Origin of the sequence: Shuttleworthella sp. MSX8B (assembly GCF_000524295.1) — a bacterium.
Lineage (GTDB): Bacteria > Bacillota > Clostridia > Lachnospirales > Lachnospiraceae > Shuttleworthia > Shuttleworthia satelles.
Map to the genome: position 1 here is coordinate 59 of NZ_JAQT01000038.1, position 57,671 is coordinate 57,729.

Here is a 57,671-nt window from a genome sequence, read left to right on the forward strand (position 1 = left end):
GCGCAAGAGAGCCTGCAAACCGACCTCGAACTGTGAGGAAAAATCCCAGCTGCCGGTCATCACCTGACCGACCAGACCCTCAAGGGCCTGTCTGTCTGCAGGAGACATTGAGGACAGCGCTTCATTGAAACCCGCCAGGGGGCTAGTGACCTCACCGCCGGCAGGAGGAGCCGCCTCAGCTGCTGCGAAACCTGTTGTGTACACAGTTACCGCGGTGAAGAGCGCTAGCATATGGTCCGGATGCTGAAAGCCCGCGGCATCAAACGCAACGAGTACCTGTGCAATCAGCGAGAACGATCTTGCAGTGGCGATGGGGTGTGTCAGGACGAGTTCCACGGCGTTGGGATGGGCAAGGAGCGTGCGGCGGAGCGTACGCGCATAGGAAAGCATGACAGAGTGCCAGCTTTCGGCGGAGCTTCTGGTCTCGGCGCCTGGAGCGGTCATAGCGAGAAGCCTCTCGAGAGTCTGGCGCCAGATCTTCTCTGAGACACCGTCCAGAAGGGCAGCTTTGTCGGGGATATGGCGGTAAAATGCCGTCTGGGACACGCCCAGGCGCTTGCCAAGGGCGCGAAAGGACAGGGCATTCAGACCCTCTTCATCCACCAGTTTCAGAGAGGCAGAGATGATATCGTCTCGCGTGAGCATATGCATACGAGTACCCGCCCTTTCGCCTTTTGACATAGTAGCTCCTACTTTTGTGCTGACATAAAGCCTCTTACCATATAATTTAGTATGATAGCACCAATGATGACGATAAGAAAGACGGCAAGCATGCCGACCTGCGGAAGGATGTCCGCGATCGAGGCGCCGTCCAGGCTTACCGCATGTACGGCGTCAAGAGCCCAATAGGCCGGCGAGAAACGCGAGATGGGCTGTGCCCATTCGGGAAAGCTTGAGACCGTGCAGAAGGAGCCGCCGATTCCTGCGGCAAGCATTCCGATGACACTTGAGAGAGATAAGGCGAGTTCTTCGGACGGCGTCCACAGGGCGAGAGCAATCCCCAGCGCCGCGAGGATCGCGGAGAAAGTCAGTATGATCAACAGGAGTGCCCAAAGGCTGCCCTTGGGGCGAAAACCGAACAGGACGGCACCCAGGGCAATGATTGCAATCGCCTGCACGGACTGAATGAGATAGGCAACGAAAGCCTTACCGCCCAGAAGAGCTCCTTTTGATGCCGCGGACATCTTTAGTCTTGGCCACATTCCCCAGGTCTTCTCGTGAAAGAAGGATTGAATGATGGTCTGTACCGCCAGAAAGGCAAAGAGGACAGCCATGGCGGGAACCGCCTGTTCAGATCCTGTGACATTGGTATAGCCATCCTGCAGCAGCATAGCCTTGAACGCGGGTTCCATGAAAGGAATGATGACCAGCGGGACAATGGTCAGAATCAAAATAGAGGCTGGATTTCTCAGCTGCTGAAGAAGGTTGAGTCGAGTTACTGCGGTGAAATATCTAAGCTGCATGATGATTCTCCTTATTTTCGATGATGGACAGATAGGCGCTCTGCAGGTCTGCTTTCTCTATGCGAATGTCGTCTACAGTGAGGCCGTGCACTGCCGGGTCTGCCAGCAGAGCAGCAATTGCATGACCGGGATCAATCACTTCATTGACCGGCTCGAGCCCTCGCTCTGTGGCCTGCCAGCCGGAAACGGCCGGAGTCTGTCCGCTGAAACGCACAACAACGGATGCCCTGGCGTGCCCGCGAATGATTTCATCCAGTGTTCCGCTCGCCACGATGTGCCCGCTATCAAGTATGGCAATATCCGCATTGAGCTCCTCAAATTCGGTAAGATAATGGCTGGTGTAGATGACGGCAGCGCCTTCATCCGCAAGTGTGCGCACTGCCTTGAGGAGTTTGGAGCGCGCTTCCACATCGGCGCCAACGGTCGGCTCGTCCATGAATATGACCTTGGGCCTGTGCATGATGGCCATGCCGGCGTGCAGTCTGCGGCGCTGACCGCCGGAAAGGCTGCGGGCGCCCTGATCCGCCTGTGCCTTTAAGCCGAGAAGTTCCATGACTTCCAATGCCCGCGTATGTGCCTCGCGAAGGGAAAGCCCCTCAATGGTCCCATAAGAGGTGAGGTTCTGTCTGACAGAGAGATCGGGGTAGAGGCCTATGTCCTGGGGAGCGCAGCCGATCATCTTGCCCACAGATTGACGCGCGGGGTTGCGGCCGCCAATAAGTACACGGCCTGCATCCGCCGGGAGCATGCCGCACATGATGTTGATGAGCGTGGACTTACCTGCTCCGTTTTTCCCGAGCAAGCCCAGTACCTGGCCCGCATGTACCTGAAGGTCGATGCCTTTGAGAACATGGTGTTCTCCGAAGGCCTTGCTCACACCTTGCAGGTTCACAAGAGGGGAGATCGTTTTTGTATCATTCATGATTCCTTCTTTCACTAACAAGTTTACATCGTTAACTTTATCGACGCCATAATGTTAACATCGTAAACAAAAGAAAGCAAGAGAGAAATGGAAAATATCCAAAAATGTTTGAATTCCAACAGAATTGATTTTCTGATGAACTATGATTGTACCTGTAAGGGAGAGAAAAGATCCTTTACAGATTTGATTTACAACAGAATCCGCGCGGAACACAGATTCTGTTTTTGGACGTCGATTCGCCCGGAAAGGAGATCTATATGATGCATGGTGTTGACGCAGGTCAGGTTCTTCAGCTGGCAAAGTTGGTTTCATTTAAAGAGGGAGAGGTTAATTTCTTAAAGATCGTCGAGAGCGATCACATGAGATTCGCGCTTCTGGCATTTGATAAGAATTCTGTGCTGCCTGAGCATCCGGCGCCGGGCGATGCTATGATTTTCGCCCTGGAAGGGCAGGCCAATCTTAGCTACGAGGGCAGGGACTATGTGCTGAAGGCCGGCGATCAGTTTAAGTTCGATAAGGGCGGCAAGCACTTACTCTCCACCGGCGACAGTCGCTTTATCATGGCCCTGGTTATCGAGAAGGAGTAAGTGAGCTCTTTGCAGCTTGATGTAAATGCCGCAAGTATGATTTCGGCACTGTAAGAATCGATTGTGAAGGTAATTCACCCTGTTGGTAAATTTATAGGTTTGCGATGAGAGGCTGTGCCAGGGCATGGTCTCTTTTTGTGTGGCACTCCCGGTGACATGCGACTTTGATCCGTGGATTTGGAATGGGAATGTTGGTTGCTGATCGAAGGGACGGCTTACATGTTCTTTGAAAGCTGCCGTAAGAGACGTGTACAAGGAAATAGGATATGGCATAATTAACGTATCCGGCTATCTGTCGGTTATAACCGGAATGGTGACTTCAGGGGATGGATCCGAGTCAGGTTGGCGGGTAAGTCTTTTCGTGACATAACAAGGAGAAAATGATGGGAGAATTTTACAATATTTATGGGGCGCTCAGGGAGCGTGTGGCAAAGAAGGAGACCCTTGTCGGAGACGGAACATATCCGGCGGCGATCCTGGAAGAGGAGCCAGCACAGAATTGGCTTGCGCATGTCAAGAAGGGTAGCGTCCTTGGCTACCCTTCCTTTGAATTTACAGATCAGGATCTGCTTTATCTGGAACTGTCAGGTAAGTACGCAGGATACATTCTGGTTACAGCGGATGAAAGTGGGAAGAAGGTTTTGGGGGAGATTGATCTTGAGGTCAGGAATCCGGACTGGCAGAATTATCTGATCCCGATTGCGGTTCAGCCGGGGAAGTCAGCTCTTTATCTTCACTTTAATGGAGATGGTGAACTTAAGTTTAAGAGTTTTGGATTCTTCTCTATGTGATTTCGCTGCACACGGCAGGATTTTTAGAGCGATATACACGACGGGAAAAGCTGCGAGCTGAAAGGCAACAGTTATCCCACAGGTATTTCACGCTGAAGGATAAGTCTTCTGTCAAGATATCCTTGCAAAGCATTTGCAAATTCCTGCGGATGCTCTTTTTGAGGCCAATGTTTGCAGCCTTCCATTAAATACAGCTCACAGTCAGGAATTCTTTTGCTTGCAACGATTGCGCCTTGTTGCGGACGGATCAGAAGCCCTGACTCCTGCGGAGAATTCGGTGCTCCTTGCGGGCCAGAGCGGCCTGATAGCGAGCCCGTTCGGCCTCTGTCTTAATTTCAAGTCCGTAGGGGATGGGAACAGGTTTCCCTTTCTCGTCAATAGAGACATAGGTGAGAAAGGCCCGGTTAATCATGTGGCGGAAGCCCTGCTGGTCCTCGACATAGGAGTCGACCTCTACTTCCATGGAGGCGTTGCCCACATAGGTCAGGCGTGCTACCAGGACGACCAGGTCATTGAGATAGGCGCCCCGCTTAAACTCCAGATGGTCAATGGAGGCTGTGGTGATGATTCTGCCGGAATGGCGCTGGGCTACTGTGGCGGAGGTCTCATCAATCCAGGAGAGCAGCTGCCCCCCATAGAGCCTGCCGGTGCCATTGATATTTTCATGGCGCAGCACGTGCATGTTCTCCACCTGGGAGTAGGCCACGCTGCGCAAGGGTCTTGTCTCTTGCATGAATTGCCTCCTTGTTTATGACAATGGAATACTTGCAAAGCAGGTATTCCATCGCTTGACAGGGATATTATACCGCAAATGTAAGATTGAAATGGGATCATCCGCCTGTCCTGCGCGACATTTTGCGATATTCCGCCGGAAACAGCCCGGTATTGTTTTTAAAGCTTGCCGCAAATCTTCCCGCGTTGGAGTAGCCGACAGCCGAAGCAACCTGATCAATGGCAAGCTCTGTAGATGTCAGGAGCATTTCCGCGTGGCTCATACGACGCTGTTGGATGTACTCGGAAATGGTGCAGTGATAGATGCGCTTAAAAGAGGTCTTCAGCTTTGTTGTGCCCATACAGGCGATTCGCGCAAGCGTAGCAAGAGGGAGCTCTGTATTAAAATGATCGTTGATATAGGCAGTGACGCTGCTCAAGGCATCCATGTCCTGACCGGATATTCTGGCATGAAGATCTTTTTTGCATTTTTTTCCGCGCTCATAGACAAGAGAAACGGCTTCCGCGACCTTGGCTTCATAGAACAACTTTGCCGATATGCCCTCTCCCTTATAAGCCCATACCTGCCGCAAAAGCTGAGACATCTCCGGGAAGTCGAGCGTCTGCCCGATGCGGCTGAAAGCCTCATGCGGAAGGAGGTAGTCATCAGGATAGCTTTCCCTCAGATATGTTTCATAATATGCGGGAAAAACCTCTATCCCAACGGAACGGATCGGAATATTTCTGTGAATCATAGCTTTATAGGTCTCGTGTCCTCCGTGAAAGGTTTTGACACATCCCGCGGTTAATCGGCGGTAGGGAGTCAACTCCTCCCCCGACACAGAATCATAGTAGGTAATGCTCAAACACTCCGGCGTGTCAAGAGATATGAAGCTGTCTTCGAAGAAATAGAAATCGTGGATTTTAATATCAAATAAATTCTTTTCTCCATAGACCCAGTAATATCCACAGGCTGCGTCCTCTGGAGCGAGATACAATTTTCCGGAAGGGCCAAAGTCAGGAGAAGGCTTACTTTCAACAAATCCGCTGCGGGTAAGCCATTCCTTGTAAAATTCGCTGATTTCCATGTCATTACTCCAAAATCATACATATCAGACATAAAATCATACATATCGGACGAAGAACGCTTAACGATATTGTTTCGCTTTCCCTGTCTTTATACGATACCTATAGTTAGTGGATTCTAACAATATATTATCACAGCGTCTCTATCGGCGTATCTTGGATTTCTAAATTTCAATCGGTACGCGTATAAGGAAGGACATTTGTTATGGCAAGCGAAACAAACAGCAGGAAACAGAAACTTACAGTCAAAGATCTTATTACGGTTGGCGTTTTTTCCGCGATCATTTTTATCTGTATCACATTGAGCGGAGGGCCATTCGCGATGGTACCGACTCTGACCTTCTATTTTCCGGTGGGCGCATCACTTCTTGCCGGACCGGTATATCTTTTACTGATCGCGAAGGTGCCGAAAACCGGACCGATCTTTACTGCCGGACTTTTGATGGCGATCTTCTGCTATGTGACCGGCATGCATATTGCCATGACCATCGGGTATCTGGTTGGCAGTGTGCTGGCGGAGCTGGTGGCATGGAGCAGACGTTATAAGAATATAAAAATCAACATTGTCTCTTATATTGTTTTCTGCCTCGGGGGAACCGGGTCCTATCTCGCCTATTTTATCAATCCGCAGGCATGGGTGAGCCGAATGCTAGAGAAAGGGACGCCGCGGGAGTATCTGGATACCATGGCGGCATCAGTCAACCAGTGGGTTTTGGTGACCATGCTGGCAGGCACGGTTCTTGTCGCCCTCTTCAGCGGTTTTGTCGGCAGCAGGTTATTGAGGAAGCAATTTGAAAAGGCGGGAATAACCGCATGAGCCGGGATGCAAGTGTCCAAAAGAGCTTCGGTCTGCAATTTGATCCCCGCGCAAAAATCATCATACTGATTCTGTGCGTGATTTCAGCAACCATTGCCTCCTCCCTTTTGTATGAGAGCCTGCTTGTTCTTGCGGTTGCCCTGTTCGGATGCGCAAGCGGAAAAGTTCGCAGGTCGCTTTTTTGCGCGGCTTTTTATGGCGCCTTCTATATGCTGACCCTTTTTGTCATGTCGCTTGAAAAGGGGGCGTTTTATACCGTGTTTACATCATGGCTCGGCCTGTTTTACGCTGTCTACCCCTGCGCTTTTTTGGCGAGTGTGATTCTTTCCACGACGAGGGTAAATGAGTTTTTGACCGCGATGAATAAGGCGCATATTCCCAATCATGTGGTTATTCCTTTGGCAGTCATGCTTCGATATATTCCCTCAGTCCGTGAAGACTGGGCTTATATCAAAGACGCCATGCGGCTCAGGGATGTGACTCCTTCCTTTTTGGGTTTTCTGAGAAATCCGGCTATGACGGTGGAATGTCTTTATGTCCCCTTGCTGATGACGGCTTCCAATGCGGCCGATGAGCTTTCTGCCGCCGCAGTCACGCGTGGGATAGAGAATCCAAAGCCGCGTACCAGCCTTCTCCAGATTCGGTTCCGGGGAAGGGATTGGATTGCCGTAGTCCTTGCGGCCTGCGTGCTTATTTTGGGCTTTTGTTGGGGAAGGATCGTGTAGGGTATGATTGAGTTTAAGCATGTATCCTTTTCGTATGACTCGCGCAGGGAGCAGGAGGGGATCCATGGAAGGGATGATCTGCGTGACATTAATTTGACAGTAGCTGAGGGGGAATGCGTCCTTCTCTGTGGGAAAAGCGGATGCGGCAAGACCACGATGACGCGTCTTGTCAATGGGCTTGTCCCCAATTTTTATCCCGGCAAGCTGACGGGGGAAGTTCTGCTCGATGGGCGAAGTGTTCCGGAAATGCCAATGTATGAAACGGCGTCTCTTGTCGGTTCGGTATTCCAGAACCCCAGGACGCAGTTTTTCAATGTGGATACAGACAGTGAGATCGCTTTCGGCGTGGAAAACCAGGCATTGCCAGGAGAGCAGATTGAGGACAGGGTGGCTGCCTCCGCAAAGGACCTGGAAATTGAAAACCTTCGCGGAAGAAATATTTTTTCTCTTTCTGGAGGAGAAAAGCAGAAGATTGCTTTTGCGTCCGTATACGCTATGAACCCTCGCGTCTATCTGCTGGATGAACCGTCCTCTAATCTGGACATGGAGACGATAGACGCTTTAAGGGCTCATCTCAAAATGCTTAAGTCCCAGGGAAAGACCATTTTGATCGTCGAACACCGGCTGTATTATCTGATGGGTATCGCTGACCGGATCATTGTATTTGATGAGGGACAGATAAAAAAGATTTACTCCGCCGGTGAGTTTTTGACCTTGACGGATGAAGAACGCCGGGCCATGGGCCTTCGAGCGACGGATCTGCAAAAGGAGACTCCCGACGTGATCGCGGGGAAAGAGGGGGAAACGAGGCTGGAGATGAAGGGTGTTTCCCTCTTCTACAGGAAAACGCCTGTGATAGAAAATATCAATGTAAAGATTTCACAAGGCGAGGTGATTGCTCTTGTCGGGAAAAACGGCGCGGGCAAAACAACATTTTCACGGGCCTTTTGCGGTTTGCACAAAGGGATCAAAGGGGATTATTTATGGGATGGCAGGGGTATCTCCTCAAAGAAGCGGCAGAAAATTTCCTATATGGTCATGCAGGATGTGAATTATGAGCTCTTTGCGGAGAGCGTAGAAGCGGAATGCTCCTTCGGAATAAAGAACCCGGACGCGGACTTAGTCGCGGAAACGATGGACGCGTTGGAACTGACACCCTTTGCCGAACAACATCCCGGCACGCTTTCCGGCGGACAAAAGCAGAGGGTGGCCGTCGCCGTGGGGCAGGTCTGCCAAAAAGAACTGATCGTCTTTGACGAGCCTACCAGCGGGCTGGATTATGAAAGCATGGCAAGGGTCGCTGAAATTATCCGCAGCCTTTCCAAACAGGGAAAAATCATATTTGTTGTCACGCACGACTATGAATTTTTATGCAGGACATGCAGCCGTATGCTTGTTCTCTCCGATGGTGAAATCAGCCGTGATTTCAAGTGCTGTGCGGACAGGAGGGAAGAGATGCGGCAGCTCTTCTTTTCTGCCGTGGGGAAAAAGGACATGTGATTCCGCTGTCATTCGCGGTGCGCTCCATTGACATGAAAGAAGATAACGACGCGTCTGTATTGCAGCAAGCTCTGCTGCGTTGCAGGCGTTTTTTTAGCGCACCCGGAGGTAGTTGTCATCTGATTTTTCTTGCAAACAGTTTTATACTGTTATATACTGTTTACGAACAAGAAAGGAGGAAAATGAAGATCATCATAAATGCATCATCGATGGTGCCGTTTTACGAGCAGATTAAAGATCAGATCAAGGTACTGATACGAAATGGAGAATTAAAGGAGAATGACAATCTTCCGTCAGTAAGGGCGCTTTCTAGGGAATTAAAAATCAGCGCTCTGACCGTAAAAAAAGCATATGACAACCTGGAAAGGGAAGGGTTTACCATAACAATTCACGGGAAGGGAACCTATGTTGCGGCAATTAATACAGAGCTTTTGCTGGAGGAGCAGAAAAAAGAACTGGAAAGAGATTTAGAGCGTGCAGTGCAAAAGGGAAGATCCTGTGGGATTCGTGATGAGGATATCAGAGATCTTTTTGAATTGATCTTAAAGGAGTGATGGCGATGCTAAAAATAGAACATCTCAAAAAGCAATATGGGAACTTTTCTCTGGATTGTTCCTTGGAAGTCAAAAGAGGTTATATCACCGGTTTGATCGGGCAAAATGGAGCGGGAAAAAGCACTACATTTAAGGCTGTTTTGGGATTGATCTCTGCGGATGGCGGGAAGATCAATATTCTCGGAAAGGATCTGCGGGAGTTTACAGCTGAGGATAAAGAAAGTCTGGGTGTTGTCCTCTCGGATTCCGGATTCGGCGGATATTTAACGATAAAGGACCTGATCCCGATTATGAAAGGCCTGTACAAGAGCTTTGACGATTCCTTTTTCATGGACCAGGCGCGTAGATTCCAATTGCCGACGGATAAAAAAATCAATGACTTTTCAACGGGGATGAAGGCTAAGCTGAAGGTGCTGATAGCAATTTCCCACGATGCGAGATTGTTGATTTTGGATGAGCCGACCTTGGGGCTTGATGTCATCGCCAGAGATGAATTATTGGAAATGCTGCGGAAATTTATGGAAGAGAATGAGGAGCGGTCTATTCTCATCAGCTCGCACATTTCAAGCGACCTGGAGACCCTGTGTGACGATATTTATATGATTCACGAGGGGAAAGTGATTTTGCATGAAGATACGGATGTTTTGCTGAGTGATTATACCCTGCTGAAGGTGACAGAGGAACAATTTTCCCAAATAGATAAACAATATATTCTGCGTTTTAAAAAGGAAGCCTATGGATACAGCTGTCTGACCAGACAGAAGCAGTATTATATTGAAAACTATCCGGAAGTGGCGATTGATCAGGGAACAATAGATGAAGTGATTTTGATGATGATAAGAGGGGAGAAATTATGATGGGACTCTTGATAAAAGATTTTAAGATGATGAAAGAGAAAAAGCTCTTTTTTATCATCATGATTACGATTTCTGTCGTCAATGTAGTTTTCTACGGAAACACGACATTTGCGATTGGTTTTATGTCCTTTATTTCGTCCCTGTTTGTACTGAGCACGATAAGCTATGACGCGCTGGACAATGGGAACGCCTTTCTGTTCACATTACCTGTCAGCCGCGCAAATTATGTCACTGAAAAATATTTGCTCACATTCTTAATTTGCGGTGTTGCCTGGCTTCTTGCAATTGTCTTTGGCATTTGTGTCAGCATATGGAAGGGGACAGTGAACATTTCTGATGTTATGCCGGCTGCCTTGATCATTCTTTCTGCCGTGATTGTCATACAGGCGGCTTCCATACCATTTCAGCTAAAATTTGGCGGTGAGATGGGAAGGATTGCTCTGATCGGGGCATTTGGGGCCCTTTCCGCGATATGGATTGTGGCTGCAAAAGCGGTTCCCATGCTTGTGGCAAATGTGAAGTACAGTCTCTCCAGGATGAGTATAGGCGGGCTGGCCGCTCTTGCGATGGTTGTAGCCTGGATCCTGTTTCTGATATCCATGAGAGTAAGTGTTAAAATTATGAAGGACAAGGAGTTTTAAATAAAAAACACCGCCTTCCCGAGCAAGCTCGGTCGGGAGACCGTTTTTATCCACGGGTAGACTCAAGATTGCTTCGCAATCTTTCGTTATCCGGCTGTCGCCGGATAACTTACAACAATCAAAAAACACCACCTTCCCGAGCAAGCTCGGTCGGCGGTGCTTTTTGATTGTTGTGTCTACCCTGCTCGTAGCTGCGCTTACATCTTGACGATGCCGAAGGCGTTCAGGATTGATGAGATCAGGATGATAATGATAAAGAGGGGAGCGGCATATCTGATGACGAAATTGTAGAGTTTACGTCTTCGGAATTTGCCGGAGACTGTAACCTCCTCCGCAATCCGGTCAACGCCAACCTTATAGACAACCAGGATACAGATGGCGAAGGCGGCGATGGGCATCATGATGGAATTGGACAGGAAGTCGAAGAAATCAAGGAAGTCCATGCCGATGATCTTGATACTGCCGAGAACACCGAAGCCCAGAGAGGAGAGGCTGCCGAGGGCCAGCATGATGACAGCGACAACAACAGTCGCCTTACGGCGTCCCCATCCAAGCTCATCCTGGAAGGTAGAGGCGGCGGACTCCGCCAAGGCAATGGATGAAGTGATCGCGGCCAGAAGAACCAGGAGGAAGAAGACGATGCCGCCGAACTGGCCCAGTCCCATGGAATCGAAGACCTTGGGAATCATGATGAACATGAGGGAGGGGCCGGCCTTGAGATTTGCGGCCGCGTCCGCGCCGGAGAAGGCGAAGACAGCAGGGATGATCATCAGGCCTGCAAGAATCGCGATCGCCGTATCGAAGATCTCAACATTGGAGGTGGAACCCTCAATGGAGACCTCCTTCTTCATATAAGAGCCGAAGGTGATCAGGATTCCCATGGCGATGGAGAGGGAGTAGAACATCTGTCCCATGGCAGTTACGATGGTCATCCAGGAGAAGTGGGCGAAATCAGGAATCAGGAAATATTTCACGCCTTCCATGGCCCCGGGTCTGGTGACGGAGTAGATGGAGACAATCACAGCCAGAAGAACCAGAAGGGGCATCATAATACGGGAGACGCGCTCGATGCCGTTTTCTACGCCGGCGAAAATAATTCCAATCGTCACCAGAGTAAAGAGGATGAACCAGAATTCAGCCGAAACAGAGTTAGAGATAAAGCCAGCGAAGAAGTTATCATCCGCAACGCGGTGTACGCCGCCGGTGAGATACTCCCAGAGGTATTTGAAGACCCAGCCGCCGATCACGGAGTAGTAGGGAACAATGATGATCGGGATGATGGCGTTGAGCCAGCCGCCGAAGCAGAAGAAGCCATGCCCCTTGCCCTTGCCCAGGATATTGAAGGCGCCGACGGGGGATTTCTGGGTCATGCGTCCGATGGCGGACTCGGAGACAATCATGGCATATCCGAAGGTGGCCACCAGGATCAGATAAATCAGCAGGAAAATGCCGCCGCCATACTTGGCCGCCAGATAGGGGAAACGCCAGATGTTTCCAAGGCCGACAGCGGAACCGGCAGCGGCCAGGACAAAGCCCAGTTTGCCGGAAAAATTGGAGCGTTGATTGTTCATGTTCATAACCTCTTTTCCAATTCTTTTGAATGACAGGATATCAAATCCCATGTGATAAATCACAGGGGGATTGTCAGGTGTTTCTGCAAACAATTAGCACATATCATAGCACTTTGCCAGCGGGAAAGGAAGGCTGGAAGGACATTGACGCGGTCTCAGGTAGTGGAACACAGGCAGAGCCTCAGAACACAGGGGACTCAGGATGATCGGATGATCTTTCGGTACTGGCTTGGAGTCATTTCCTTCTCACGGTGGAAGAGCTTGGTGAAGTAGGACAGGTCCGGGATGCCGCATGCGACAGCGATCTCCTGAATACTGCCGGCGTCGATGTTGAGCAGGTAGATAGCCCGATCGAGCCTGCGGTCAAGGATATAAGAGCTTAAGGTCTGCCCCATCTCCTTTTTGAAACGGGTTGACAGATAGGACTTGTTCACAGAGTAGTAGTTGGCGATGAACTGCAGAGACAGATCTCCGTCCAGGTTTGCGTCGATATAATTGTTGACCCGGCTGATCAGCTCAGACTGGCCGCCGCCCCGATGGCTCTGTACCAGGTTGCAGTACTGGTGAATCATGTCTCGTCGAAAGGAATAGTTTTGAGGGAGCTCCTGCATGTTCTCAATACGGATAGCAAATTTGCGGGAGATCTCATTCAGATAGTAGGGGTGAACGCCGGCGGCTTCTGTAGCCTTGCGAAAGAGCGTATTGCATACGATCAGATAGTTCTTGCTGCTGCGCAAGCTGGAGGGGGCGCGATTCTCCAGACTGTCAAAGACGTGGTCGGTAAATGCCGCTTCGGCAGCTGAAGTATTGCCTTCTGTAATATAGCGCAGGCCTTCCGCCTCTTTGGCATACCGGTCTTCCAGCAGGGAGAAAGCAGCCTGTTCTGTCTTGCGTCCCTGAACGGAGAGGAGATCGGTTGGCCGGGGAAGACTCAGAGGAAGGCGAATTTGCGTAAAATCATCCCGACCAAGATAGGATTTTGAAAAGGCGTGCAGGAAGGACTCGAATTCCCCTCGCTCCAGAACCCTGGGGAAATGGATATAGAAGGAGGAGAGATCCATCTTCCTGTCATCCTTGATTCCCAGTCGGGTGGCCAGCTGCTGCATATGAAGAAAGTCCGGGGACTGGGTCAGATATGGCCCTGCCAATAGATGGCGGCCCCGGGGGAGAGGGAAAACCAGATAGTGGCAGTTGAGCTCATCCGTGATGACGCAGAGCTGGTCAGGACAGGAGAAGAAGCGGTCGAAGTCCTTCATGGCCAGGCCCAGATTCTGGCGGAAGGAGAAGTCGTAGCTGTCATCCCATTGGTAAGGGGCATGCAGAATGCGGCGGCGGATTTCCAGTCGGTCTAAAAAGTCAAAGAAGAGATTGAGAAGATTTGTTTCAAACATCGCTGCTTCTACCTCCGATCAGGGGAATCCGGGAATTGAGATAAAGCCAGAGATAGGTCTCAAGACAGGTTCAGGATGAATTCCCAGGATAAGGTCTCAGAACAAGACTCAAGATGAAGTCTGGAGAATCCAGCCTCAGGACAAAGCTATAGATAGGCCTTCAACTTAGCTTTTCACTAAAGAGTTCAAATACTTCAAGCATCTTCAAGTCTTAAACCCTCCAACAGCCTGATTTAAATATAAGGATATTTACAAAAAATAGCAAAAAGAAAAATTTCGTTATAGATTATCAGAACCGATATTTTCAATAATAAGAAAGGAAGTTGGGTCTGCTGAGGGGGAAGAAATCCTGCAGACCTGCGTCGCATTTAGAACCGCATATGGAAAAGGAGAGAAAAGAATGGGAAACAGCAAGTATGATCGTGAGGGAGGAATCCATCGTGTGCCGATTTGGAGGATCGGTGGTTTTGCCCTCAATAATACGGCGACCAATATCTGGTTGCTGCTCATGTCATTTATTGCCTATTACATTAACGGATGGGTTGGCCTGGGAGTTGTTTTGGCCGGATCTTTTTCCATGATTATGCGTATCTGGGACGGGGTCACGGATCCTTTTGTGGGCTATCTGCTGGATAAGACCAACGGCAGGCTGGGGAAAAATCGTCCTTTTATGGTGATTGGCAATATTGTCCTGGCCTTCTGCGCCTTTCTGATGATCTTTGTAACTCCTGTGATTCCCGCAGGAGCCCTGCGGGTAGGCTGGTTTATCGTAGTCAACTGCATCTACTATCTGGGCTATACCTGCCAGTGTGTTGTCACCAAAGCCGCGCAGACCTGCCTGACCAATGATCCAAAGCAAAGACCTCTGTTCTCGGTTTTTGATGCGATTTATAACCTGATTCTCTTCTCGGGGGGACAGATGTTCATAGCTGGTCTGGCCAAGAAGTACGGGGGCTTCACCAAGGATATTATGCTCTATAAGGAGCTTTGGATGATTGTGGCATCTGTTTCCGCTGTCTTTACGGTAATCGCGGTCATCTCCATCTGGCCCAAAGATCAGGAGAAGTACTATGGGACGGGGCAGGCCATTCGGGTCACTTTTCGTGACTATTTTGAGACGATCCGGCACAACCGGGCCATCCAGATGCTGGTTTTGGCTGCATCCACGGACAAACTGGGGGCGACAGCCAAGACCGCTGCCGTGACGACCATTATGTTTGGTGTGGTGGCCGGCAATTACGCTCTGTCAGGGACATTTTCTCTCTACACGGCGATCGGAAACATTATCTTTATCTTCCTCGGTCTGGGCTATATCGCGACGAAGTTTGGGCAGCGCAGAGCAATGGTCACCTCCAGCTGGCTGGCGCTTTTCGGAAATATCGCTCTGATTGCTCTCTGGATGCTGGGAGATCCCAAAACTCTGAATCTGCCTGGAAATAAGGGATTTGTCGGATTCAGTTTCTTCACAGTTGCACTTCTGGTTCTGACCATTTTCACCGGCGGCTTTCAGAATGTGGCAGGATCGATTGTCATTCCCATGACGGCAGACTGCGCGGATTTCGAGACCTATCGGACTGGAAAATATGTACCCGGATTGATGGGAACGCTCTTTTCCTTTGTGGACAAGCTGGTATCGTCTTTTGCGCCCTTTATCGCTTCCATCTGCCTGGCGGCGATTGGCTTTAAGGATGTGATGCCGGATGTAGATACACCTTACAGTCTGCAACTGAAGGTGGTCGGCGTCTTCCTCATGTACGGATTGATTGTCTGCGGACTGATCTGCAACCTGATTGCCATGAAGTTCTATCCTCTGACGGCGGAGAAAATGGAGGAAGTTCGCAGACAGATCGCCCAGATCAAGGAAGAGAAGAAAACGGTTCAGGCGGGTTCCTGACCGATATCAGGGAGAGAGGCAGAATCGCATTTGCTGGTTCAGGTGTCTGTAAGGGCCGATAGCTTTTGTGTCATTCTCGGATACGAAGGCTGAAATAGAGGCGGACAGAGAGGAGAAGGCAGTGGCTAAGAGAAGATTGACCCAGGCTGAGGTCGGAGAACTGGTATGCTTAGAGCAGGAGCTGGCGGCTCTGAAGAAAGAGCATGGCATCCAGGACAAGCAAGGACTGATTGAGCGCTGGACAGCCCGTTATTATACCTTCAAAGACAGGCATGTCAGCAGGAATCCGGTGCGGCGCAAGACCTATCTCTGGCTCTGTCTCTTATCTGTCTTTGGCGTCAACCAGTTCTATGCCCATCATCCGGTGCGGGGATTGATCTATCTTGCCCTCTGTTGGACTGGACTGCCGCTGGCTTTTGGTCTGGTGGACTGGATGGAAGCGCTGCCCAGGCAGGCGGATCCGGAGGGGCGCATTCTGATTTAGCGCAGGTCAACTGCAGTCAGTGGGGATTGATTCCACAGAAACAGAAAGAAAATTGTGTAAGAAAAGAGGTAACTATGTTGTATCCTATCATGACTCCATCCCGTCTGGTTGAAGATTTGGCCGGAATCTGGGACTTTCAGTTAGACCCCGAGGAGAGGGGATTTGCTGAGAAATGGTATGAAAAACCGCTGGAGGATCCCATGACGATGCCGGTACCTGCGTCGTTTAATGATCTCAAGGATGGAAGCGACTTCCGCGATTACCGTGGCTGGGTCTTCTATCAGCGCAGGATCTCACTTCCGGCCTTCATGACAAAGCAGAGAGTCATGCTGCGTTTTGACGCGGCTACCCATCATGCCAATGTCTATTTGAACGGGCGGTTGATCGCAGAGCATCAGGGAGGATTTCTTCCCTTCGAGACAGAAATCAGTGATTTCTTAAAGCCGGGAGAGGATAACCTTCTGACCGTGGCAATCAATAATTTTATTGACAATACAACTCTGCCGGTCGGGATGACAGGCAATATGCTGGGCGGCAATCTGGGAGCTTCTCCAGAGCCCAAGCATCCGGGACCCAACTTTGACTTCTTCAATTACGCGGGTCTTAACCGAACCGTTCGCATCTACACGACGCCCGGACAGTATATTGCAGATCTGACTGTGACCAGTCAGATTGACGGGGAAGATGGAACAAGGCCGATTGCGGATGGGGGAAAAGCGCTTCTGAATTATACGGTTGCCGTTGGCGGTCAGGAGGATCAGGCTCTGGCGGATGCCGCCCTTGTGGAACTCTTTGATGAAACAGGGGTTAAGGTTGCCGATGCAAATGGTCTGTCAGGCCAGCTTATCCTTGAGCAGGCCAGACTGTGGAGGCCTCTGAACGCCTATCTCTACAGGATTCGGGTCAGCTATGGAGAAGATATCTATGAACTTCCTTATGGAATCCGTACGGTCAGGGTGGTTGGCAACCGTTTCCTGATCAATGGCTGCAAATTCTACTTCAAGGGTTACGGCAAGCATGAGGATACCTTTCCCAATGGCCGCGGCATCAATCTGGCAATGAATACCAGGGATATCTCGATTATGAAATGGCAGGGAGCCAATTCATTCCGCACCTCCCACTATCCCTATTCCGAAGAGATGATGCGCCAGTGTGACCGGGAGGGAATCGTTGTGATCGACGAGACTACGGCAGTCGGAATCAATTACCTCTTTGGCGGCGGAGCCAATTTCGGAGGCAAGAAGGTGGGAACCTTCGACCCGGAGCATGGAGTGAAGACCCAGGAGCATCACAGGGAGGTCATTCGCGATCTGATTGCCCGTGACAAGAATCACGCCTGCGTTGTCCTGTGGTCGATTGCCAATGAACCGGATTCATCCGGTCAGGGGGCATATGAATACTTCAAGCCTCTCTTTGATCTGGCACGGGAACTGGATCCTCAGAAGCGGCCTGTCACCTTAGTATCCGTGCAGATGGCCGGAGGCCCTGATACGGATGTTTCTGCTCAATTGTCCGATGTCATCTGTCTCAACCGCTACTATGGCTGGTATTTCGGCGCGCCTGATCTGGAATGGTCGGCACAGCAGATGAGAGCGGAGATGGATCAGTGGGAGAAGCTGGGAAAGCCGGTTGTCTTCACGGAGTTTGGCGCTGATACGGTGATGGGCATGCATGATACAACGCCTGTCATGTACACGGAGGAATATCAGCTGGACTACTACAAGATGAACCTGGCTGTTATGGATGATTACCCCTGTGTCACTGGAGAGCAGGTCTGGAATTTTGCGGATTTTGCGACTTCTCAGAGCATGCTTCGTATCCAGGGCAATAAGAAGGGGCTCTTCACCAGAGACCGCAAGCCCAAGCTGGCGGCCCATTTCTTCCGCGACCGCTGGCATGCGGTTCCCGACTTTGATTACAAGGATTGACGAAAGCCAGTCGTCGGGCGATGATTGAATACGTGCATTGAGAATACTCCGTTGTCATGGACGGTGGAAGGTAACCTGGCGATATTCCATTGTAAAATATGAGGAAATACGCACCGCGCGAGAGCTCGGTGATCATGCGTTGGTCATGAATTAAGAAAAAACCCCCGCGAAGCCTGATTGATGATCAGGCTTCGCGGGGGTTTCAATTTGGTTTTATTGACAGGACTTGCGGGAAGCCAATCCTATTTCATCAGGGGGCGGATGGCGGAGGCAAGAAGATCCTTCTTGGCCTGAGCCTCAGCCAGATCTTTGCCCCTGGTGGTAAAGTAGTTCTTGATCTTGGGCTCGGTGCCGGAAGGACGAATGACAAGGCTGGAACCATCCTCCAACTCATAGATTAAGACATTGGATTTAGGGAGACCCGTCTCCTCGCTCTTCTCATAGTCGTGGACAGCTGTCACGGCAATTCCGGCGAAGTCCCTGGGGGGAGCGGACCGGAAAGAATCCATAATCCGCGCCATGGTGTCCATGCCGGACAGGCCGGGGAATTCATAGGAATCCACCTGGTTCAAGTAGCGGCCGTAGCTGCGGTAGATCTCTTCCAGACGCTCCTTGATGGAGGAGCCGATGCTCCGGTAGTAGGCAGCCATCTCACAGATGAGCATGGAGGCGATGACGGCGTCCTTGTCGCGGACATAAGGGCCGGCCAGGTAGCCATAGCTCTCCTCGAAGCCAAAGATGAAGCGATCAACCTCTCCCTTGGCTTCAAGACCTGCGATCTGATCGCCGATCCACTTGAAGCCGGTTAAGACGCTGCGCATCTCGACCCCGTAGTGGCTGGCGATAGCGTCCGCCAGAGGGGTGGAGACGATGGACTTGACGGCGACGGGATCCTTTGGCATGGTGCCCTTCTCGATTCGGCCGGCACAGATGTAGTCGAGGAGCAGGGCGCCCATCTCGTTGCCGCTGACCAGCTCATAGGATCCGTCGGGACAGCGCATGGCGATTCCCACGCGGTCGGCGTCGGGGTCCGTGGCTAACATGAGATCAGCCCCTTCCTTCTCCGCCAGATCAAGACCATAGGACAGGGCCTGACGGATCTCGGGATTGGGATAGGGGGCAGTGGTAAAGTAACCGTTGGGATACTGCTGCTCGGGAACAAGCGTGATGTCCTCAATGCCGATGTCAGACAGAACCTGTGTGACAGGAACCAGGCCGGTCCCGTTGAGGGGGGAGTAGACCAGCTTGAGACTGGCCGACTTGCAGAGACCCGGGCGAACCTGTCGCTCTTCAATCGCCTGATAGAAGGCCTTTTTGCAGTCATCGCCGATGAATTGAATCTTGCCGGACGCGACGCCGGCTGCGAAGGAATCGCAGGAAACTCCGGTCAGGATATCTGTTTTCTGGATTTCCTCATATACAATAGCGGCGGCGTCATCGGTCATCTGGCAGCCGTCAGGACCGTAGGCCTTGTAGCCGTTGTATTTAGCGGGATTGTGGGAGGCCGTGATCATGATGCCGGCATTGCAGCCATAGTATCGGGTCGCAAAGGACAGGGCCGGAACCGGCATGAGGGAGTCGTAAATGAAGACATTAATTCCGTTGGCCGCAAGAACAGCGGCTGCCCGTCTGGCGAAGACATCGGACTTGATGCGGCTGTCATAGGAGATGGCCACGGACTGGTTCCCGCCCTGGGTCTTCACCCAGTTGGCCAGGCCCTGGGTGGCCTGTCCAACCAGCTTGATGTTCATGCGGTTCGTACCTGCGCCGATAACCCCGCGCAGGCCGGCTGTGCCGAATTTCAAGGATACGGCGAAGCGGTCTTTGATTTCCTCGTCCTTGCCCTGAATGGACAGGAGCTCTCGCCTGAGATCAAGATCCTCCAGGTCTGCGGTCAACCAGCGCTGATATTCTTCCTGATACATATAAGCCTTCTTTCTTCGATGTAAGCGGAGCGTGGATCCTGTCGGTCGACATAAATCGGGCGAAAAAGCACAGATGTAAGCCGCCCTCAAAGACACACCGAAACTAAGGTCAGTAACTAAGGTCAGTATAGGAAAGAAAAGGGGCAAAGTAAAGGGAGGGCGCCTGATTCTCATGCGCTTCTGCAGGTATTTTTAAGTTGACCGGATGAAGCATGTCCGCTATTCTTGTGAGAGTGTACGCGTAAGAGAAAGAAATGTCCGCAACAGAGAAACAGTTCGTTGGAGAAGAAATTGCGGGTGCGGTCAAGTGAGGAGTACGATTTATGTGGCATGTGATCAACCAGAATCTGAAAACCATTGACAATTTGATCTGGGGACTGCCCCTGATGCTGCTGATCCTGTCCGGCGGCCTCTGGCTGACGATTCGACTGGGGCTCCTGCAGGTTCGCCGCCTCCCCCTGGCTCTGAAGTGGATGGTCAGAAACGAGGAGGGGGGCAAGGGAGAGGTTTCTTCCTTCGCGGCCCTCTGCACGGCCCTGTCGGCCACCATCGGAACGGGAAATATTGTCGGTGTCGCGACCGCCATCGGCATGGGAGGCCCGGGAGCCCTTTTTTGGATGGAACTGGCGGCCTTTCTTGGAATGGCGACCAAATACGCGGAGGGGCTTTTAGCGATCAAATACCGCACGGTCGATGAAAACGGCCACGCCCTGGGCGGCCCCTTTTACTATATCCAGAACGGAATGGGCAGGGGCTGGACCTGGATGGCCAAGCTGTTTGCCTTCTTCGGCGTCTGTGTCGGCCTATTCGGGATCGGGACCTTCTCCCAGGTCAATGGAATCGCCACTGCCATCCACAATTTCTTTGATCCCAATAATGCGAATGTCATCCACATTTCTTTCCTGGGCCTGGGCGATTATTCGGTAGCAGTTGTCATCGCCTCTTTGCTTTTAGCCTTTTTCGTGGCTCTGGTTCTGATCGGGGGCCTGAAGCGGATTTCCGCTGTCGCGCAGATCATCGTCCCCTTTATGGCCTTAATCTATATTGCCTTCGCCCTTATGCTTTTAATCTGCAACATCAGAGAGGTTCCGACAGCAATCTGGGTTATCGTAGAGGGGGCCTTCAATCCCTCCGCCGTAACCGGAGGAGCCGTGGGTTCCATGCTGGTTGCCATGCAGATGGGAGTTGCCCGCGGAATCTTCTCCAATGAGGCCGGACTGGGCTCCGCCCCCATCGCCGCCGCCGCCGCGCAGACGCATGAGCCGGTGCGCCAGGGACTGGTGACCATGACCGGAACCTTTATTGATACCATTGTCGTCTGCACCATGACCGGACTTTCGATTGTCCTGACGGGGGCTTATAAGATTCCGGGCCTGGAGGGAGTCCAGGTGACGACCTATGCCTTTAATCAGGGGCTCCCCTTCGCGCCGGTCGTATCCTCCTTCGTTCTCATGCTCTGTCTGGTCTTCTTTGCCTTTACGACCATCCTCGGATGGGACTATTATTCGGAGCGCTGTCTGGAATACCTGTCCGGTAATTCCAGAAGGGTTATCCTGACCTATCGCTGGCTCTATATTCTGGCCGTCTTCATCGGCCCCTACATGACTGTGTCCGCAGTCTGGACCATCGCCGATATCTTCAACGGCCTGATGGCGCTTCCAAATATGATTGCTATTTTTGCTCTGAGCGGGGTGGTGGTAAAGGAGACCCGGGACTTCTTTGCCGCGGGAAAGCACAAAAAGCAGGAGCTTGCAGATTCCACGGACAAGTAATGGCGCGATTAACACAAGGGCAGAATTTTTGCGTAAGAGGACCTGCGCGGCGACAAATTCATGAGATTCCATTCTTTGTTATAATAGCTGCATGCGGGACTCAGATGAAAGCCGGAGTCTTCGCTTTTCCCTGATGGTTTGACAAAACATTGAAAGCTTTGCGCCGGGGGCGTGGGGTGACAGGACGATAAATATGGAAGAAGAGAACGTTATTTTAGAGGAGGAAGGTCCGGTCCGGGAGAGTATTTACGGAGAATACGAAGAGACCCTGCGCCTGGTGATGGAGGATGTTTTCCATCGAATTCGCAGCTCTCAGAGGGAGTATGAGAAGGTACACGGGGGCAAGATCGCCGAGCATCTGGACGGCCGCATCAAAGAGGATCAGAGCATGCGGGAAAAGCTGGCCATGCGGGGTCTGCCCATCAATGCCCATTCCGCCCTGCGGGAAGTGACAGACGCCATCGGAATCCGTGTCGTCTGTGGCTTCCGCGACGACATCTATGCCAATCTGGACTGCATCCGCTCCTGGGACCAGACGAAAATCATTCAGGAGAAGGACTATGTCCGCCATGCCAAGGGCAATGGCTACCGCAGCTATCATGTGATCCTGGATGTGGAGGAACCTTACATGGACGTGGACGGGGAATGCCCGGGTCACTTCTATGTGGAGATTCAGCTGAGAACCATCGCGATGGATTCCTGGGCCGCTCTGGAGCATGAGATCAGCTACAAGCAGGGAGTGTCCGGCAATGCTAGGCTGATCGAGACGGAGTTAAAGCGCTGCGCCGATGAGCTGGCCTCCTGTGATGTTACAATGCAGACCATTCGCGATCTGATCCGGCATGAAAACGCCAAGAACCGTGACTGAAGATTCGGAGAAGGTCTGGAGAATATACAGCCGGAGGTTCGTGGCCGGGCGATTAGCGCGCGGATCAGCGGACGGAAGGTCGGGACAAAGCAAGGAGGAAGGCCATGAAAGTGCTGGTTGCGGAAGATGAGCAGGAGATGCGCCGTGTCCTGGTGACGGCTCTGCGTATGAACAGCTATGAGGTGGTCGACGTCGCCGATGGTCAGGCGGCCCTTGAGGCTGCCTGCGAGGGAACTTACGACTGCCTGGTCTTCGATGTCATGATGCCCAAGATGACCGGAGTTGAGGCTTTAAGGCAGATCCGGGCGGGAGGAGATAAGACGCCGATTCTGCTTCTGACAGCCAAGGCAGAGGTAGAAGACCGGATCGACGGACTGGATGCCGGGGCCGATGATTATCTGACCAAGCCCTTTGCCCTGGGAGAACTCCTGGCCAGAATCCGCTCTCTCACCAGAAGAAATGAGGACTTCTCTCCCAAGAACCTGACCATTGCCGATGTGACTTTGGATGTGGAGCAGCAGGAAATACGGGCGCAGAATGCCATCCGACTAGCTCCCAAGGAGGCGAAGCTGCTGGAATATCTCCTGCAGAACGTGGGCAAGGACGTCTCAACAGAGCAGATCTTTGAGCGAATCTGGAAGGATGATCAGGAGGCGGATATCGGGCTGGTCTGGGTCTATATTTCCTATCTGCGTCAGAAATTCAACGCGATTACAGGCAAGGTCGCCATTGAGGGTGACGAGGGAGGATCCTACCGGATTCACGAGAGGGTATCTGCATGATCAAGAAGCTAAAGAGGCGCTTTATCGGATCGGCGACAGCGGCGGTCCTTTTGGTCATGACAGTGATTCTGCTTCTGATCAATGTGTCCAACTACTATAGAAATATTCATGAGGCCCATCTGGTTCTCAATTATCTGACCCAGTCCGGGGGAACCCTGCCCGATCTCGCTGAGAAGGGCGACCAGTCCGGGGGGACATCGGTGGAAGTAATCACTGCGGATGGCGACCAGGAGAGCGGAGGGTCCGTCATCCGGCGCGGCCTCAGTATTATTGCGGACAATATTCTCCTGGTGCTCCAGAGAGATCACCATATTCAGATGAGTCGTGACAGCCTGCTGCAGACCCGCTTTTTCACGGTCTGGACAGGATCCGACGGACAGATTACGCAGACCAACCGCAGCTATATCGCGGAAGTGTCTGAGGAAAACGCGCGCAAGTTCGCGGCTATGGTGCTGAAAAAGGAAAGCAGCAGAGGGAGTATTGTATCGGGACTTGCCACCTATGAGTATCAGATCAGCCGTTACGAAGACGGGTCCACCATGACGGTCTTTTTAGACGCCAGCAACTATCATGACTCGGTCCGGTCTGTTCTGATCCTCTCGATTATTGGAAGCGGGGTACTGGCCTTTTTGATCATCACCCTTTTAGTCGCCTTCTCAAGAAGAGCTGTCGACCCCATGATTCGCAATTATGAGGCGCAGAAGCAGTTCATCACCAACGCGGGACATGAGTTAAAGACCCCGATCGCGATTATCTCCGCCAACGCGGAATTGCTTGAGATGATGAAGGGCGAGAATGAGTGGACCCAGTCGATTCGCAAGCAGTCGGCCAGGCTCAGCGACCTGGTCGCGGACCTGATTACCCTGACCCGCATGGGAGAACAGGAGCGGATCAAGCTGCATGATATTGACCTGTCTACTGTGGTGACCGACGCGGCGGAGTCCTACCGGCCCGTTGTAGAACAGCAGCATAAGGCCCTGGTACTCAAGGTCAATCCCGCCGTTCACGTCCACGCGGAAGAGAAGCTGGCCAAGGAGCTGGTCAATATTCTGGTGGACAATGCCGCCAAATACTGCGACGACGAGGGGCGCATTGTCGTCTCCCTGCGCAGGAGAAACCGGGTGGGAGGAGCGCATCTGGTTGTCGAGAATACCTATGCCCAGGGGGCAAATGTGGACTATAATCGCTTTTTTGACCGCTTCTACCGGGAGGACAGCTCCCACTCCTCCGAGAAGGAGGGCTACGGGATCGGCCTGTCCATGGCCCAGGGGATCGTTGTGGATCAGTTCCGCGGATCCATCCGGGCGGACTATAAGGACGGAAATATCCGCTTTATTGTGCGGATCTAGGAAGCTGCATATGCGAAAGCTAGACCGCAGGATGAAATCAGTGTTCTGCGGGTTGTTCGATGTCAGGCTTTGCCAATGAACTTGCGGATCGGATCAGTTGGATGAAATCAGCATTCTGCAGGAGATGAGAGAAGAGGAAAAGGGAGAACAGAGGCCGCGCCTGCCTGTGGCGGAGAACAATCACAGCGCTGAGAAGAAATCCTCCAGATCCCGGCGACTGGCCCGAAGACTTCCCTGACACATGGCGGCGGATCCGCCTCCCCGGGCAGAGAATCGCTCCTTCAGCTGCTCATTGAGAATTCTGGCGTCGCCGTCGGCGATGGACAGAATGTAGGAGTAGCCGTCCGAATCGCTCCCATTGAAGGCGGCGCAGTAGCCGCTGTGTACGGCAGACATCTGGTTGACGGCCTGGCGCAGGCGAATGGGGTCGATCCCGTTCTCAAAGAGGCAGACATTGGCGGCGGAGGGATCAAGGCCCGCCAGGTCAGACGCAAGAAGGCGGGCAGAGGCCTCATGCAGGGCGTCTTTGAGAGCCAAGAGGTCTGCGAGCCTTTTGGAAAGGGCCATGGCGGCCTCCTCCTGGGGGGAGGAGAGCAGATGAGAGACCTCTTCCAGAACAGACTGTTTGCGGCGAAAGTCTGCCAGAGCCCGCATGCCGCAGGCGATTATAAGCCTGGTTCCTCCCTTGTAGCTCTGTATTTGCAACACCTTGAGAAGACCGACCTCGCCGGTTCTTCTGACATGGGGAGCGCAGCAGGCGCACACGTCACAATCGGGGATTGTGACAATGCGGACAGGTCCGCTCAGAGCCTTTTTGCTCCGGTAGTCTAATTGCGCTAACTCCTCTGCGGAGGGGTAAGAAGCGTCAATGACCCGGTTGTCGAAGATGATCCGGTTGGCCGCCGTCTCAAGGCGGTCGATCTCCTCACGGGTCAAAGGACCGCTGTAGTCCATACTGCAGGTCCGTTCACTCAAGTGAAATCCCACATTTTCATAACCGAAGGCGGAGTGAACCAGACCGGAGAAGATATGCTCTCCGCTGTGGTTCTGCATATTGTCGTAACGGCGCTCCCAATCAATGCTTCCCCGGACAGGGGGCCCGGGGGCCAGAGGCCCGTCACAGAAATGGTGGATGACGCCGGCTTTGATCTTTACATCGAGAACACGCACCTGGGAAGACGCGTCTGCCGGTAGATCGGGCGAAGACGGAAGGGGGATCAGCAGACCCAGATCCGGGGTCTGCCCGCCCTCTTCAGGAAAGAAGAGAGTTTGGTTGAGGATGATGTCGAACTGCCCCTTGTGAGATTTCTCCCCTCCGCAGCAGGAGAGGACCTGGGCTTCGAATGTTTTCCCGTAAGGATTTTGGTCGTATAGTTTTTGAGTCGCAGGGCTGGAGAGATTCATTTCTTTTCCTTTATACTGATATACTGAGTGCTTGAGACGACACTGATATATGAAAACGGCTGCGCCTGAGAACGGCGAGATGGAATAGATTCATGACGGATCGCCGGAGGGAACAAGGATATTCCGGACGAAAGAGGAATCTTTCGGAGGGAGCAGGATATTCCGGGCGGAAGAGAAATCTTTCGGAGGGAGCAGGATGTTTCGGGCGGAACGGAAATATTCCGGGGGAACAGGTATATTAAACATGTATATTTTAGAAGATTCCCGGATCTTTTGCCAGGGTCAGTCCTTTGCCCTTATTATGTATGATGAGAGCGGAAGAAGGATCCTTCCATTCCTCACAGGATCTGAAAAGGAGTTCATATGTACTACGGAAATATCAAGGATTGGGACATCGCCGACGGCCCGGGCGTGCGGGTCAGTCTCTTTGTCTCCGGTTGTCGCAATCGCTGTCCCGGTTGCTTTCAGCCGGACACCTGGGACTTCTGTTACGGCAAGCCCTACACGGAGAAAGAGGAAGCTTTTATTATAGACGCCATGGATCATGACTATATCCAGGGATTTACCTGTCTGGGGGGAGAGCCGTTCGAGCCGGAGAACCAGGGCGAGGTCACGAGGCTTCTGCGGAGGATCAAGGAGACCTATCCTGACAAGGATGTCTGGTGCTACACCGGTTATAGCATAGACCGTGACCTGCTCCCCAGGGAGGGATGCCGGCATACTCCTTTTACGGAGGAGATGCTCTCCTATATCGACGTCCTGGTGGACGGCCGATTTGTCATGGAACTGAAGGATATCAGCCTGCAGTTTCGGGGCAGCCGCAATCAGAGAGTGCTGCATCTGGCCAGAATGCGGGAGGAAGGGAAAATGGCAGCGGAGACCTTCGAGGCCATCTGGTGGCCGGTGAAGGACAGAAAATTCCAGGAAAAATAAAACAAAAGTCGGAGATGTGAAAATAAAAGACGGCAGGAATGACGGGAAAAGAAGGACAAGGAGATGAAAAGCTTAGCCTGCAAGCGTTAGGGAATTAAAGGCAAGGAGTCCAGGGTAAGAAATCCGGGGGAAAAACGAAATCTGATAAAAAAATAACAGGATGCATAAAAATAACTATAACACGAAAGAAAGATAGGTCAAGCGTTCGACAAACAAAAATCGTCATGTTCTTGAATTGATACAAATTGTATACAATAAGGTGCAACTAACAACAATATATAGATGATGAGTTAAAATTAACAACAACATATGGTAAAATCCTCCAATCATCCAATCAAAAACACCTCCTTTTTGTACTTAAGGTAGAACTTGCGCTCAATCTATTGCACTCAAGGGACCAGGTCCATATGATGAGGGCGTAAAGAAGAATGATCTTCGGAATCTTATGTGCGAGGAGGTACATAAAATGAGAGAGGCATTTAAGGAAGCGTGGAGCGGATTCAAGGGCATCAAGTGGACGGATGACGTCAATGTCCGTGAATTTATTCAGAACAACTATACCCCCTATGAGGGAGACGAGTCTTTCCTGGCGGCTCCAACCGAGGCTACAAATAAGCTCTGGGGCAGACTGCAGGAGCTGCAGAAGGAAGAGAGGGCTAAAAACGGCGTGCTTGAGTGCGAGACAGAGGTTGTCTCCAGCCTGACCGCTTATGGCCCCGGCTACATCGACGAGTCTCTGAAGGATCTCGAAAAGGTTGTCGGCCTGCAGACAGACAAGCCCCTGAAGAGGGCGTTCATGCCTTATGGCGGAATCAAGATGGCCGAGCAGGCAGCTGCCAATTACGGATACCAGATCAACGAGAAGTATCACAAGATCTTCAACGAGTATCACAAGACCCATAATCAGGCAGTATTTGACGCCTACACCCCCGAGATGAAGACAGCCCGTCACACCCATATTGTGACCGGACTTCCCGATACCTATGGCCGTGGCCGTATCGTCGGTGATTACAGAAGAGTTGCCCTCTACGGAATTGATTTCCTGATCGAGAAGAAGACCGAGGACTTCAACAACTGTGGAGACGGGACGATGACGGATGATGTCATCCGTCTTCGCGAGGAAATTGCGGAGCAGATCCGGGCCTTAAAGGGCATGAAGGAGATGGCCAAGGCCTATGGCTACGATATCTCCGGCCCTGCCAGGGACGCCAGAGAGGCCGTACAGTGGCTCTACTTCGGTTACCTGGCAGCCATCAAGACCCAGAATGGAGCCGCCATGTCCGTCGGAAGGATCTCCACCTTCCTGGATATCTATATCGACCGCGATCTTGCAGCCGGCAAGCTGACCGAGTCAGAGGCGCAGGAGCTGATTGACCACATCGTCATGAAGTTCCGTATGGTTAAGTTCGCCCGTATTCCCTCCTACAATGAGCTCTTCTCAGGGGACCCGGTATGGGCGACGCTGGAGGTTGCCGGCATCGGCATGGACGGACGCAGCATGGTCACCAAGAACGACTACCGTTTCCTCCACACCCTGGAGAACATGGGCCCCTCACCCGAGCCCAACCTGACGGTTCTCTACAGCTCCAAGCTGCCTGAGAACTTCAAGGAATACGCGGCAAAGGTTTCAATCAATACGTCTTCCGTTCAGTACGAGAATGATGATGTCATGAAGCCGGTATGGGGAGACGATTACTCCATCTGCTGCTGCGTATCGGCAACGCAGACCGGTAAGGAGATGCAGTTCTTCGGAGCCCGCGCCAACCTGGCCAAGTGCCTGCTCTACGCGATCAACGGCGGTATGGATGAGAAGTTCAAGGTACAGTGCGGACCTGAGCTCGCTCCCATTCGCTCCGAGTATCTGGATTATGATGAGGTGATGCACAAGTTTGACCTGATGATGGACTGGCTGTCCGGTCTCTATGTCAATATTCTGAATCTGATCCAGTATATGCATGACAAGTACTACTACGAGTCAGCTGAGATGGCCCTGATCGACACCAATGTTCGCCGGACCTTCGCGACCGGTATCGCGGGTTTCTCACATGTAGTCGACTCTCTGTCCGCCATTAAGTACGCCAAGGTCAAGACCATCAGGGATGAATCCGGACTGGTAACAGACTACGAGGTTGAGGGAGACTTCCCCAAGTACGGCAACGATGACGACCGGGCCGATGACATTGCGGTATGGCTCCTCAAGACCTTCATGAAGAAGATTGAGAAGCATCACACCTATCGCGACTCAGAGCCCACGACCTCAATCCTGACCATCACATCCAATGTGGTATACGGGAAGGCAACCGGAGCCCTGCCTGATGGCAGAGAGGCATTCAAGCCCTTCGCTCCCGGAGCAAACCCCTCCTATGGAGCTGAGCAGAGCGGTCTTCTGGCATCCTTGAACTCTGTCGCCAAGCTGCCCTATGAGTACGCTTTGGACGGTATTTCCAATACACAGACGATCAGCCCCGACGCGATCGGCCACGATCTTGGCGAGCGCAAGGGCAATCTGGTTCGCGTCATGGACGGCTACTTTGACAGGGGCGCTCATCATCTCAATGTCAATGTCTTCGGTACCGAGAAGCTGATCGACGCCATGGAGCATCCGGAGAAGGAGGAGTACGCTAACTTCACCATCCGCGTATCCGGCTATGCGGTTAAGTTCATCGATCTGACCCGCGAGCAGCAGCTGGATGTTATCGCAAGGACCTGCCACAAGAGAATGTAAAAGCTGCAATGCCAATGCAAGGATTGCAATGCTAATGTAAAAGCTGCAATGCCAGAGAACCCTATTGGCTGTGACAGACAGGGACTGTGAGACAGGGAGAGACCTTGCCGTATACCGCAGACGCATACCTTTTTGCCGATGCGCGACGCGGCATTGCCCCTCTGCTCCTCGCAGTCTCTGTTTTTCTTACTGAAGAAGACTTATCAGAGAAGTCTTAGGAATGACCCGGGCGCAGGACAGGAAAGAAGGTATCTTTGTACTCGAAAATATCAAAGACAGCGCTCGAAAAGGACAAAAGAAGTGCCTGAGAATGCCAGGAACAGCGCTCGAAGGGGTCAAAAGAAGAGCCCGGAAATATCAAAGAGCAAGACAGACCGGGGTGAGTGGGAAAAGAGGTGAACCATGGCAATCGGAAGAGTACACTCAGTCGAGTCCTTCGGATCCGTGGACGGACCCGGGATCCGCTACATTATTTTTCTGCAGGGCTGCAATATGCGCTGTCGTTACTGCCATAATGTGGATACCTGGGATATCGACGATGTGAAGAATTACAACGAGCAGGAGGCATCCGCGCTCTTAGATCAGGCGGAGCGCTATCGCAGCTATTGGGGCAAGGAAGGCGGGATCACCGTCTCCGGCGGGGATCCTCTTTTGCAGATCGATTTTCTGCTGGAGCTCTTTCGCCAGGCCAAAGAGCGGAAGATCAACACCTGCATAGACACCTCGTTGAATCCCTTCAGCAGGGAGGAGCCCTACTTCTCAAAGTTTCAGGAGCTGATGACTTACACGGACCTGCTTTTAGTGGATATCAAGCACATCGATCCGGAGAAGCACAGATGGCTGACCGGCAGGGATAACGCCAATATCCTGGACGGCATCCGCTATCTGGACTCCATCCACAAGCCCATCTGGATCCGCCAGGTTTTAGTTCCGGGAATTACCGATGTGGATCAGTATCTCTATCAGACCAGAGAATTCATCGCCTCCTTATCCAACGTGCAGAAGATAGAGGTTCTTCCCTATCACACGCTGGGTCTCTACAAGTGGGAGGAGCTTGGGATGAAGAACACTCTGGCCGATGTCGAACCGCCCAGCGCGGAACGGACCGAGCGGGCGCAGAAGATCCTGCGGGGAGAGCCGATCCGGTGAGCGGAATTCTATATAAATGCAGGGAGAACATCCCCTCGGCAGCCAAGTCGCAATCAGACGGCCTCCGGGGGGATTTTTTGGAATTTTTATAGGAACGCCGGGAAAATTTTTATGGGAAAGAATCTCCTCGAAAGGGAAAGGATTTGCTAGAATAGCCCTATGAATACAGATTACAGGAAGTACCTTAAACTGCTGGCTGAGAAGTATCCGAGTCAGCAGGCGGTCTGCCGCGAAATCATCAACCTCAACGCCATTTTGAACCTGCCCAAGGGGACAGAGCATTTCATGTCTGATCTCCACGGCGAGTATGAGGCCTTCTACCACATCGTCAACAACTGCTCAGGCGTGATCCGGGAGAAGATCCAGATGATTTTCGAGGATGAGATGACAGAGGCGGAGCGACGGGACCTGGCAACCCTGGTCTACTACCCCCGCCGCAAGATGGCCCTGCTCAAGCGCCAGGGGAAGATCACAGACGAGTGGTATCTGATGACCCTAAATCGTCTGATTTCCATCGCCCGTTTCCTGTCCGGCAAGTACACCAGGTCAAAGGTCCGCAAGGCCATGTCGCCGGACTTCGCCTACATCATTGACGAGCTTCTCCATATGCAGGCGGATGAGGACAACAATCAGGTGGCCTACCACAGGGAGATTCTGCACACCATTATCGCCTTGAAAAACGCGGAGGAGTTTGTCATCGCCCTGTCCTCCCTGATCAAGCGCCTGGCCGTCGATCACCTGCACATTGTGGGAGACATCTTTGACAGGGGACCCTCCGCGGATAAGATCATGGACTTGCTCATGGGATATCACTCCCTGGATGTCGAGTGGGGGAATCACGATATCCTCTGGATGGGAGCTGCCTGCGGATCCGGGGTCTGCGTCGCCAATGTCCTGCGCAACAATCTGCGACATGGCAATATGGAGATTCTGGAGAGCCGCTACGGGATTAATCTGCGCAAGCTGGTTCTCTTCGCCCTGGAGCAGTACCAGGAGACAGATCCGATCAAGGCGGCCCTGCGGGCGATCAGCGTGATCGCCTATAAGCTGGAAGACCGTGTGATCCGGGAGAATCCGGGATTTGGCATGGATCAGATGCGCCTGTTTTCCCGCTGTGATTTTCGCAATTACAGTGTGGAGATCGAGGGGAAGACCTATCCCCTGAACTGTAGGGATTTCCCGACGGTTGACCCGGATGATCCGACGAAATTATCAGAGGAAGAGAAGATAATCCTGGACGGCCTGGTGGATGATTTCTCCGGTTCCAAGCGTCTGCAGGCCCATGTGGAGTTCCTCTATGAGAAGGGGAGCATCTACCGCGTCTTCAATGATAATGTTCTCTACCACGGCTGCATTCCCATGGATTCCGAGGGGAATCTGGACGGAATCTGCCTGGAGGGAAATGTCTATCGGGGCAGGAGCTACATGGATTATGCCGACCGCATCGCCCGAAGAGCCTACTATCGGACCAGGGATCCCAAGAGCGGCAAGGATTTCAGCCAGCAGGATCACGAGAGGGATCTGGACTTCATGTATTTCCTCTGGGCAGGACCCAAGTCCCCCCTCTGCGGTCGCAGGCTGGCGACCTTTCAGAGGGAGTTCATCGACGATCGGTCGACCTGGGAGGAGCCCACGGATCCCTACTACAATTTCAGCCTGGACCAGCGCTATTGCAATATGATCATGCGTGAGTTCGGGGTCTATTCGCCCATGGGGCACATCATCAACGGCCATACCCCGGTCAAGACGATCCGGGGCGAGAAGCCGGTGCGGGGCGGAGGCAAGCTCTACGTGATAGACGGGGGCTTCTGCGCCGGCATGCACAAGACAACCGGGATCGCGGGCTACACCATGATCTATAATTCGCACGGAATCCGTCTCAAGGAGCACAGGCCCTTTATGGGGATTGAGGATGCCCTTGCCAATAATGACGATATCGAGTCCAGCTCTGAGGTGATTGAGAAGGAGCAGCAGCGCGTGATGGTGCGGGATACGGATATCGGCCGGGGGATCGCCCTGGATATTGAGGATCTGACCTCTCTTCTGGAGATGTACCGGAGCGGGGAGATCGCGGAGCGGTCACTGTAAGAGCTGCTTGAAACAGAAAAGAAGAGGATTACCCGAAAAACACGCGCAGATGAACCGGGTGCCGAGGGGGAACAGCTGTCTGAGACAGGTGAGAGGATGATCACGGGGCGGTGTGTCGGTCTGCCTTAATCCTCCAGGGTATACCCCGTCAGATAGGAGCGGTCGCCCAGATCCTCCAGAAGAGGGATGAAGTCCGCCTGCCCCTGATTTGCGTCCGCCTGATCTACTGCCTCAAAGTAGAGCTCGACCCGTCGAATCAGAGCAGCGGTGGAGTCGTCGATCAGGTCCATGATGCTCTCTCTGCGGGGTCTATGCCCGGGATCCCAGGGGTTGTACCAGGTCTGATGGGAGAGGTTGCAGGGATCGGGATATTTGCGGATGTGATTGCTGACCAGCATACCGGAGACGACGGCGTGTCCCATGCTCAGCTCTTCCGCCCGGCGCAGGAGCTTTCTCTTGGCGTCGGAGGGATCCCGCAGGAGCCTGGCGGTCATGGGAAGACTGAGCAGCGATTCATAAATGGTCCATGACTTGAGACCCAGTTCCGGGTAAGTTCGTCCGATTGCCCGGGAAAGAAGAAGGGTCAGAACCTTTCGCTCGGAGGCAGAGGCTTTAAAATAGCGCTCCGTGTGGTCCATGAGCGGCTCCTGGTTGAGGTAGTAGCGTCCGCAGTCGCTGTCAATATCCGTTTCCAGGAAGACGTGCAGGCCGAAGTCATAGACGGGGCGGTCGGCATGTCTTCTTTTTCGGGTCCGGCAGTAGATATAGGGATGGCAGGTCGAATCCAGGGTGTAGTGACCTATGAAACCGCAGATATAGGCGTCGGCGATAGAGCGGCCCTCATCGGAATTCAGGATCTCTTCCCGGGCGCTCAAGAGGGCGTCGAAGAAATCCATAACCCGGCTGGAGTGCATGACCACCCCCGGGTTTTCGGAGTAGGCCAGGTAGGGGGAGAGGGAGTAGAAGAAGAGATCCGGTCCCTGCTGGCCGATGGCGTAGGCGACCGGATGGCGCGCGATTCGGCTCTTGAGGTCAGCGGGCATGAAGCTGGCGGCCCTGAGGCCAAAGATGTTGTGCGTTTTCATTCCGGGCATGGGAAACCTCCTTGTCTGTATCCGAATCAGCCGTTGATTACAGTATAGTTTTTTTATTCCCAATAGAGAAGGATAGAAGGCGAAGTTGATATAGAGAAGGGTGGATAAGGGGAAAAGGGGAGAGCGATTTCTGCCAACAGAAAAGAGCAAATTTCCAGAGAAAATTCCATAGCGGGGGCTGTGATGGGAGTTTACGATAAGGGGATTGCGATGGGAGTTTTCAACCAATAGAAAAGTGCTCCCTTTTCTACTATAATGGTTGACGTCGGTGTGCTCTCTGAAAGGAATGGATATGACAAATCTGGAATTGCAGAAACATGCGGTTCGAATCCGCAAGGGTATTATTACCGGCGTTCATGCCGGTAAGTCCGGGCATCCGGGCGGCTCTCTTTCTTCTGCTGACCTTCTGACCTATCTCTATTTTGAGGAGATGAAGCTGGATCCGGGGGATCCCAAAAAGGCGGATCGGGATCGTTTTGTCCTTTCCAAGGGGCACAATGCCCCGGCCCTTTACGCGGCTCTGGCGGAGCGGGGATATTTTCCCCCGGAGGATTTAAAGACCCTTCGCCATGTGGGGAGTTATCTGCAGGGGCATCCCTGCATGCAGGAGACGCCAGGGGTGGATGCCTCCTCCGGTTCTCTGGGACAGGGGATCTCTGTCGCGGTCGGCATGGCACTCTCCGCCAGGATGAGCGGGGAGGACTACCGGGTTTACACCCTCTTAGGGGACGGCGAGATCGAAGAGGGACAGGTCTGGGAGGCCGCCATGTTTGCGGGAAACCGCAGGCTTGATAATCTAGTCGCCATCGTAGACTACAACAATTTGCAGATCGACGGGACGCTGGACCAGGTCAACTCGCCGGTTCCCATTCCGGCGAAGTTTGAGGCCTTTCGATGGAATGTCATAGAGGTGATGGACGGCAGCGATTTCGACCAGCTCAGGGAGGCGTTTGCCGGGGCCCGCGCCCATAAGGGGGCGCCAAGCTGTATCGTCATGCACACAGTCAAGGGAAAGGGAGTCTCCTATATGGAGAATGCCTGTGAGTGGCATGGAAAGGCCCCCAATGACGAGCAGTTTGCGCTGGCGATGGAGGAACTGAATCAGGCGGAGGAAGCACTATGTCAGAGATGAGGAAGATTGCGACGCGTGACAGCTATGGCAATGCCCTTGTCGCGCTTGGAAGAGAACACGAGAATTTGGTCGTCTTAGATGCGGATCTGGCAGCGGCCACCAAGACGGGGATGTTCAAGAAGGTCTTTCCGGACCGTCATATTGACTGCGGGATCGCGGAGTCCAACATGATGGGGATTGCCGCGGGACTGGCCACTACCGGCAAGGTGCCCTTTGCGTCCACCTTCGCCATGTTTGCCGCGGGCAGAGCCTTTGAGCAGGTGCGCAACTCCATTGGCTATCCTCATCTGAATGTCAAGATCGGGGCGACACATGCCGGTATCTCCGTCGGGGAGGATGGAGCGACTCACCAGTGCAACGAGGATATTGCCCTCATGCGGACGATTCCCGGGATGACCATTGTCGTCCCCGCGGATGATATTGAGGCCAGAGAGGCAGTGCGGGCCGCATACGAGACAGAGGGGCCCTTTTACCTCCGTTTCGGGCGTCTGGCGGTCCCTGTCATCAATGACAGGCCGGACTATCATTTCGAGCTGGGCAAGGGGAACATTGTCCGCGAGGGGACCGATCTCGCCCTGATTGCCTGCGGTCTGGAACTGGGGGAGGCCCTGCAGGCGGCCGCGCGGCTGGAGGAGGATGGCATTTCGGCCCGTGTCATTAACATGCATACGATCAAGCCCCTGGACCGCGACCTCTTGATCCGGTCCGCCGCTGACTGCGGCAGAGTGGTCACAGTTGAGGAACACTCGATCATCGGTGGGCTGGGATCCGCGGTTGCGGAGACTTTGACGGAAGCGTATCCCGCGAAGCTGCTGCGCATCGGTATTCGCGATCGCTTCGGCGAATCCGGCCCGGCGGCAGAGCTTCTCCATAAGTATCAGCTGGATGCCGAAGGCATTTATCGGCAGATCAGGGCCTGGGTATCAGAGCTATGAATCTGCGATTTCGCGAAAAAGGACCCAGCCCCAAGCTGCGCAGGCAGCTGATCATCCTGGGGCTGGTCTTTTTGTCATCTCTGATTCTCTTCTCTCTTCTGTTTAATTTTCACCGGAGACCCAGGGCACTTTCCATGGACAAGCCCAGTCTGCCGGGGATCAGCGTCGGACTAAAGGACCGGCAAATCAATCGTCTCTTTGCCTATACGACTCCCATGGATGGCAGCTACATGCGGGGAACCGTCACGCCTCTGATTGACGGTGACCGGCTGCAGTTGACGATTGACAGTCTGGGAAAGGCAGTCCAGAGCCTGGATTATGAGCTGCGGTCAGCTGATGGGCAGAATCAGCTGGCGAGCGGTCAGCTGAGCGGCCTGGGAGGCGGCGGGCAGGATCCGTCCGCCGAGATCGACCTGTCCGGCAAATTGGAGGATGAGACGGAGTATTTGCTGACCTTAACCCTCCAGCTGACCGGATCCAAGGAGAAGATCTACTATTATACCAGGGTATTAAAGACCAGGGATGATCACGTAGAGGAGATCTTTGACTTCGCCAGGGATTTTCACGCAAAAAGCCTGTCAGACCAGTACAGGGACCTGTCCGTCTATCTGAATGATCCGAGCCGGGAGGCGAACTCGACAGACCTGACAGATGTGAATTTGGATTCCGGAATTGACCAGATCGGTTATGGCTCTCTGAAGGCCGGCCAGGTCCGGGAACCGGATTATTCCTTCACGGATATCAATGCCAATTACTGTATGCTGGAGTCCAGCTTCATCCTGAGGAAGGATGACCAGGGGACAAGCCGCTATTTTACGGTGCATGAGTACTTTCGGGTTCGCTACAGCACAAGGCGCATGTATCTGATGGATTATCAGAGGCGGATGGATCCCATCCAGACGGACGGAAGCATCTCTGTGACGGGAGCCAGACTGAACCTGGGTGTGGGCAATGGGAATCTGAATTGTCTGTCCAATGAGACCGGAAGCCTGATCAGCTTCGTCTCCGGCGGAGATCTCTTTACTTATGATCAGGGGAAGAAAAGCCTCAAGCGGATCTTTTCCTTTCGGGATGACAGCGATCTGACAGATCCTCGCGGCAACTGCGCGGACCACGCATATAAGCTGCTTGGCGTGGATGAGTCGGGAAGCATGGATTTTGTGGTGTACGGGTACATGAATGCCGGGCCTCATGAAGGTCAGGTGGGGATCAACCTGTACCACTATGACTCTGTGACAGGACAGGCCCTGGAGAAGGCCTTCGTCAGAAGCGGGGATTCCTATCAGATCCTGAAGGCTTCTTTCTCAGACCTGCTCTATATGAACGGGAGACGGGATTTTTACCTGATAGTTGACGGGACGGCAGTTCGAATCGACTTAAACAGGGGGAAGACGACAGAGCTGCTGCGGGGGCTGAAAAAGGGACAGTACGCGGTTTCTGCCTCCGGGCGCTATCTGGCTTACACAGAGGCCAGCGAACCGGCCGACCAGATTCACATTATGGATTTTGAGACGGGAGAGAAGAGGGATCTGACCGCCTCAGATGGGAAGAAGATACAGGTTCTGGCCTTTATGGGCGAGGATCTGGCTTACGGTGTCATCCGTCCGTCGGACCAGACCAAGGACGCGGCAGGCAATGTGATCAGTCCCATGTATCAGGTCAAGATCCACAGTATTTCGGAGGACAAAGAACTGCTGACCTACCAGAAGGACGGGCTCTTTGTGGTGGGCGCTGGCCGCGGCGGGGCGACGCTGACCTTGCGCAGGGTCAGAAGACAGGGCGACCACTATGTGTCTGCTGATTCGGACAGCATACAGAAGAGTCTCACTGAGAAATCCGATTTCTGTGAGATTCAGGCGCAGGAGGATCCGGGTCTGGGAATGGTGACTACAGTGCAGATGACTGATTCCGGCCGGGAGACGACCGGACAGGAGAAGGCGCAGGCGCTGCGTTTTCAGAGGACTGATCTGGCAGCCGCGCCGAAGAAGGCGAGTCTGCAGCTGGATCCCGGCGACCAGGACCTGCGATATTTTGTCTATCAGGGGAGCCGGGTAGACCTGACGACCGACAGCCTGATCGATGCCATCGATCGGGCCGACGCGGACATGGGACTGGTGGTGGACAGCAAGGCGCATACTATCTGGCGCAGGGATAAGCGGGCTTATGTCGGAGCGCTGAGCGGTTTTAAGGTCAATGACACCGACAAGGGGGCAGACGCTTCCAGCCAGGCTCTGTCCGCCATCTTAATGAGGGAGAAGAAGCCGACGAAGGTCTCTGACCTGACTGCTCAGGGCAAGCGACCGGCACAGATTCTCGACGAGAGTCTGCAGGGATTTCTGGCAGTGGATTTGACCGGGGCAAAGCTGTCACAGGTTCTCTACTATGTGTCCAAGGGAAGCGCGGTCTATGCCCTCTTGCCGGGCGGCGAGGCTATCTTGATTGTGGGTTATTCCGCTGATACGATCCGCTATTTTCAGCCTCAGACGGGAAATGTGATTTCCGCCAGAATGGACAGCATCAGCGGGCAGCTGGAGGAGGCGGGAAATGTATTCCTGTCCTACGTGAAAGCGAATTAGCTGGGGCCTGAAAGTGAAGCTGTACCGCTCTGAAAACGACGGGGATCGGGTCTGAAAAATAGACAAAAAACAGCTGAATATTTAGTGAATCTTTCATCTTGCCATCTTCCGCGGATCGCGTTATGTTTGGGCTGAAGAAGGAATTGTATTTGGAGAAGGGAGGTTCTTATGTTAGACCTATCAGCTCTGATGATTCGGATTCTGGATATTTTCCTCTTGTTCAGCCTGGGCGCGATCTACCTTGTCGGTCTCCTGGCTTTCGGATTGGCCTGCTATCGGATCCTCTTTCCGCGCGGCCTGCATAGAGGGCACAGGCTGACGCGGAAGTAAACATTTATTATAGAGCTGTAGACAGTGGCACAATGAAATGCACTCTTCGCGAGTATTCCATCGTTATGAATCATTGACCCCCTCGGTGTTTTTGACATCCGAGGGGGTCAATGACAGATTGAGAAAGAACTTTTCTTTATAATATAATAATTAAAGTGTTAAAGATGTAGTTGTTATGGAGCGTTTGCGCTACAGCGCAGCGATGACTTTTTGATGCCCATATCATATATAGATGCGAGTAAGAGTTGAAAATGGGTTATTGACATGGAACAGTACGATCGAGACATATTTGATCATCTGGATGATTTTTCTACAGAAGAACTCCTGGGGCGCAAATCCAGGAGGATAGACTTAAGTAAAATCAGTGATTTTATTTGCAATAAGAACGTTCTTGTGACCGGAGGTGGAGGTTCCATTGGCTCTGAACTCTGTCGGCAGATAGCGAAGAATCAACCAAAGCAATTAATTATCTTTGACATCTACGAGAACAGTAGTTATGGTCTTCAGCGGGAACTTATGGAGCGGTATCCCGATCTGAATCTGACCGTTCAGATCGGATCGGTGAGAGATCTTCTTAAGTTGCTGGATCTGTTCGAAAAATTTCGTCCGGATATTGTCTTTCATGCGGCTGCGCATAAGCATGTGCCACTTATGGAAGACAGTCCCTGTGAGGCGATAAAAAATAATGTGGGGGGGACATATAAGACGGCTCTGGCAGCGGCGGCATTCGGGGCGGAGAAGTTCGTGCTGATTTCCACAGATAAGGCAGTCAATCCCACCAGTGTTATGGGGGCTTCAAAACGGATCTGTGAGCAGGTGATACAGGCGTTTGACCGTCTGATGAAAGAGGGAGAGCAGGGACAGATTCTGGAACTTGCTGATTGTGATGGGGAGTCGGAATGCAAGGCGATGCTTGCGGAGCGCATGAGAGACGCGAAGACGGACTTGGTGGCTGTGCGTTTTGGGAATGTGCTTGGAAGCAATGGGTCTGTGATACCGATTTTTCAGCGCCAGATAGCAAGAGGCGGCCCCGTCACAGTTACGCATCCAGACATGACCCGTTTTTTTATGACGATTCCGGAGGCGGCTAGTTTGGTTCTGCAGGCAGGAAGTTACGCCCGTGGAGGAGAGATATTTATTCTGGATATGGGAGAACCGGTTCGAATTGACGATCTGGCCAGAAAAATGATTTGTCTGGCAGGTTATAAACCGGGAGTGGATATTAAGATTCAATATACAGGTCTTCGCCCGGGAGAGAAGCTTTATGAGGAGAAACTGATGGCAGAAGAAGGGATACGCAAGACGCCAAATAACTTGATTTATATCGCGTCGCCGATCCATTTTGATCCGGCTGCTTTTCTGGCGCAAATCCAGCATTTGCAGATTCTTGCCATGCAAAATGCAGAGGCTATGACAGAAGCGATTCGACAGGCGGTGCCAACCTTTCGCCCTCTAAGTATGAATGAAAGAAAAGATGAAAAGAGAGAGGGGAGCCCTCCGGATCTGGACTCTGATGGAAAAGGACTTTGAAATGAGTGGATGAGGACAATACCAATTTCGCTTTGGATCAGATCAAATATATGACTGGCAAGGAGCCAAAGAGAATTGATTCTGATAATGTGCTGACTTCGGTCAGGAATCTCTATGAGGATCAGGGGCAGGCGCTTGTTCTGTCCGAAAATTATGCGACAGTTATTGGAGATCTGGATACCTATAGGAATTTTGCGCAAGAAACGAAGATGGTTGCTAGTTTTCATCGCACAGAGCAGGCCTCCCCGGAAGGGACAAAGGGCAGAAATATCTGTATGAGCATACGATCTGCGGCATGCATGATTGTCTAAAAACAGAGAACCAACTACTATATTTCGCCTTTCCCGGAGGAAAGTATGCGTGATATAGTAGCTGGTTCTTATTGTTAGACAGACGAATACACAGGAAATAGCACCCTGTGATTAGAAGGTTTCTCTGATCCGGCCGGATAGATCCTTATGCCTCTTTGTGCTCCTCCTTGTACTTGCTTACCAGTCTCTGGATTCGGTCATAGGGATCCAGGAGTCTGGCGATGGAATTGTCGTGATTCAAGGTGTCGATGATATAGGCGATGTACTTGCTCATTCCGCAGCTGATGTAGTAGTCGCGGGAGAGGAGCTCTTCGCTCTGGTACACCAGATTGGTGGTGACGACCTTGTAGATGATCCCGTCCGCGATGGCCTTGTCGAATCTGGCCATACCCTTGGTGAAGAGGCCGAAGGTGGCGATGACGAAGATTCGGTTCGCCCCGCGGCGCTTGAGCTCAGAGGCGACATCGATCATGGACTCGCCGGAAGCGATCATGTCGTCGACGATCCAGACATCCTTGCCCTCGACGGGAGCGCCCAGGAATTCGTGGGCTACGATGGGGTTGCGGCCGTCGACGATCCTGGAGTAGTCACGGCGCTTGTAGAACATGCCCATCTCAACGCCCAGGATAGAGGCGATGTAGACGGCGCGCTGGGTGCCGCCCTCATCGGGGGAGATGATCATCAGATGATCATTGTCCAGCTTGAGGTCATCGCAGTTATGGCAAATTCCCTTGATGAACTGATATGCGCAGGTCACGGTGTCAAAGCCGTGCAGGGGGATGGCGTTCTGAACCCTGGGATCGTGCGCGTCGAAGGTGATGATATTGTCGACGCCCATGGAGACCAGCTCCTGCAGGGCCAGCGCGCAGTCTAAGGATTCTCTGGAGGAGCGGCGGTGCTGCCTGCCCTCGTAGAGGAAGGGCATAATGACTGTGATGCGATGAGCCTTGCCCTCAACTGCGGCGATGATACGCTTTAAGTCGGAGTAGTGGTCATCGGGAGACATGTGGTTGCACTCGCCGCACATGTCGTAAGTCAGATTGTGGTTGGTGACGTCGACCATGATATAGAGGTCTAAGCCGCGCACGGATTGCTCGATGGTACCCTTGGCCTCACCGGAGCCGAAGCGGGGGGTGTGAGCTTTGACAATGTAGCTCCCCTCCGTGTAGACGGGCTCTTCATTGCTGTTGGCGCGCTCTGAATCCCTCTCCTGGCGCCAGGTGGTCAGCCAGCGGTTGATCCGGTCTCCGATATCAGTGCAGCTCTTGAGGGGGATGACTCCCAGGGGCGCGACCGGGTTGCTCTCCAGTAACAGCTTGTCATTTGGCATTTTGCTCTCCTTATTGTTGGGTTTACGATTGCTCTATTTTCTTAAGGACACGGATATCCTGTCCGTAGAGCCGGATGAAAGAATAATTGCTGGCCAGGCGGGAGTAGACGCGGTCCGAATAGGTATCCCGCAGTTGACCCATATCCAGGTTGGAGGAAATCACGGTGGATTTCTTCCGCAGGAGGCGCTCGTTGACCACCTCAAAGAACTTGGAGTTGGTGAAGGAATTATTCATCTCCGTGCCGAGATCGTCGATGATCAGCAGGTCACAGCTGAAAATGTTATCGGATTCCCTGCCGGCCTCCTCGTCGTGGCGGAAGGTGGAAGCTTCAAAGGCCTTGAGCAATTGGAAGGCGGTGAAGTAGATTACCGAGTGCCCCTTTTGCATGAGCGCGTTGGCGATGCAGTTGGACAGAAAGGTCTTTCCTATGCCGGGCATACCGATCAGCATTAGGTTACCACCATCTCTGTCGAAATTGTCCACATAAGAATGGCAGAAAGCAAGGGCCTCTTTGGCAATTTCGTAGGAAGATTTGCCGCTTCTGGGGTCAATTTGCTCTCTGGAGTAATAGTCGAGCCGGAAGAGGTCGAAATTCTCACTCTGAAAGCGGTCGGTCAGATTGGACTGGGTGTAGATCAGATCAATCGCCGCCTGCTTAAAACAGTGGCAGCGCCGGCCATTGATATAGCCGGTGTCCTGACAGTCAGGGCAATCATAGGGTGGGACCAGGTAATCGGAGGGATAGCCAGCCTCCTCCATCGTCTGTATTTTCTGTCGGCAGAGGTCTTTGATTTGCTCATGCAATGCCGATTTAGAGGGGGAGTTCTCCGAATCTGTCTCCCCGTCCGTCTCCCCGTTTTTTTTGATTCTGGCGCGGGCCGCCTGCATGCTGACAGAGCGGATCTGGTCGTCAAGATCACGCAGGAGGGGAAGCTTCTTGTAGAGCTCAGCTTGTCTGGCATCGATGATGCGCCGATTGCGGAACTGTTTCTGCTGGTATTCCCGCATCAGCTGGTCATACTGTGTGTTGGTCAGTGGCATAGGATCCTCAGTTCTTGATCAGGGCGTCTTCTAAAGCTGCGATATCGTAGTCTCCCTGGGAGAAGTTATGAAAGCGGTTCTTCTTGCTGGCGGCTGTCTGCCAGCCGCCGGCCTGCGTCTGTCCGCCGGTCTTTTGGCTGTCAGAGGAGGTCTTTTTCTGCTCCATGTACCTTGCATCCAGCTGCATGATGTCAGCGCGGCTGGATACGCCCTGGCGGTACCAGCTGTTTAAGATACTGTTGGCATATTCGAAGCTGGGCCTGGAAATATTGGAAATGGTTCTGCGGCAGGCTTCCGCCACAATTTCCTCGTCGAATTTGAGGTCACAGACCCAATGCTGCAGATGCTCCTGCTCACTGGCGGCCATGGAGCGATTTTTGATGCCGAACTCATTCATCACGGTCCGGTAGACAGAAGAGCGGATCTCGTTCTGTTTCTTGGCCTCCTGGGGATCGAGGATCTTCTTCTCAGCCCAGGAGAGAGCGATCCGATCCATATAGTAGATGGAGGAATGACTGTTATCAATACAGTATTCAATCAGATACTCGATCAGCTCGGAAGAGAAGTGAAGGCTGTCCTTCCAATAGAGAATGGTCTCAATCTCCTTGTGGGTCAGGGGCCTGCCGAAGTAAGTCTGAGCGACATAGAGGAGCTCGCGGACACTTTCATCCGCGGAAAAGGCATTGATCTGCTCGGGGCTGTAGGCAGGCCGATCATTGATGGAAGGATACTTTCCCGTACCAGGATCGATCACAGGGGAGACGGGGCCTGACATTCTGTCTGCATCGGGAAGGATATTCTCTTTCTCCGGAAGATTGAGCATACAGATCCCGGTCAGCTGATCCTTCGCGTTGTACTCCAGGCGCAGGATCAGGACGGACTCCCAGTAAGAGAGGGCCCGGCGCACATCCTTTTCCGTCAGATCCAGATGGTCGGCAATGCTTGGCAGAGACAGATCCATATGGCGGTCCTCCAGACAGCGGAGAAGATAGAGGTAGACCTTGACATATTCCCCGTTGGCATCCCTCATATAGCGGTCAATAAACGCGTTTGGAACGCAGGTCACCTGCCTGCCGTCGCTGGTATGGATCTTTACATCTGACATGATAACTTCCCTTTTTTTCCTTGAAACACGCCTGCGATTATACCATAGAGACAGGCGGCGAAAAAGGCGCAGAGCCCGGAAGAAAGAGGCTCCGCTCCAATTGTGCGTATGTGGATAAATGCCTAAAAAGCCTATGGACAGGGGCAAAAAAATCCACACCGGCTGTGAATAAAAAGAGACAGACAGGTGTGGAAGAGGTGGATAAGTCTTAGCGGAGCAAGTCCTCTCCAATCTGCACGACATTTCCGGCCCCCATGGTTATCAACAGGTCCCCGTCGATAGAATTTTTCTTCAGATAGTCCTCAATTTCCTCGAAAGAAGGAAAATAGAGACAGTCGACGCCGGCGGCGTCCAGCCGTTTCTTGATATCCAGGGAGCTGACGCCGTAAATATCCTGTTCTCTGGCCGCATAGATATCGGCCAGGATGACCTGGTCCGCGGCGGAAAGGGCGTCGGCAAAGTCCTCTAAGAAGGCCTTGGTTCTGGTATAGGTGTGGGGCTGGAATACGACGACAATGCGCTTGTGCGGATAGTTCTTGGCGGCTGCTAACGAGGCGCGGATCTCTGTGGGGTGGTGGGCGTAGTCGTCGATGACGGTAGCCCCATGGAATTTCCCCTTATATTGGAAGCGGCGGTCTGCTCCGTGAAACTTGGCAAAGCCCTCCCGGATCTCTTCTTCGCTCAGGCCCATGCGGTGAGCGACCGCCAGGACGGAGAGGGCATTGCCGATGTTATGGCGGCCCGGCACATGCAGCCGGATCAGAGGAAGGGTCTGCTGGCGAAAATGGGGAATGAAGCTGGCACAGCCGAAGTGATCATAGCTGATCTGGCTGGGATACCAGTCGCAGCTGTCGTCGAAACCATAGGTCTGTACATCGGATTTGACGTCGGCGACCAGAGACTGCCAGTCATTGATTTCACCGTTGATGACGAGCAGACCCTTGTCGGCCGTGTTCTCGGCAAAGCGCTTAAAGGAGCGGCGGATATCGTCCAAATCCTTAAAGAAGTCCAGATGTTCTGCCTCAATGTTTAAGATGACACTGTACTTGGGGTAAAACTCCAAAAAGGAGTTGGTGTATTCGCAGGCCTCGGCGACGAAACGGTCAGAGTTTCCCACATGGACATTGGAGTGGATGGCGTCTAAGATACCGCCGACAGAGATGGTGGGCTTCTGATCGGACTCTAAAAGGAGCATGGACATCATGGATGTGCTTGTGGTCTTGCCGTGCGTTCCCGCGATGGCGATGGACTCCGGGTAGTGGCTCATGATCTGTCCCAGGAGCTGGGCCCGGGTCAGCATGGGCTTTTTGCTGGCGCTTGCGGCAATCCATTCGGGGTTATCCGGGGAGATGGCGGCCGTGTAGACGAAGCAGTCGATGTCGTCCGTGACATTGGCGGCGGACTGGGGACAGGCAATCTTCGCGCCCAGGGAAGACAGGTGTTCTGTGATCGCGGAGGGAGACCGGTCGGAGCCGGAAACCGTGAAGTGACGGTCCAGCAGGATCTCAGCCAAACCGCTCATGCTGATACCGCCGATGCCAATGAAATGGACATGTATCGGCTGCGTAAAGTCAATCTGAAACATAGGGCACCTCTTCTCTAGTCATATGATTGTCTTCATTATATACGAAGCCTTTCTTTTTTCAATTTTGAATGGGGAGCTTCCCCGCCTCCCCGGCAGAAATAGATTGACGCGGCTTTCCCCTCTATGCTATATTATTTTGGCGATGGAAGAGCGTCTTTTTTTTATGTCTATTTTCGGGTACTTTCCGCCCGAAGGACAGGAATTGACGCGACAGCATACTCTTAATGAAATTGGAGGTAGAAGTTGTGCGCACAAGAATAACATTGGCATGCACAGAATGCCAGAGACGGAACTACAACACGACCAAGGATAAGAAGACGCATCCCGATCGTGTTGAGACCAAGAAGTATTGCCCCTTCTGCAAGAGACACACTCTGCACAAAGAGACAAAATAATCTCAGCTAGGAGACGCTATGGCAAATGAATCAAAGTCCAAGACCGGTTTTTGGACAGGAATCAAGCATGAATTCTCTAAGATTACATGGCCCTCAATCAACCAGGTGTCCAGAGAATCGGTAGCGGTCGTTGTGACTAGCGTTATCACTGCCGCAATTATTGTGGCTGTCGATTTCGTTGTCCACTTCGGGCTTAATTTTCTGGTGAATTTCAATCTGAAGTGATAGCTGTAAGGCTGTACAAGGAGGAGAGAATTGGCAACTCGGCACGATACGGAACCACACTGGTATGTGGCACACACCTATTCGGGGTATGAGAACAAGGTGAAGGCTGATATTGAGAAGACGGTGGCCAATCGTCATCTGCAAGATCAGATCCTCGAGGTTATGGTCCCCATGCAGGATGTCGTAGAAGTGAAGAACGGCGTCCGCAAGACTGTCTCCAAGAAGATTTTTCCCGGCTATGTTCTGATCAACATGTATATGAATGACGATACCTGGTATGTCGTACGCAACACCAGAGGCGCGACCGGCTTTGTCGGCCCCGGATCCGATCCTGTCCCTCTGACTGAGAGAGAAATGAGCAAGATGGGAATTCATACCGAAAATATTGAGGTCGACTTCGGCGTTGGCGATACGGTCAGCGTGATCGGAGGCGCCTGGAAGGATACGGTCGGTGTCGTTCAGGCGATGAACCCCAATAAACAGAGTCTCACCATTAACGTTGAGCTCTTTGGCCGTGAGACGCCGGTTGAAATCAGTTTCACGGACGTTCAGAAAATGAATTAAGGAGGCATTTCCAAAATGGCAAAGAAAATTGAAGGATATATCAAGCTTCAGATCCCCGCGGGCAAGGCAACCCCTGCCCCCCCCGTAGGACCCGCGCTTGGTCAGCACGGAGTGAACATTGTAGAGTTCACCAAGCAGTTCAACGCGAAGACAGCGAACATGGGTGATACCATCGTCCCCGTTGTTATCACTGTCTACACTGACAGAAGCTTCTCATTTATCACCAAGACCCCTCCGGCTGCGGTCATGATCAAGAAGGCCTGCGGAATCGCGAAGGCGTCCGGCGAGCCCAACAAGAACAAGGTCGCCAAGATCACCAGGGCACAGGTTCAGGAGATCGCTGAGACCAAGATGCCCGATCTGAACGCTGCGGATATTGAGGCCGCAATGTCTATGATCGCGGGTACCGCGCGCAGTATGGGAATTGAGATTGTTGACTGACCCCGTTTGGTTCGCGGCTAAGTCGCGGGTCATAAGAGGCCGGAGGGCAGTTTTATAACCAGGGGATGACGGCAGATTGAAGGAAAGCGGTTTGCTGTCTTTACAAGAGAATTTGTGGGAGGGGATCTTCTCCCGCTACTACCACAGGAGGTAATCATGAAGAGAGGTAAGAGATATCAGGAGGCCGTCAAGAGCTACGATAAGACGGTAGAGCTTGATAAGGCGGAGGCGATCAGCCAGGTTAAGAAGAACGCGACTGCCAAGTTCGATGAGACCATTGAAGTTCACATCCGCACCGGTTGTGACGGTCGTCACGCGGAGCAGCAGATCCGTGGAGCGGTTGTACTCCCCCACGGTACCGGCAAGACCGTTCGCGTCCTGGTATTTGCCAAGGGTGACAAGGCTGAGGAAGCGACAGCCGCAGGAGCTGATTTCGTTGGAGCTGAGGACCTGCTCCCCAGGATCCAGAACGAGGGATGGCTCGATTTCGACGTTGTTGTAGCTACCCCGGACATGATGGGCGTTGTAGGACGTCTCGGCCGTGTCCTCGGACCAAAGGGTTTAATGCCAAACCCCAAGGCCGGAACCGTTACGATGGATGTCACCAAGGCAGTCAACGACATCAAGGCAGGTAAGATCGAGTACCGCCTTGACAAGGCCAATATTATTCACGTGCCGATCGGGAAGGCTTCCTTCACCGATGAGCAGTTAGCGGACAACTTCCAGAGCTTAATGGACGCAATCGTCAAGGCAAGACCCTCAAGCCTGAAGGGTCAGTATCTGAAGAGTGTGACTCTTGCGCCTACCATGGGGGCCGGCGTCAAGGTAAACACGACACAGTTTGCCTGAGGATTGACACCATATACAATTCCAGTTATAATGCGTAAGCATCTTTACCGAAGACAGCAGGTGCCGCAAGGCGTAACGTAGATCGACCTGCCGAGGAGGACGACGAACACAGCCTGTCTGTGATACGTAGGATCATCTGCCTCACTGTCTTAGGACGGTGAGGTTTTTCGGTTTATGTCGCAAATTGAAATCTAATAAGGAGGAAACCAATACATGGCAAAAGTAGAGTTAAAACAGCCGATCGTTCAGGAAATCGCCGACAGCATTCAGGACGCAGCTTCTGTTGTTGTGGTTGATTACCGTGGCTTGACGGTCGCTGAAGATACTGAGCTGCGTAAGGACCTGAGAGAAGCGGGCGTTTCTTACAAGGTCTACAAGAACACCATGGTCAGATTCGCGATCAAGGATACTGATTTCGCGGGCCTGGCAGATGTTCTCGAGGGACCCAACGCAATCGCGATCTCCAGGGACGACGCAACCGCCGCCGCGCGCGTACTTGCCAACTTCGCCAAGAAGGCTCCCAAGCTTGAGCTGAAGGCCGGCGTTGTCGAGGGCAAGTTCTACGACGCGGAGGAGATTCAGGCAATCGCGTCCGTACCTTCAAGAGACGAGCTCATTTCCAGATTGCTGGGCAGCTTCCAGGCTCCTGTCACCAACCTGGCCCGTGTTCTCAATCAGATCGCGGAGAAGGGCGGCGAGGCAGTTGCCGAAGAGCCTGCTGAGGCAGCAGCCGAGACTCCTGCAGAAGAGCCCGTTCAGGCAGCAGCCGAAGCTCCCGCAGAAGAGCCCGCTCAGGCAGCAGCCGAGGCTCCCGCAGAAGAGCCCGTTCAGGCAGCAGCGGAGACCCCTGCAGAGTAATTGCGCGTTGATGCGTGCGCTTTGAATCAGAAAATACTGTGATCATCAATATTTATGGAGGAAATAAAAATGGCTAAGTTAACGACGGAAGAGTTTATCGAGGCGATCAAGGAGCTTTCTGTGCTCGAGCTTAACGATCTTGTTAAGGCTTGCGAGGAAGAGTTCGGTGTATCCGCAGCAGCTGGCGTTGTTGTCGCAGCTGGCGGCGCTGCCGGCGCGGCCGCTGAGGAGAAGACAGAGTTCGATGTAGAGCTGACTTCTATCGGCGTCAATAAGATCAAGGTCATCAAGGTTGTCCGTGATGCTCTGGGTCTTGGTCTCAAGGAGGCTAAGGAGGCTGTTGAGGCAGCTCCCAAGGTGCTCAAGGAGGGCGTTTCCAAGGAAGAGGCTGAGGAGCTCAAGACGAAGTTCGAGGCTGAGGGCGCTACGGTTACCCTTAAGTAAGAGGCTTCACTTCTATCATTTGATACAGAGGACGGAGCAGATGTCTGCCAGAGATCCTGTTCCTATGCAGAGAAAGGGCTGCAGTTCACCGCGTGTGGGCTGCGGCTTTTTTGATGGAAGGGAGTACCGTTTTTCTGGTTGCTTTTCTGATGCTTCTCTCTGATTTACTTGCTCGCTTCTCAGGTCAAAAATTGATGTGCTGAAAATCTGGCCGAAAAACCGCCGAAAAACTGGTTGAAAATTGTCGGTTGACAGGCCTTGATAAGCCGTAGTAGTATGTAGGTTGCACTATTGTGGCGCAATAGGCATATTGCGCCCTTTTACAGGAACCTATCACAGCAGCTTCCTGCAGCTTTTTGCGGCCTTCTTTGGCCTTCTGCGGGATGCGAAGATTGAACGAGAGGTGAAACGTCAATGGAGAAGAACAGAGTACATCTGGTGAAATCCGGCAAGGGAGTCCGCATGAGCTATAAGCGCTCCAAGGAAGTTCTCGAGATGCCCAATTTCATTGCAGTTCAGAGAGACTCTTACAAGTGGTTTCTCGATGAGGGCATGAAGGAGGCATTCGATGATATCTCCCCCATCTCGGATTTTAGCGGCCATTTGAGCTTGGAGTTCGTGGGTTTCCGCCTGTGTACCGATGAGATCAAATACACCATTCCGGAATGCAAGGCCAGGGACACCACATACTCTGCTCCTCTTAAGGTAAAGGTTCGCCTCTATAATAAGGAGACCGACGAGATCAACGAACATGAGATCTTCATGGGGGATCTTCCTCTGATGACGGAGACAGGTACCTTTGTCATCAACGGCGCGGAGCGCGTCATTGTATCTCAGCTGGTCCGCTCGCCTGGTATCTACTACGGAATTGACCATGACAAAATCGGCAAGGAGCTCTTTACCGCGACTGTCATTCCCAATCGCGGAGCCTGGCTGGAGTATGAGACGGATTCCAACGACGTCTTCTATGTTCGCGTTGACCGCACCCGCAAGGTTCCGATCACGGTTCTGATTCGAGCTCTGGGACTGGGCAGCAACCAGGAGATCATCGAGATGTTCGGTGAGGAGCCTAAGATTCTGGCCTCTTTTGAGAAAGACACTTCCATTACGGAACAGGCGCCCCAGGGCTCTTACGAGGGAGGCCTTCTGGAGCTCTACAAGAAAATCCGCCCCGGTGAGCCTCTGACGGTCGAGTCCGCGGAGAGTCTGATCAGCGGGATGTTCTTTGATCCCAGACGCTATGATCTGGCCAAGGTCGGCCGTTACAAGTTTAATAAGAAGCTGGCCCTGCGCAAGCGGATCAATAAGCAGATCCTGGCGGAAGATGTGGTGGATCAGTCAACCGGTGAGATCCTGGCTTCTGCCGGCAGCAGGGTTGACCAGGAGCTGGCGGATCGAATCCAGAATGCCGGCGTTCCCTTCGTTTGGATTCAGACAGAGACCCGCAATGTGAAGGTCCTGTCCAACCTCATGGTCGATATCAGTGCGCATGTGGATATCGACGACCCCAGGGCCTATGGAATCAATGAGAAGGTCTATTATCCTGTCCTGGAGCAGCTAATGCGGGAAAATCCCAACAGGGAGGATCTTCTGGAGGCGATCCGGCGCGATGCGCATGACCTGATTCCGAGACATATTACAAGAGACGATATCTTTGCCTCGATCAACTACAACATGCATCTGGAATATGGACTCGGCAATGACGACGACATCGATCATCTGGGCAATCGCCGTATCCGCGCGGTCGGAGAGCTCCTCCAGAACCAGTATCGGATCGGTCTGTCACGCATGGAGCGCGTGGTCCGTGAGCGCATGTCAACCCAGGATGTCGAGACGATCAGCCCGCAGAGCCTGATCAACATTAAGCCCGTGACGGCAGCGGTCAAGGAGTTCTTCGGCTCCTCACAGCTGTCGCAGTTCATGGATCAGAACAATCCTCTGGGCGAGCTGACCCATAAGCGGCGCCTGTCTGCCCTTGGCCCCGGCGGACTCTCAAGAGACCGCGCCGGATTCGAGGTTCGAGACGTGCACTACACCCACTATGGCCGTATGTGCCCGGTCGAGACTCCTGAGGGACCCAATATCGGTCTGATCAATTCGCTGGCTTCCTATGCCCGCATCAATGAGTACGGATTTATCGAGGCGCCTTACCGTGTGATCGACAAATCCGACGCGGACAATCCGCGTGTCACCGAAGAGGTTGTCTACATGGCGGCCGATGAGGAGGATAATTACCACGTGGCCCAGGCGAATGAGCCCCTGGACGCGGACGGGCATTTTGTCCACAAGCAGGTATCCGGCCGTTTCCGCGATGAGACCCAGACTTATGACCGGGGAGCCTTTGACTATATGGACGTTTCTCCCCGTATGGTATTCTCTGTCGCGACGGCTCTGATCCCCTTCCTTCAGAACGACGACGCGAACCGCGCCCTCATGGGATCCAACATGCAGCGGCAGGCAGTGCCTCTTCTGACGACAGAGGCTCCGGTTGTTGGCACCGGCATGGAGCCAAAGACGGCAGTCGATTCCGGGGTCTGTGTTTTGGCCCGAGCGGCGGGAACCGTTGAGGCGGCCGAGTCCAATCGCATTATTATCAAGACGGATGACGGTGGAAGAGATGAGTATCTTTTGACCAAGTTTGAACGGTCAAACCAGTCCAACTGCTATAATCAGCGGCCTATCGTCTTCAAGGGCGACCGTGTCGAGGCCGGCGAGGTAATCGCTGACGGGCCCTCCACATCGCGGGGAGAGCTGGCTCTCGGCAAGAACCCCCTGATCGGTTTCATGACCTGGGAGGGGTATAATTACGAGGACGCGGTTCTTCTGTCAGAGAACCTGGTCGAGAACGATGTCTACACATCCATCCATATCGAGGAATATGAGACGGAATCCCGTGACACGAAGCTGGGACCGGAAGAGATTACCAGAGATGTTCCCGGCGTCGGAGATGAGGCCCTCAAGGATCTGGATGAGAACGGTATCATTCGCATCGGCGCGGAAGTTCGCTCCGGTGATATTCTGGTGGGAAAGGTTACCCCCAAGGGAGAGACAGAGCTGACGGCGGAAGAGAAGCTGCTTCGCGCTATTTTCGGAGAGAAGGCAAGAGAGGTGAGAGATACCTCTCTGAAGGTTCCGCATGGTGAGTACGGGATTGTTGTAGACGCCAAGATCTTTACAAGGGAGAATGGCGACGAGCTGAATCCCGGCGTCAACAAGGCGGTCCGTATTTACATCGCGCAGAAGCGCAAGATCGGCCCCGGCGATAAGATGGCCGGACGACATGGAAATAAGGGTGTCGTATCCCGCGTTCTCCCTGTCGAGGATATGCCCTTCCTTCCCAACGGCCGTCCCCTGGACATCGTCTTGAATCCCCTTGGCGTGCCCTCGCGTATGAATATCGGACAGGTCCTGGAGATCCATCTGAGCCTGGCCGCCAAGGCCCTTGGCCTCAATATTGAAACGCCTGTCTTCGACGGCGCGAGCGAGCGCGAGATCGGAGATACGCTGGAAATGGCCAATGACTATGTCAATGAGCCCTGGGAGGACTTCAAGAATAAGTACCAGGAGATCCTGGATCAGAAGACCATGGATTATCTCTCTGAGAACCGCGACCACAGAGTTCTGTGGAAGGGAGTTCCCATCTCCAGGGACGGCAAGGTTCAGCTGCGTGACGGTCGCACCGGTCAGCCCTTTGACGGACCCACGACCATCGGACACATGCACTATCTGAAGCTGCATCACCTGGTCGACGACAAGATTCACGCGCGTTCTACCGGCCCCTACTCCCTGGTAACCCAGCAGCCCCTGGGCGGCAAGGCCCAGTTCGGCGGTCAGAGATTCGGAGAGATGGAGGTCTGGGCCCTGGAGGCCTATGGAGCGGCCCATACGCTGCAGGAGATTCTGACCGTCAAGTCGGATGATGTTGTCGGCCGCGTTAAGACCTACGAGGCTATCATCAAGGGAGAGAACATTCCCGATCCGGGAACGCCGGAGTCTTTCAAGGTTATGCTCAAGGAACTGCAGGCTCTGGCGCTCGACGTCAATGTTCTTGATGACGGCGGCAGAGAAGTGAAGCTGATGGAGTCGACGGAGTACGGCAATACCAATATCAATGCTCTTATCTCCCGGGAGGAGCGCAATGCCAAAAACAGGGAGAAGGCAGAGGCTTTGGGATCTGCTGAGAATGCCGACGCGGACAGCGACGAGATCAGGGCCTTAATCGACGGCTCTGATGACACGCGCTACGCAGCCTTCGAGAATGTTGAGAACTTCGGTCGGCACGGCTTCACCAAGCAGGAGTTTGACGCGGAGAGCGAGGAATTGGTAGATTCCGAGGATCAGGATACGGACGGAGACATCCAGGATGCCGAGGAGGACTTCGGCGACGAAGATTGATCAGAAGGGAGATCCATAAATGCCTGAAGATATGAAGAAATCCACGAACAAAGCGGCGGAATTCAGTGCGATTAAGATTGGACTGGCTTCTCCCGAGAAGATTCGTCAGTGGTCCCGCGGCGAGGTGAAGAAGCCGGAGACCATCAACTACAGAACGCTCAAGCCGGAGAAGGACGGACTCTTCTGCGAGAAGATCTTTGGACCGACCAAGGACTGGGAGTGTCACTGCGGCAAATACAAGAAGATCCGCTATAAGGGAGTGATCTGCGACCGCTGCGGCGTTGAGGTCACCAAGGCCTCTGTCCGCCGTGAGCGCATGGGACATATTGAGCTGGCCGCCCCGGTATCGCATATCTGGTACTTTAAGGGGATTCCCTCACGCATGGGGCTGATGCTGGATCTGTCGCCCAGAACCTTGGAGCGCGTCCTCTATTTCGCGAATTACATCGTGCTGGATCCCGCTGATTCCAACCTCTCCTATAAGCAGGTTCTGACTGAGAATGAGTATGCCGAGGCGCGGGAGAAGTATGGCGAGGGATTCAAGGTCGGCATGGGAGCAGAGGCGATTCAGGAGCTTCTGTCTGAGGTCGATCTGGCCAAGGAGTCTGAGAACCTGTCCGCGGAGCTGGAGAATGCCTCTGGCCAGAAGAGAGCGCACACCTTAAAGAGGCTTGAGTGCGTGAATGCCTTCTTAGAGTCCGGCAATGATCCCACCTGGATGATTCTGAACGTCGTTCCCGTGATCCCACCGGATCTGCGCCCTATGGTTCAACTGGACGGCGGTCGTTTCGCAACCTCCGATCTGAATGATCTTTACCGGAGAATCATCAACCGCAATAATCGTCTGCGTCGTCTGCTTGAGCTGGGAGCTCCGGATATTATCGTCCGCAATGAGAAGCGGATGCTGCAGGAGGCGGTAGACGCTCTGATCGATAACGGCAGAAGGGGAAGACCTGTGACAGGACCCGGAAACAGGGCTCTGAAGTCTCTGTCTGACATGCTCAAGGGCAAGTCCGGCCGCTTCCGCCAGAACCTCCTGGGCAAGCGTGTGGACTACTCCGGCCGTTCCGTTATTGTAGTCGGACCCGAATTAAAGATCTACCAGTGCGGCGTTCCCAAGGAGATGGCGCTGGAGCTCTTCAAGCCCTTTGTCATGAAGGTTCTGGTTCAGAGAGGCTCCGCGAGCAATATCAAGGCGGCCAAGAAGATGGTCGAGCAGCAGCAGGATGAGGTTTGGGATGTTCTGGAGGATGTCATCCGCAATCATCCCGTGATGCTGAACCGCGCGCCTACCCTCCATCGTCTCGGAATCCAGGCCTTTGAGCCCATTCTGGTTGAGGGCAAGGCGATCAAGCTGCATCCTCTGGTATGTACTGCCTTCAATGCCGACTTCGATGGGGACCAGATGGCGATTCATCTGCCTCTGACGGAGGAAGCACAGGCGGAGTGCCGTTTTATGCTGCTCTCTCCCAATAACCTTCTGAAGCCGTCAGACGGCGGACCCGTGGCCGTTCCCTCACAGGATATGGTTCTGGGTATTTACTATCTGACCCAGGAGCGCGAGGGAGAGCCCGGCCAGGGCAAGCATTTCGCGAGCGTCAACGAGGCGCTTTTGGCCTTTGAGAACAAGGTCATCAACTACCATTCCAGAATCTGGGTTCGCCGCACGGTTGACCTGCCCGATGGGAGAAAGCACACCGGCGAGATTGAGACCACGCTGGGACGCCTGGTCTTCAACGAGATTCTTCCGCAGGATCTGGGATTCGTCGATCGAAAGAGCGACGACGACTACCTGCAGCTGGAAGTTGATTTCATGGTCGGCAAGAAACAGCTGAAGAAAATCCTGGAGAAGGTCATCAATACCCATGGGGCGACAAGGACGGCCGAAGTTCTTGACTCCATCAAGGCGATGGGCTACAGGTACTCCACACTGGCAGGAATGACGGTATCCGTCTCCGATATGACCATCCCGGACGAGAAGCCCGCCATGATCGAGGAGGCAGAGGAGACAGTCGCGAAGATCACCCGCAACTACAAGCGCGGTCTGATCACAGATGAAGAGCGCTATAAGGAAGTGATCCAGACCTGGACGCAGACGGATAAACAGCTGACAGACGCCCTGCTGGACGATCTGGATCAGTACAATAACATCTTTATGATGGCTGATTCCGGAGCCCGTGGCTCAAATCAGCAGATCAAGCAGCTGGCCGGCATGCGCGGTCTGATGGCCGATACGTCAGGACGGGCCATTGAGCTGCCCATCAAGTCCAACTTCCGTGAGGGCCTTGATGTCTTAGAGTACTTCATCTCAGCCCACGGCGCCCGCAAGGGTCTGTCGGATACCGCTCTGCGTACCGCGGATTCAGGATATCTGACCAGACGTCTGGTGGATGTATCTCAGGAGATGATTGTCCGTGAGGCCGACTGCAACGCGGGCCATGATCGCGAGATCCCCGGCATGTACGTGTCCGCCTTCATGGACGGCAAAGAGGAGATTGAGAGCCTCGAAGACCGTATTACCGGTCGCTTCTCCGTCAATGAGATCCGCGACCTTGACGGCAATATCATCGTTAAGGCCAACCACATGATCACGCCGCGCCGCGCTCACGCAATCTGCGAGAACGGTGTCGACGAGGATGGCAAGCCGATTGCCGGCAATGTCAAGGCCAGAATCAAGATCCGTACCATTCTGTCCTGCCGCACGCATCACGGGGTCTGCGCGAAGTGCTACGGAGCCAATATGGCGACCGGGCAGGCCGTTCAGGTCGGCGAGGCCATCGGGATCATCGCGGCTCAGTCCATCGGGGAGCCCGGTACGCAGCTGACGATGAGAACCTTCCATACCGGCGGTGTGGCCGGCGGTGATATCACCCAGGGTCTTCCCCGTGTCGAGGAGATCTTTGAGGCCCGTAAGCCCAAGGGTGTCGCCATTGTCACGGAGATCGCAGGTACCGCGACCATGCGGGAGGATAAGAAGAAGCGCGAGATCATCATCTCCAATCGCAAGACAGGAGAGGAGAAGGCCTATCTGATCCCCTATGGCTCCCGTATCAAAGTCCTGGACGGCGATGAAGTGGAGGCCGGCGATCCTCTGACCGAGGGCTCTGTCAACCCCCACGACATTATTAAGATCAAGGGTGTAAAGTCACTGCAGGAATACATGCTCCAGGAAGTGCAGCGAGTATACCGTCTGCAGGGCGTAGACATCAATGACAAGCACATCGAGGTGATCGTCCGCCAGATGCTCAAGAAGATCACGGTTGAGGATCCCGGTCAGTCTAATTTCCTGCCCGGCGAGCGTGTTGACCGCCTGGATTTTGTCGATACCAATGAAGAACTTGAGAATGAGGGCAAGGAGCTTGCCGTCGGTGAACAGGAGCTCCTCGGCATCACCAAGGCCGCTTTGGCAACGGATTCCTGGCTGTCCGCGGCTTCCTTCCAGGAGACGACCAGGGTTCTTACAGACGCGGCGACCAAGGGCAAGGTTGACAGCCTGCGCGGACTCAAGGAGAACGTTATCATCGGCAAGCTGATTCCTGCCGGAACCGGCATGAAGATCTACTCGGATGTTCCCATGAACAGCGACTATATGACAGACGAGCTTTCGGATGAG

The 57,671-nt window shown here is 53.1% G+C and carries 48 protein-coding genes and 1 other annotated feature (2 of these 49 running past the window's edge); of the genes, 34 read left to right on the top strand and 14 right to left on the bottom strand.

The annotated features are described in order from the left end of the window. The 3 genes from HMPREF1508_RS09280 to HMPREF1508_RS09290 form a co-directional block, all read right to left on the bottom strand. Positions 1-681, bottom strand: part of the annotated coding region (locus HMPREF1508_RS09280) for a TetR/AcrR family transcriptional regulator (RefSeq protein ID WP_156923223.1) (this coding region is incomplete at its 3' end). Its footprint begins 58 nt before the window's first position; 681 of its 739 annotated nt are in view. An 8-nt stretch (positions 682-689) separates the two neighbouring features. Beyond that, complete coding sequence (locus HMPREF1508_RS09285; RefSeq protein WP_044961415.1) at positions 690-1,463, bottom strand: ABC transporter permease; 774 nt, start codon at positions 1,461-1,463, stop codon at positions 690-692. Beyond that, a complete protein-coding gene (locus HMPREF1508_RS09290; protein ID WP_044961416.1) occupies positions 1,453-2,385 on the bottom strand; it encodes an ABC transporter ATP-binding protein in 933 nt (310 codons plus the stop codon). The genes HMPREF1508_RS09285 and HMPREF1508_RS09290 overlap by 11 nt, the downstream gene beginning before the upstream one ends. A 257-nt stretch (positions 2,386-2,642) precedes the next feature. Between HMPREF1508_RS09290 and HMPREF1508_RS09295 the strand changes: the two genes are divergently transcribed. Further along, entirely contained in the window at positions 2,643-2,972 is a 330-nt protein-coding gene (locus tag HMPREF1508_RS09295; RefSeq protein ID WP_049906967.1) for a cupin domain-containing protein, read from the top strand. A gap of 383 nt (positions 2,973-3,355) precedes the next feature. Further along, positions 3,356-3,763, top strand: coding sequence for a hypothetical protein (locus HMPREF1508_RS09300; protein WP_044961417.1), 408 nt, complete (start codon positions 3,356-3,358; stop codon positions 3,761-3,763). A gap of 247 nt (positions 3,764-4,010) precedes the next feature. Here HMPREF1508_RS09300 and HMPREF1508_RS09305 read toward each other — a convergent pair whose 3' ends face one another. Both HMPREF1508_RS09305 and HMPREF1508_RS09310 read right to left on the bottom strand, forming a co-directional pair. After that, a complete protein-coding gene (locus HMPREF1508_RS09305; protein ID WP_044961418.1) occupies positions 4,011-4,496 on the bottom strand; it encodes an acyl-CoA thioesterase in 486 nt (161 codons plus the stop codon). 97 nt (positions 4,497-4,593) lie between these two features. After that, positions 4,594-5,562 (bottom strand): helix-turn-helix domain-containing protein, encoded by a 969-nt coding sequence (locus HMPREF1508_RS09310; RefSeq protein ID WP_044961420.1) that lies wholly within the window; start codon positions 5,560-5,562, stop codon positions 4,594-4,596. 203 nt (positions 5,563-5,765) lie between these two features. Between HMPREF1508_RS09310 and HMPREF1508_RS09315 the strand changes: the two genes are divergently transcribed. The 6 genes from HMPREF1508_RS09315 (at position 5,766) to HMPREF1508_RS09340 (ending at position 10,654) form a co-directional block, all read left to right on the top strand. Next, positions 5,766-6,377, top strand: coding sequence for an MptD family putative ECF transporter S component (locus HMPREF1508_RS09315; RefSeq protein WP_044961422.1), 612 nt, complete (start codon positions 5,766-5,768; stop codon positions 6,375-6,377). Then, positions 6,374-7,102, top strand: a complete 729-nt coding sequence (locus HMPREF1508_RS09320; RefSeq protein WP_044961424.1) for an energy-coupling factor transporter transmembrane component T — start codon at positions 6,374-6,376, stop codon at positions 7,100-7,102. The genes HMPREF1508_RS09315 and HMPREF1508_RS09320 overlap by 4 nt, the downstream gene beginning before the upstream one ends. A 3-nt stretch (positions 7,103-7,105) precedes the next feature. Next, entirely contained in the window at positions 7,106-8,602 is a 1,497-nt protein-coding gene (locus HMPREF1508_RS09325; RefSeq protein WP_044961426.1) for an ABC transporter ATP-binding protein, read from the top strand. Positions 8,603-8,784: 182 nt separating this feature from the next. Then, entirely contained in the window at positions 8,785-9,156 is a 372-nt protein-coding gene (locus HMPREF1508_RS09330) for a GntR family transcriptional regulator (RefSeq protein ID WP_044961427.1), read from the top strand. Between the two features lie 5 nt (positions 9,157-9,161). Then, positions 9,162-10,013 carry an ATP-binding cassette domain-containing protein gene (locus HMPREF1508_RS09335; protein WP_044961467.1) on the top strand — a complete coding sequence of 284 codons (852 nt, stop codon included), beginning with the start codon at positions 9,162-9,164 and terminating at the stop codon, positions 10,011-10,013. Continuing rightward, the gene (locus HMPREF1508_RS09340; RefSeq protein ID WP_044961429.1) at positions 10,010-10,654 is read left to right on the top strand and encodes an ABC-2 transporter permease; all 645 of its coding nucleotides are present in this window, start codon (positions 10,010-10,012) and stop codon (positions 10,652-10,654) included. Before HMPREF1508_RS09335 ends, HMPREF1508_RS09340 begins: the two co-directional genes overlap by 4 nt. Before the next feature lie 197 nt (positions 10,655-10,851). On the opposite strand, the gene HMPREF1508_RS09345 is transcribed toward HMPREF1508_RS09340, so the two are convergent. Beyond that, positions 10,852-12,231, bottom strand: coding sequence for a sodium-dependent transporter (locus tag HMPREF1508_RS09345; RefSeq protein WP_044961468.1), 1,380 nt, complete (start codon positions 12,229-12,231; stop codon positions 10,852-10,854). Between the two features lie 191 nt (positions 12,232-12,422). Further along, complete coding sequence (locus HMPREF1508_RS09765; protein ID WP_049906968.1) at positions 12,423-13,616, bottom strand: helix-turn-helix transcriptional regulator; 1,194 nt, start codon at positions 13,614-13,616, stop codon at positions 12,423-12,425. 400 nt (positions 13,617-14,016) lie between these two features. Here HMPREF1508_RS09765 and HMPREF1508_RS09355 point away from each other — a divergent pair, with 400 nt between their 5' ends. From HMPREF1508_RS09355 to uidA, 3 genes are all read left to right on the top strand, one after another. Beyond that, positions 14,017-15,510, top strand: coding sequence for an MFS transporter (locus tag HMPREF1508_RS09355; protein WP_044961430.1), 1,494 nt, complete (start codon positions 14,017-14,019; stop codon positions 15,508-15,510). A gap of 121 nt (positions 15,511-15,631) precedes the next feature. Further along, a complete protein-coding gene (locus HMPREF1508_RS09770) occupies positions 15,632-15,994 on the top strand; it encodes an NINE protein (protein WP_049906969.1) in 363 nt (120 codons plus the stop codon). A 74-nt stretch (positions 15,995-16,068) separates the two neighbouring features. Then, the gene (gene uidA, locus HMPREF1508_RS09365) at positions 16,069-17,922 is read left to right on the top strand and encodes a beta-glucuronidase (RefSeq protein ID WP_044961432.1); all 1,854 of its coding nucleotides are present in this window, start codon (positions 16,069-16,071) and stop codon (positions 17,920-17,922) included. Positions 17,923-18,164: 242 nt separating this feature from the next. Here uidA and HMPREF1508_RS09370 read toward each other — a convergent pair whose 3' ends face one another. Continuing rightward, a complete protein-coding gene (locus HMPREF1508_RS09370) occupies positions 18,165-19,847 on the bottom strand; it encodes a phospho-sugar mutase (protein ID WP_044961434.1) in 1,683 nt (560 codons plus the stop codon). Positions 19,848-20,170: 323 nt separating this feature from the next. On the opposite strand from HMPREF1508_RS09370, the gene HMPREF1508_RS09375 reads away from it, so the two are divergent. The 4 genes from HMPREF1508_RS09375 to HMPREF1508_RS09390 all read left to right on the top strand — a co-directional run bounded on the left by HMPREF1508_RS09375 (position 20,171) and on the right by HMPREF1508_RS09390 (position 24,618). Continuing rightward, positions 20,171-21,619 (top strand): alanine/glycine:cation symporter family protein, encoded by a 1,449-nt coding sequence (locus HMPREF1508_RS09375; RefSeq protein WP_044961436.1) that lies wholly within the window; start codon positions 20,171-20,173, stop codon positions 21,617-21,619. A gap of 193 nt (positions 21,620-21,812) precedes the next feature. Continuing rightward, complete coding sequence (locus tag HMPREF1508_RS09380; protein ID WP_044961438.1) at positions 21,813-22,487, top strand: GTP pyrophosphokinase; 675 nt, start codon at positions 21,813-21,815, stop codon at positions 22,485-22,487. Between the two features lie 104 nt (positions 22,488-22,591). Further along, positions 22,592-23,269, top strand: a complete 678-nt coding sequence (locus HMPREF1508_RS09385) for a response regulator transcription factor (protein ID WP_044961440.1) — start codon at positions 22,592-22,594, stop codon at positions 23,267-23,269. Further along, positions 23,266-24,618, top strand: a complete 1,353-nt coding sequence (locus tag HMPREF1508_RS09390) for a sensor histidine kinase (protein WP_049906970.1) — start codon at positions 23,266-23,268, stop codon at positions 24,616-24,618. The genes HMPREF1508_RS09385 and HMPREF1508_RS09390 overlap by 4 nt, the downstream gene beginning before the upstream one ends. Before the next feature lie 180 nt (positions 24,619-24,798). On the opposite strand, the gene HMPREF1508_RS09395 is transcribed toward HMPREF1508_RS09390, so the two are convergent. Next, complete coding sequence (locus HMPREF1508_RS09395; protein WP_044961441.1) at positions 24,799-26,022, bottom strand: alanyl-tRNA editing protein; 1,224 nt, start codon at positions 26,020-26,022, stop codon at positions 24,799-24,801. A 363-nt stretch (positions 26,023-26,385) separates the two neighbouring features. Here HMPREF1508_RS09395 and nrdG point away from each other — a divergent pair, with 363 nt between their 5' ends. The 4 genes from nrdG (at position 26,386) to HMPREF1508_RS09415 (ending at position 32,917) form a co-directional block, all read left to right on the top strand. After that, on the top strand, positions 26,386-26,955 hold the full coding sequence (gene nrdG / locus HMPREF1508_RS09400; protein ID WP_044961442.1) for an anaerobic ribonucleoside-triphosphate reductase activating protein: 570 nt from the start codon (positions 26,386-26,388) through the stop codon (positions 26,953-26,955). Between the two features lie 466 nt (positions 26,956-27,421). Then, the gene (pflB, locus tag HMPREF1508_RS09405; RefSeq protein ID WP_044961443.1) at positions 27,422-29,680 is read left to right on the top strand and encodes a formate C-acetyltransferase; all 2,259 of its coding nucleotides are present in this window, start codon (positions 27,422-27,424) and stop codon (positions 29,678-29,680) included. A gap of 402 nt (positions 29,681-30,082) precedes the next feature. Next, complete coding sequence (gene pflA, locus HMPREF1508_RS09410; protein ID WP_006907212.1) at positions 30,083-30,829, top strand: pyruvate formate-lyase-activating protein; 747 nt, start codon at positions 30,083-30,085, stop codon at positions 30,827-30,829. Between the two features lie 159 nt (positions 30,830-30,988). Further along, positions 30,989-32,917: a fructose-bisphosphatase class III gene (locus tag HMPREF1508_RS09415; protein ID WP_044961445.1), complete on the top strand. Its 1,929-nt coding sequence runs from the start codon at positions 30,989-30,991 to the stop codon at positions 32,915-32,917. Between the two features lie 125 nt (positions 32,918-33,042). On the opposite strand, the gene HMPREF1508_RS09775 is transcribed toward HMPREF1508_RS09415, so the two are convergent. Next, positions 33,043-34,011 carry a zinc dependent phospholipase C family protein gene (locus HMPREF1508_RS09775; protein WP_049906972.1) on the bottom strand — a complete coding sequence of 323 codons (969 nt, stop codon included), beginning with the start codon at positions 34,009-34,011 and terminating at the stop codon, positions 33,043-33,045. A gap of 292 nt (positions 34,012-34,303) precedes the next feature. Here HMPREF1508_RS09775 and HMPREF1508_RS09425 point away from each other — a divergent pair, with 292 nt between their 5' ends. The 6 genes from HMPREF1508_RS09425 to HMPREF1508_RS09445 all read left to right on the top strand — a co-directional run bounded on the left by HMPREF1508_RS09425 (position 34,304) and on the right by HMPREF1508_RS09445 (position 40,825). Beyond that, positions 34,304-35,143 (top strand): transketolase, encoded by an 840-nt coding sequence (locus tag HMPREF1508_RS09425; protein ID WP_044961447.1) that lies wholly within the window; start codon positions 34,304-34,306, stop codon positions 35,141-35,143. After that, on the top strand, positions 35,131-36,078 hold the full coding sequence (locus HMPREF1508_RS09430) for a transketolase family protein (protein WP_044961448.1): 948 nt from the start codon (positions 35,131-35,133) through the stop codon (positions 36,076-36,078). The genes HMPREF1508_RS09425 and HMPREF1508_RS09430 overlap by 13 nt, the downstream gene beginning before the upstream one ends. Further along, complete coding sequence (locus HMPREF1508_RS09435) at positions 36,075-38,654, top strand: hypothetical protein (protein ID WP_044961450.1); 2,580 nt, start codon at positions 36,075-36,077, stop codon at positions 38,652-38,654. The genes HMPREF1508_RS09430 and HMPREF1508_RS09435 overlap by 4 nt, the downstream gene beginning before the upstream one ends. A gap of 168 nt (positions 38,655-38,822) precedes the next feature. Then, positions 38,823-38,984 carry a hypothetical protein gene (locus HMPREF1508_RS10285; RefSeq protein WP_156923226.1) on the top strand — a complete coding sequence of 54 codons (162 nt, stop codon included), beginning with the start codon at positions 38,823-38,825 and terminating at the stop codon, positions 38,982-38,984. A gap of 264 nt (positions 38,985-39,248) precedes the next feature. Next, positions 39,249-40,514 carry a UDP-N-acetylglucosamine 4,6-dehydratase family protein gene (locus HMPREF1508_RS09440; RefSeq protein WP_049906973.1) on the top strand — a complete coding sequence of 422 codons (1,266 nt, stop codon included), beginning with the start codon at positions 39,249-39,251 and terminating at the stop codon, positions 40,512-40,514. A gap of 5 nt (positions 40,515-40,519) precedes the next feature. Then, complete coding sequence (locus HMPREF1508_RS09445; RefSeq protein ID WP_044961452.1) at positions 40,520-40,825, top strand: hypothetical protein; 306 nt, start codon at positions 40,520-40,522, stop codon at positions 40,823-40,825. Between the two features lie 145 nt (positions 40,826-40,970). Here HMPREF1508_RS09445 and HMPREF1508_RS09450 read toward each other — a convergent pair whose 3' ends face one another. The 4 genes from HMPREF1508_RS09450 to murC all read right to left on the bottom strand — a co-directional run bounded on the left by HMPREF1508_RS09450 (position 40,971) and on the right by murC (position 45,887). Next, positions 40,971-42,155, bottom strand: coding sequence for a ribose-phosphate pyrophosphokinase (locus HMPREF1508_RS09450; RefSeq protein ID WP_044961453.1), 1,185 nt, complete (start codon positions 42,153-42,155; stop codon positions 40,971-40,973). Positions 42,156-42,177: 22 nt separating this feature from the next. Further along, positions 42,178-43,197, bottom strand: coding sequence for an ATP-binding protein (locus HMPREF1508_RS09455; protein ID WP_044961454.1), 1,020 nt, complete (start codon positions 43,195-43,197; stop codon positions 42,178-42,180). A gap of 7 nt (positions 43,198-43,204) precedes the next feature. Next, positions 43,205-44,302 (bottom strand): DnaD domain protein, encoded by a 1,098-nt coding sequence (locus tag HMPREF1508_RS09460; RefSeq protein WP_044961455.1) that lies wholly within the window; start codon positions 44,300-44,302, stop codon positions 43,205-43,207. A 208-nt stretch (positions 44,303-44,510) separates the two neighbouring features. After that, on the bottom strand, positions 44,511-45,887 hold the full coding sequence (gene murC / locus HMPREF1508_RS09465) for a UDP-N-acetylmuramate--L-alanine ligase (protein WP_006907226.1): 1,377 nt from the start codon (positions 45,885-45,887) through the stop codon (positions 44,511-44,513). 245 nt (positions 45,888-46,132) lie between these two features. Here murC and rpmG point away from each other — a divergent pair, with 245 nt between their 5' ends. The 9 genes from rpmG to rpoC all read left to right on the top strand — a co-directional run. Then, entirely contained in the window at positions 46,133-46,282 is a 150-nt protein-coding gene (gene rpmG / locus HMPREF1508_RS10055) for a 50S ribosomal protein L33 (RefSeq protein ID WP_156784547.1), read from the top strand. A gap of 18 nt (positions 46,283-46,300) precedes the next feature. Beyond that, positions 46,301-46,507: a preprotein translocase subunit SecE gene (gene secE / locus HMPREF1508_RS09475; protein ID WP_006907228.1), complete on the top strand. Its 207-nt coding sequence runs from the start codon at positions 46,301-46,303 to the stop codon at positions 46,505-46,507. A gap of 66 nt (positions 46,508-46,573) precedes the next feature. Beyond that, positions 46,574-47,071 (top strand): transcription termination/antitermination protein NusG, encoded by a 498-nt coding sequence (gene nusG, locus HMPREF1508_RS09480; RefSeq protein WP_006907229.1) that lies wholly within the window; start codon positions 46,574-46,576, stop codon positions 47,069-47,071. Positions 47,072-47,086: 15 nt separating this feature from the next. After that, positions 47,087-47,512 carry a 50S ribosomal protein L11 gene (gene rplK / locus HMPREF1508_RS09485; protein ID WP_006907230.1) on the top strand — a complete coding sequence of 142 codons (426 nt, stop codon included), beginning with the start codon at positions 47,087-47,089 and terminating at the stop codon, positions 47,510-47,512. 156 nt (positions 47,513-47,668) lie between these two features. Beyond that, on the top strand, positions 47,669-48,361 hold the full coding sequence (gene rplA, locus HMPREF1508_RS09490; RefSeq protein WP_044961458.1) for a 50S ribosomal protein L1: 693 nt from the start codon (positions 47,669-47,671) through the stop codon (positions 48,359-48,361). A gap of 29 nt (positions 48,362-48,390) precedes the next feature. Next, positions 48,391-48,539 (top strand) — a sequence feature (ribosomal protein L10 leader region). Between the two features lie 35 nt (positions 48,540-48,574). Continuing rightward, entirely contained in the window at positions 48,575-49,219 is a 645-nt protein-coding gene (gene rplJ / locus HMPREF1508_RS09495) for a 50S ribosomal protein L10 (RefSeq protein WP_044961459.1), read from the top strand. A gap of 69 nt (positions 49,220-49,288) precedes the next feature. After that, positions 49,289-49,663 carry a 50S ribosomal protein L7/L12 gene (gene rplL / locus HMPREF1508_RS09500; protein WP_044961460.1) on the top strand — a complete coding sequence of 125 codons (375 nt, stop codon included), beginning with the start codon at positions 49,289-49,291 and terminating at the stop codon, positions 49,661-49,663. A 414-nt stretch (positions 49,664-50,077) separates the two neighbouring features. Then, complete coding sequence (gene rpoB / locus HMPREF1508_RS09505; RefSeq protein WP_044961461.1) at positions 50,078-54,058, top strand: DNA-directed RNA polymerase subunit beta; 3,981 nt, start codon at positions 50,078-50,080, stop codon at positions 54,056-54,058. Positions 54,059-54,077: 19 nt separating this feature from the next. Next, positions 54,078-57,671, top strand: partial view of a DNA-directed RNA polymerase subunit beta' gene (gene rpoC, locus HMPREF1508_RS09510; protein WP_044961463.1) — the 5' portion only. Its footprint extends 48 nt past the window's final position; 3,594 of the gene's 3,642 nt are visible here — the first part of the coding sequence; the start codon lies at positions 54,078-54,080; the stop codon falls past the right edge of the window.

What these genes read in the sequence shown, in the direction of transcription:
- HMPREF1508_RS09285 (WP_044961415.1), bottom strand. Translation starts at nt 1,463, where the DNA reads ATGCAGCTTAGATATTTCACCGCAGTAACTCGACTCAACCTTCTTCAG.
- HMPREF1508_RS09290 (WP_044961416.1), bottom strand. Translation starts at nt 2,385, where the DNA reads ATGAATGATACAAAAACGATCTCCCCTCTTGTGAACCTGCAAGGTGTG.
- HMPREF1508_RS09295 (WP_049906967.1), top strand. Translation starts at nt 2,643, where the DNA reads ATGATGCATGGTGTTGACGCAGGTCAGGTTCTTCAGCTGGCAAAGTTG.
- HMPREF1508_RS09300 (WP_044961417.1), top strand. Translation starts at nt 3,356, where the DNA reads ATGGGAGAATTTTACAATATTTATGGGGCGCTCAGGGAGCGTGTGGCA.
- HMPREF1508_RS09305 (WP_044961418.1), bottom strand. Translation starts at nt 4,496, where the DNA reads ATGCAAGAGACAAGACCCTTGCGCAGCGTGGCCTACTCCCAGGTGGAG.
- HMPREF1508_RS09310 (WP_044961420.1), bottom strand. Translation starts at nt 5,562, where the DNA reads ATGGAAATCAGCGAATTTTACAAGGAATGGCTTACCCGCAGCGGATTT.
- HMPREF1508_RS09315 (WP_044961422.1), top strand. Translation starts at nt 5,766, where the DNA reads ATGGCAAGCGAAACAAACAGCAGGAAACAGAAACTTACAGTCAAAGAT.
- HMPREF1508_RS09320 (WP_044961424.1), top strand. Translation starts at nt 6,374, where the DNA reads ATGAGCCGGGATGCAAGTGTCCAAAAGAGCTTCGGTCTGCAATTTGAT.
- HMPREF1508_RS09325 (WP_044961426.1), top strand. Translation starts at nt 7,106, where the DNA reads ATGATTGAGTTTAAGCATGTATCCTTTTCGTATGACTCGCGCAGGGAG.
- HMPREF1508_RS09330 (WP_044961427.1), top strand. Translation starts at nt 8,785, where the DNA reads ATGAAGATCATCATAAATGCATCATCGATGGTGCCGTTTTACGAGCAG.
- HMPREF1508_RS09335 (WP_044961467.1), top strand. Translation starts at nt 9,162, where the DNA reads ATGCTAAAAATAGAACATCTCAAAAAGCAATATGGGAACTTTTCTCTG.
- HMPREF1508_RS09340 (WP_044961429.1), top strand. Translation starts at nt 10,010, where the DNA reads ATGATGGGACTCTTGATAAAAGATTTTAAGATGATGAAAGAGAAAAAG.
- HMPREF1508_RS09345 (WP_044961468.1), bottom strand. Translation starts at nt 12,231, where the DNA reads ATGAACATGAACAATCAACGCTCCAATTTTTCCGGCAAACTGGGCTTT.
- HMPREF1508_RS09765 (WP_049906968.1), bottom strand. Translation starts at nt 13,616, where the DNA reads ATGTTTGAAACAAATCTTCTCAATCTCTTCTTTGACTTTTTAGACCGA.
- HMPREF1508_RS09355 (WP_044961430.1), top strand. Translation starts at nt 14,017, where the DNA reads ATGGGAAACAGCAAGTATGATCGTGAGGGAGGAATCCATCGTGTGCCG.
- uidA (WP_044961432.1), top strand. Translation starts at nt 16,069, where the DNA reads ATGTTGTATCCTATCATGACTCCATCCCGTCTGGTTGAAGATTTGGCC.
- HMPREF1508_RS09370 (WP_044961434.1), bottom strand. Translation starts at nt 19,847, where the DNA reads ATGTATCAGGAAGAATATCAGCGCTGGTTGACCGCAGACCTGGAGGAT.
- HMPREF1508_RS09375 (WP_044961436.1), top strand. Translation starts at nt 20,171, where the DNA reads ATGTGGCATGTGATCAACCAGAATCTGAAAACCATTGACAATTTGATC.
- HMPREF1508_RS09380 (WP_044961438.1), top strand. Translation starts at nt 21,813, where the DNA reads ATGGAAGAAGAGAACGTTATTTTAGAGGAGGAAGGTCCGGTCCGGGAG.
- HMPREF1508_RS09385 (WP_044961440.1), top strand. Translation starts at nt 22,592, where the DNA reads ATGAAAGTGCTGGTTGCGGAAGATGAGCAGGAGATGCGCCGTGTCCTG.
- HMPREF1508_RS09390 (WP_049906970.1), top strand. Translation starts at nt 23,266, where the DNA reads ATGATCAAGAAGCTAAAGAGGCGCTTTATCGGATCGGCGACAGCGGCG.
- HMPREF1508_RS09395 (WP_044961441.1), bottom strand. Translation starts at nt 26,022, where the DNA reads ATGAATCTCTCCAGCCCTGCGACTCAAAAACTATACGACCAAAATCCT.
- nrdG (WP_044961442.1), top strand. Translation starts at nt 26,386, where the DNA reads ATGTACTACGGAAATATCAAGGATTGGGACATCGCCGACGGCCCGGGC.
- pflB (WP_044961443.1), top strand. Translation starts at nt 27,422, where the DNA reads ATGAGAGAGGCATTTAAGGAAGCGTGGAGCGGATTCAAGGGCATCAAG.
- pflA (WP_006907212.1), top strand. Translation starts at nt 30,083, where the DNA reads ATGGCAATCGGAAGAGTACACTCAGTCGAGTCCTTCGGATCCGTGGAC.
- HMPREF1508_RS09415 (WP_044961445.1), top strand. Translation starts at nt 30,989, where the DNA reads ATGAATACAGATTACAGGAAGTACCTTAAACTGCTGGCTGAGAAGTAT.
- HMPREF1508_RS09775 (WP_049906972.1), bottom strand. Translation starts at nt 34,011, where the DNA reads ATGCCCGGAATGAAAACGCACAACATCTTTGGCCTCAGGGCCGCCAGC.
- HMPREF1508_RS09425 (WP_044961447.1), top strand. Translation starts at nt 34,304, where the DNA reads ATGACAAATCTGGAATTGCAGAAACATGCGGTTCGAATCCGCAAGGGT.
- HMPREF1508_RS09430 (WP_044961448.1), top strand. Translation starts at nt 35,131, where the DNA reads ATGTCAGAGATGAGGAAGATTGCGACGCGTGACAGCTATGGCAATGCC.
- HMPREF1508_RS09435 (WP_044961450.1), top strand. Translation starts at nt 36,075, where the DNA reads ATGAATCTGCGATTTCGCGAAAAAGGACCCAGCCCCAAGCTGCGCAGG.
- HMPREF1508_RS10285 (WP_156923226.1), top strand. Translation starts at nt 38,823, where the DNA reads ATGTTAGACCTATCAGCTCTGATGATTCGGATTCTGGATATTTTCCTC.
- HMPREF1508_RS09440 (WP_049906973.1), top strand. Translation starts at nt 39,249, where the DNA reads ATGGAACAGTACGATCGAGACATATTTGATCATCTGGATGATTTTTCT.
- HMPREF1508_RS09450 (WP_044961453.1), bottom strand. Translation starts at nt 42,155, where the DNA reads ATGCCAAATGACAAGCTGTTACTGGAGAGCAACCCGGTCGCGCCCCTG.
- HMPREF1508_RS09455 (WP_044961454.1), bottom strand. Translation starts at nt 43,197, where the DNA reads ATGCCACTGACCAACACACAGTATGACCAGCTGATGCGGGAATACCAG.
- HMPREF1508_RS09460 (WP_044961455.1), bottom strand. Translation starts at nt 44,302, where the DNA reads ATGTCAGATGTAAAGATCCATACCAGCGACGGCAGGCAGGTGACCTGC.
- murC (WP_006907226.1), bottom strand. Translation starts at nt 45,887, where the DNA reads ATGTTTCAGATTGACTTTACGCAGCCGATACATGTCCATTTCATTGGC.
- secE (WP_006907228.1), top strand. Translation starts at nt 46,301, where the DNA reads ATGGCAAATGAATCAAAGTCCAAGACCGGTTTTTGGACAGGAATCAAG.
- rplK (WP_006907230.1), top strand. Translation starts at nt 47,087, where the DNA reads ATGGCAAAGAAAATTGAAGGATATATCAAGCTTCAGATCCCCGCGGGC.
- rplA (WP_044961458.1), top strand. Translation starts at nt 47,669, where the DNA reads ATGAAGAGAGGTAAGAGATATCAGGAGGCCGTCAAGAGCTACGATAAG.
- rplJ (WP_044961459.1), top strand. Translation starts at nt 48,575, where the DNA reads ATGGCAAAAGTAGAGTTAAAACAGCCGATCGTTCAGGAAATCGCCGAC.
- rplL (WP_044961460.1), top strand. Translation starts at nt 49,289, where the DNA reads ATGGCTAAGTTAACGACGGAAGAGTTTATCGAGGCGATCAAGGAGCTT.
- rpoB (WP_044961461.1), top strand. Translation starts at nt 50,078, where the DNA reads ATGGAGAAGAACAGAGTACATCTGGTGAAATCCGGCAAGGGAGTCCGC.